The sequence below is a fragment of the Streptomyces sp. NPDC001941 genome (assembly GCF_040296945.1).
Classification (GTDB): Bacteria; Actinomycetota; Actinomycetes; order Streptomycetales; family Streptomycetaceae; genus Streptomyces.
The window spans coordinates 1-45,892 of sequence record NZ_JBEOYE010000074.1 but is presented as its reverse complement, the minus strand read 5'-3'; the positions used below and the strand labels follow the sequence as shown (position 1 = coordinate 45,892).

At 73.2% G+C, this 45,892-nt stretch carries 36 protein-coding genes and 1 pseudogene; 7 read left to right on the top strand and 30 right to left on the bottom strand.

The features are described 5' to 3' along the window. Positions 1–124 precede the first annotated feature (124 nt). From ABT160_RS34925 to ABT160_RS34915, 3 genes are all read right to left on the bottom strand, one after another. Positions 125–1,420, bottom strand: a complete 1,296-nt coding sequence (locus ABT160_RS34925) for a glycosyltransferase family 2 protein (RefSeq protein ID WP_351651989.1) — start codon at positions 1,418–1,420, stop codon at positions 125–127. Beyond that, positions 1,410–1,568: a hypothetical protein gene (locus tag ABT160_RS34920; protein ID WP_351651988.1), complete on the bottom strand. Its 159-nt coding sequence runs from the start codon at positions 1,566–1,568 to the stop codon at positions 1,410–1,412. Before ABT160_RS34920 ends, ABT160_RS34925 begins: the two co-directional genes overlap by 11 nt. 146 nt (positions 1,569–1,714) lie before the next feature. After that, complete coding sequence (locus ABT160_RS34915) at positions 1,715–2,965, bottom strand: nucleotide sugar dehydrogenase (protein ID WP_351651987.1); 1,251 nt, start codon at positions 2,963–2,965, stop codon at positions 1,715–1,717. A gap of 1,114 nt (positions 2,966–4,079) precedes the next feature. Between ABT160_RS34915 and ABT160_RS34910 the strand changes: the two genes are divergently transcribed. Next, positions 4,080–5,840, top strand: a complete 1,761-nt coding sequence (locus tag ABT160_RS34910) for a TROVE domain-containing protein (protein ID WP_351651986.1) — start codon at positions 4,080–4,082, stop codon at positions 5,838–5,840. Positions 5,841–6,023: 183 nt separating this feature from the next. Then, entirely contained in the window at positions 6,024–6,251 is a 228-nt protein-coding gene (locus ABT160_RS34905; RefSeq protein ID WP_351651985.1) for a superinfection immunity protein, read from the top strand. On the opposite strand, the gene ABT160_RS34900 is transcribed toward ABT160_RS34905, so the two are convergent. The 9 genes from ABT160_RS34900 to ABT160_RS34855 all read right to left on the bottom strand — a co-directional run bounded on the left by ABT160_RS34900 (position 6,235) and on the right by ABT160_RS34855 (position 16,867). Further along, complete coding sequence (locus ABT160_RS34900) at positions 6,235–6,927, bottom strand: 4a-hydroxytetrahydrobiopterin dehydratase (protein ID WP_351651984.1); 693 nt, start codon at positions 6,925–6,927, stop codon at positions 6,235–6,237. The two genes, ABT160_RS34905 and ABT160_RS34900, sit on opposite strands and share 17 nt — an antisense overlap. 542 nt (positions 6,928–7,469) lie before the next feature. Next, on the bottom strand, positions 7,470–7,937 hold the full coding sequence (locus tag ABT160_RS34890; RefSeq protein WP_351651983.1) for a DUF5959 family protein: 468 nt from the start codon (positions 7,935–7,937) through the stop codon (positions 7,470–7,472). A 187-nt stretch (positions 7,938–8,124) separates the two neighbouring features. Next, a complete protein-coding gene (locus ABT160_RS34885; RefSeq protein ID WP_351651992.1) occupies positions 8,125–8,679 on the bottom strand; it encodes a GNAT family N-acetyltransferase in 555 nt (184 codons plus the stop codon). 94 nt (positions 8,680–8,773) lie between these two features. Then, positions 8,774–9,247, bottom strand: a complete 474-nt coding sequence (locus ABT160_RS34880; RefSeq protein WP_351651982.1) for a hypothetical protein — start codon at positions 9,245–9,247, stop codon at positions 8,774–8,776. A gap of 131 nt (positions 9,248–9,378) precedes the next feature. Continuing rightward, positions 9,379–12,207 carry a DUF5682 family protein gene (locus tag ABT160_RS34875; protein WP_351651981.1) on the bottom strand — a complete coding sequence of 943 codons (2,829 nt, stop codon included), beginning with the start codon at positions 12,205–12,207 and terminating at the stop codon, positions 9,379–9,381. Continuing rightward, positions 12,204–13,325, bottom strand: coding sequence for an ATP-binding protein (locus ABT160_RS34870; protein ID WP_351651980.1), 1,122 nt, complete (start codon positions 13,323–13,325; stop codon positions 12,204–12,206). The genes ABT160_RS34875 and ABT160_RS34870 overlap by 4 nt, the downstream gene beginning before the upstream one ends. Before the next feature lie 112 nt (positions 13,326–13,437). Beyond that, the gene (locus ABT160_RS34865) at positions 13,438–14,931 is read right to left on the bottom strand and encodes a VWA domain-containing protein (RefSeq protein ID WP_351651979.1); all 1,494 of its coding nucleotides are present in this window, start codon (positions 14,929–14,931) and stop codon (positions 13,438–13,440) included. After that, positions 14,928–16,391, bottom strand: a complete 1,464-nt coding sequence (locus ABT160_RS34860; RefSeq protein ID WP_351651978.1) for a hypothetical protein — start codon at positions 16,389–16,391, stop codon at positions 14,928–14,930. Before ABT160_RS34860 ends, ABT160_RS34865 begins: the two co-directional genes overlap by 4 nt. Continuing rightward, entirely contained in the window at positions 16,361–16,867 is a 507-nt protein-coding gene (locus tag ABT160_RS34855; RefSeq protein WP_351651977.1) for a hypothetical protein, read from the bottom strand. The genes ABT160_RS34860 and ABT160_RS34855 overlap by 31 nt, the downstream gene beginning before the upstream one ends. Before the next feature lie 493 nt (positions 16,868–17,360). Between ABT160_RS34855 and ABT160_RS34850 the strand changes: the two genes are divergently transcribed. Further along, a complete protein-coding gene (locus tag ABT160_RS34850) occupies positions 17,361–17,903 on the top strand; it encodes a hypothetical protein (RefSeq protein ID WP_351651976.1) in 543 nt (180 codons plus the stop codon). Between the two features lie 314 nt (positions 17,904–18,217). Continuing rightward, positions 18,218–18,871 (top strand): annotated as a pseudogene (locus ABT160_RS34845) (phosphatase PAP2 family protein); the annotation flags it as partial. Here ABT160_RS34845 and ABT160_RS34840 read toward each other — a convergent pair. The 3 genes from ABT160_RS34840 to ABT160_RS34830 form a co-directional block, all read right to left on the bottom strand. Next, complete coding sequence (locus tag ABT160_RS34840) at positions 18,860–19,531, bottom strand: response regulator (RefSeq protein WP_351651975.1); 672 nt, start codon at positions 19,529–19,531, stop codon at positions 18,860–18,862. The pseudogene ABT160_RS34845 and the gene ABT160_RS34840 sit on opposite strands and share 12 nt — an antisense overlap. A 7-nt stretch (positions 19,532–19,538) precedes the next feature. After that, positions 19,539–21,050 carry a sensor histidine kinase gene (locus tag ABT160_RS34835; RefSeq protein ID WP_502984358.1) on the bottom strand — a complete coding sequence of 504 codons (1,512 nt, stop codon included), beginning with the start codon at positions 21,048–21,050 and terminating at the stop codon, positions 19,539–19,541. A gap of 177 nt (positions 21,051–21,227) precedes the next feature. After that, positions 21,228–21,665, bottom strand: coding sequence for a type II 3-dehydroquinate dehydratase (locus ABT160_RS34830; protein WP_351651974.1), 438 nt, complete (start codon positions 21,663–21,665; stop codon positions 21,228–21,230). 484 nt (positions 21,666–22,149) lie between these two features. On the opposite strand from ABT160_RS34830, the gene ABT160_RS34825 reads away from it, so the two are divergent. After that, a complete protein-coding gene (locus ABT160_RS34825; RefSeq protein ID WP_351651973.1) occupies positions 22,150–23,295 on the top strand; it encodes a helix-turn-helix transcriptional regulator in 1,146 nt (381 codons plus the stop codon). Positions 23,296–23,471: 176 nt separating this feature from the next. Here the strand turns inward: ABT160_RS34825 and ABT160_RS34820 are convergent, their stop codons facing one another. From ABT160_RS34820 to ABT160_RS34805, 4 genes are read right to left on the bottom strand one after another with little or no spacing between them, the layout of a single operon-like run. Then, positions 23,472–24,143 (bottom strand): 4'-phosphopantetheinyl transferase family protein, encoded by a 672-nt coding sequence (locus tag ABT160_RS34820; RefSeq protein ID WP_351651972.1) that lies wholly within the window; start codon positions 24,141–24,143, stop codon positions 23,472–23,474. After that, positions 24,140–24,970 carry a metallophosphoesterase family protein gene (locus ABT160_RS34815; RefSeq protein WP_351651971.1) on the bottom strand — a complete coding sequence of 277 codons (831 nt, stop codon included), beginning with the start codon at positions 24,968–24,970 and terminating at the stop codon, positions 24,140–24,142. Before ABT160_RS34815 ends, ABT160_RS34820 begins: the two co-directional genes overlap by 4 nt. Positions 24,971–25,013: 43 nt before the next feature. Next, complete coding sequence (locus ABT160_RS34810; protein ID WP_351651970.1) at positions 25,014–26,357, bottom strand: cation:proton antiporter; 1,344 nt, start codon at positions 26,355–26,357, stop codon at positions 25,014–25,016. A gap of 11 nt (positions 26,358–26,368) precedes the next feature. Beyond that, positions 26,369–27,157 carry a thioesterase II family protein gene (locus ABT160_RS34805; RefSeq protein WP_351651969.1) on the bottom strand — a complete coding sequence of 263 codons (789 nt, stop codon included), beginning with the start codon at positions 27,155–27,157 and terminating at the stop codon, positions 26,369–26,371. A gap of 335 nt (positions 27,158–27,492) precedes the next feature. Here ABT160_RS34805 and ABT160_RS34800 point away from each other — a divergent pair, with 335 nt between their 5' ends. Next, positions 27,493–27,684, top strand: a complete 192-nt coding sequence (locus tag ABT160_RS34800) for a ferredoxin (RefSeq protein ID WP_351651968.1) — start codon at positions 27,493–27,495, stop codon at positions 27,682–27,684. Between the two features lie 61 nt (positions 27,685–27,745). Here the strand turns inward: ABT160_RS34800 and ABT160_RS34795 are convergent, their stop codons facing one another. Then, positions 27,746–28,552: a class I SAM-dependent methyltransferase gene (locus ABT160_RS34795; RefSeq protein WP_351651967.1), complete on the bottom strand. Its 807-nt coding sequence runs from the start codon at positions 28,550–28,552 to the stop codon at positions 27,746–27,748. Positions 28,553–28,613: 61 nt separating this feature from the next. Continuing rightward, complete coding sequence (locus ABT160_RS34790; protein ID WP_351651966.1) at positions 28,614–29,873, bottom strand: cytochrome P450 family protein; 1,260 nt, start codon at positions 29,871–29,873, stop codon at positions 28,614–28,616. A 428-nt stretch (positions 29,874–30,301) separates the two neighbouring features. Here ABT160_RS34790 and mhpA point away from each other — a divergent pair, with 428 nt between their 5' ends. Continuing rightward, positions 30,302–31,918: a bifunctional 3-(3-hydroxy-phenyl)propionate/3-hydroxycinnamic acid hydroxylase MhpA gene (gene mhpA, locus ABT160_RS34785; protein WP_351651965.1), complete on the top strand. Its 1,617-nt coding sequence runs from the start codon at positions 30,302–30,304 to the stop codon at positions 31,916–31,918. 86 nt (positions 31,919–32,004) lie between these two features. Here mhpA and ABT160_RS34780 read toward each other — a convergent pair whose 3' ends face one another. From ABT160_RS34780 to ABT160_RS34740, 9 genes are all read right to left on the bottom strand, one after another. Beyond that, a complete protein-coding gene (locus ABT160_RS34780) occupies positions 32,005–32,907 on the bottom strand; it encodes an ROK family protein (RefSeq protein WP_351651964.1) in 903 nt (300 codons plus the stop codon). Then, positions 32,900–33,547, bottom strand: a complete 648-nt coding sequence (locus ABT160_RS34775) for an HAD-IA family hydrolase (protein ID WP_351651990.1) — start codon at positions 33,545–33,547, stop codon at positions 32,900–32,902. The genes ABT160_RS34780 and ABT160_RS34775 overlap by 8 nt, the downstream gene beginning before the upstream one ends. A gap of 206 nt (positions 33,548–33,753) precedes the next feature. Then, complete coding sequence (locus ABT160_RS34770) at positions 33,754–34,833, bottom strand: Gfo/Idh/MocA family protein (RefSeq protein ID WP_351651963.1); 1,080 nt, start codon at positions 34,831–34,833, stop codon at positions 33,754–33,756. Then, positions 34,830–35,990: a DegT/DnrJ/EryC1/StrS family aminotransferase gene (locus tag ABT160_RS34765; RefSeq protein ID WP_351651962.1), complete on the bottom strand. Its 1,161-nt coding sequence runs from the start codon at positions 35,988–35,990 to the stop codon at positions 34,830–34,832. The genes ABT160_RS34770 and ABT160_RS34765 overlap by 4 nt, the downstream gene beginning before the upstream one ends. 50 nt (positions 35,991–36,040) lie before the next feature. Beyond that, positions 36,041–36,883, bottom strand: a complete 843-nt coding sequence (locus ABT160_RS34760) for a shikimate dehydrogenase family protein (protein WP_351651961.1) — start codon at positions 36,881–36,883, stop codon at positions 36,041–36,043. Next, entirely contained in the window at positions 36,880–37,962 is a 1,083-nt protein-coding gene (locus tag ABT160_RS34755) for a 3-dehydroquinate synthase family protein (RefSeq protein WP_351651960.1), read from the bottom strand. Before ABT160_RS34755 ends, ABT160_RS34760 begins: the two co-directional genes overlap by 4 nt. Positions 37,963–37,968: 6 nt before the next feature. Further along, positions 37,969–39,312 carry an NAD(P)/FAD-dependent oxidoreductase gene (locus tag ABT160_RS34750; protein WP_351651959.1) on the bottom strand — a complete coding sequence of 448 codons (1,344 nt, stop codon included), beginning with the start codon at positions 39,310–39,312 and terminating at the stop codon, positions 37,969–37,971. Positions 39,313–39,464: 152 nt separating this feature from the next. Further along, positions 39,465–40,247, bottom strand: coding sequence for an arylamine N-acetyltransferase (locus tag ABT160_RS34745; RefSeq protein ID WP_351651958.1), 783 nt, complete (start codon positions 40,245–40,247; stop codon positions 39,465–39,467). 149 nt (positions 40,248–40,396) lie between these two features. Next, the coding region (locus ABT160_RS34740) for a type I polyketide synthase (RefSeq protein WP_351651957.1) at positions 40,397–45,892 on the bottom strand (5,496 nt) is incomplete at its 5' end.

Genomic DNA, 45,892 nt, shown 5'->3' with positions numbered 1-45,892 from the left:
GCATTGCTCAGTTCATGCCGACGCACCATGCCAGGCCCCTGCCCGGAACAGCAGCAGATCCACCCTCCGGACAAGAGCCATCAGACACGCCCTAGCCCGGCACCGCCCACGCCGCCCATCCCCGCTACGACGTCTCCAACCGTGGTCCCGCGCCCAGCAGTTCGGGTGCCTTGACCTCCCTGGTGTGCCAGGCGTGGGACTTGACCTTGGTGATCGACCAGTACTTCGCCGGGTACACCAGGAAGAACATCATCAGCGTGTAGAGCGGTACCAGGAGCGGTGCCGTGATCCGCTCCACGCGGCTGAGGCCGGGGCGCAGCAGTGCGTAGAAGAGCGACTCCGCGACCATGAACACCGCGGCGGTGGCGAAGGCGTGCGGCAGGAACGACGGTGAGCCGCTGCGGATCACGTTGGCGAAAAGTCCGATGTAGAGGATCGGCAGCAGCACTTCGGTGCAGACCTCGACGAGGCGGGTCGCCATGGCGGCGGTGGGCAGGTTGGTCATCTCCCAAGGGATGAAGCGCCAGCCCGACTTCCCCCAGCGCAGCCGCTGGCGGTAGGTGCCCTTGACGGTGTGCGGCATGTCGGTGGTGACGTACGCCCGGGGTACGGAGACGACGCGGCCCCGCATCAGGGCGTAGTCGCACAACTGCCGGTCGTCGCCGTCGTTCCCCGACTCCAGGTAGTGGTCCAGGTTGTCGGTGAGGACGCCGGCGCGGTAGAGCGAGAGCGCTCCCGAGGTGGGGTTGACCACGCCGATGGTGGAGCGCAGTCCCCGGCTGAGCACGCAGAAGACGAAGAGGTTGAGGTCGGCGAGGCGGGCGAGGAGGCCGTCGCGGCGGTTGCGCACGAGGACGGTTCCGGTGCAGCCCTGGACGCGGCTGTCGTTCATGACGCGGAGCATCTGCCACACGGCGTCGTGGTGGACGTCGCAGTCGGAGTCGACGGTCAGGACGTAGTCGGCGTCCTGGCCGTGCTCGCGCATGTACCGCAGCGCCGTGGCCTGTGCCGTGCGCTTGCCGCCGTTGTCCTGCCGGTGCCAGGTCACCTTGGGGTGGTCGAAGGGCACGACGGGGGTCGCCGAGCCGTCGTCGACGACGTGGACGTGGGCGACCTCGCGGGACTGGTCGAGCAGCGAACGGACCGTGGCGTACAGGCCGTCCAGGCTGGGTTCGTTGTACGAGGGGACGATCGCCGCGACCGTGCCGGGGGCGGCGCGCTTGTAGGGGCTGCGGGCCGGGAAGGCGGCCAGCGCCATGTAGATGAGGACCGAGAGCGTCAGCAGGATGTAGTAGACGCCGAGAAAGATGCCGGACACGTGGTTGAGGGAGTGGGACGCGGCGGCCCAGGCGGCCACCGCGCCCATCACCAGGGCCGTCGCCGCGGTCTGCAGCCACGAGCGGTGGGACTTAGGCGGCATGGCGCTTGCTCCGGGTGGCGTAGCGGTACCCGAGGGCACCGACGATGACGAGGGTCACGGCGAGTGCGGCGACCAGGCTCAGCGACGCGGAGACGCCGAGGATGGTGAAGCCGACGCCGGTCTGGGCGAGCGTTCCTTTTCCGTACACGGGGGTGCCTTTCGCGGGCTGTTGTCGTAATGGGTCTTGTCGTGATGGGTGTTGTGCTTCTCGGTGTTGTGGTTCTCGGTGCTGTCGTAGTGGGTGTGCTGGTGCGTTCTACGTCGTGGGGGCCGGGGCGAGGTGCGGGGTGGGCGTCACAGGTGCTCGACCCGGTCGCCCGCGCTCAGCGCGCGGCGGGTGTCGAAGACGTACGGGGCGTGGGCGTGGATGAGGTCGTGGTCGAACTCGGGGTGGTCGGTGAGCACGAGCACCGCGTCGCAGTCCCTCAACTGCCCGGCGCGCAGCTGCCGGTGGACACGCAGACCGCTCTCGTACGGGGCGTGCGGGTCGACGACGGTGACCGTGGCGCCGCGCCGGGAGAGCAGCTCGATGACGTGCCGGGCGGGTGACTCGCGGGTGTCGGAGGTGCCCGCCTTGTAGGCGAGTCCGAGGGCGAGGACGCGGGCGCCCTTGAGGCACTGGCCCCGGTCGTTGAGGGCGCTCTGGAGGCGCTCGACGACGTAGGCGGGCTGGCGCTCGTTGACCTCCTGGGCGAGTTCGACGAAGCGGAAGGTCTCGCCCAGCCGGCGGCGCACGTGGTGGGAGAGGTAGACGGGGTCGATGGGCAGGCAGTGGCCGCCGACTCCGGGGCCCGGGGTGAAGCGGTGGAAGCCGAACGGCTTGGTGGCCGCGCAGTCCAGGGCGTTGCCCACGTCGATGCCCAACAGGTGGCCGAGCTTGGCGAGTTCGTTGACGAGGGCGATGTTGACGTGGCGGTAGGTGTTCTCGAACACCTTGGCCAGCTCGGCCTCTTCGAGTCCGGAGGCGGGCACCGTGTGCTCGACCACGGTGCCGTAGAACTCCTTCACCCGGCGCAGGCAGCCGTCGGTGAGCCCGGCGACGACCTTGGGGGTGTTCTCCAGGCGCCAGGTCTCGTTGCCGGGGTCGATGCGCTCGGGGCTGAAGCCGACGTGGAAGTCGCGCCCGGCGGTGAGCCCGGAGCCGGCCTCCAGAATGGGGACCAGGGTGTCCCGGGTGGTACCGGGGTAGGTCGTGGACTCCAGGACGACGGTCGCGCCCGGTTCGAGGCGGGTGGCGAGGAGCTCGGCGGCGTCCCGCACGCAGGTGAGGTCGGGCGCCCGGTCGGTGAGCGGGGTGGGCACGGTGATGACGGCGACGTCGAAGCCCTTGACCTGGTCGGGGTCGCCGGTGGGCCGGTAGTTGCCGGTCGCGAGGGCGTCGGCGAGCCGCTCGGAACTGATGTCCTCGACGTAGGAGTCGGCGTCGGCGAGGCGCGTGCGGCGGGTGGTGTCGGGTTCGTAGCCGACGACCTGGTGGCCGGCCTCGGCGGCCCGGAGCGCGAGCGGCAGACCGACGTAACCCTGTCCGAGTACGCAGACGTGCATGACGGATCCCCCCTGGGACGTGAATGCGGATGGGTGCACTGAGGTGCGAGATGAGTTCTGGCGCGGTGGCGCGGCGGGGTGGTACACGGGCGCATTCGGGCGCGAAAAGGCGCGCTCCGTGCGCCGGGGACGGGAAAAGCAGCGCCCCCGAAAGGAAAGCGTGTGCGGGCGTCGTGGATTTCCGTCACGGGAATGGTGGTGGCGGATCCGGTGAGTTGTTTCGGATGTGTGCGCGAATAGGTGTGCGCGGATTTGTGTGGCCGCTGGATGCTGACGCCGTCGCGGCGCGCCGTGGGCGGCGCCATCGCTGGCGCCGTTGCCGCCACTGCCGCCGCTGCCGCTGTCGCTACCCCTGTCGCTGGTCAGCAGCGGCGCTCAGCGGGCGCCGGTTCTCCGTCTGGTTCCCCTGGTCGCGATCCGGGCGCCTGTTGCGTCCCGTCCGACCCGAACCCCCGTGCGCGCAGGCCGAAGTGTGCCGAGCATGCGCACCTCCCCCTCAAGAAGTGGCCTTTCGATGAAGAAGAGCATATGACTCGTCGAGGCCCCCGCGAGGAGTACTTGAACTCTGAAAGAGCTTTCTGACACAGCCGGAATACGCAACTCCGTTCTAGTAGCTGAGAGTAATGCCAGCCCAGGGGCTTATCGTCATGATCATTCTCTGTGACAAAATCGCGACATTTATTTTCGTGACTCGGCAATGGCCAAAGCTCCTCTTGATTTCAAGAGGAAATGGTCGCCCTGGGTCCCCGGGACCCGGGGGGAGGCACCGCGCGCCGGGTGGGGAGTCCGGCCAGTTCCTGGCCGGGGCCGGGCGAGGGCCGGGCGAGGAACCGCAATAATCGCTGGTCGACGGCTGGTTGCTCCTTGTACGTTGGTGCAGCGACCGCGCCCCCGGTGCGCCCGGCTGCGGCTACTTCCTTCGACATCCAAGTGACGCCGCCGCCACTTCTGATCTCGGTGGGCGCGGCGCCACCACTCCGCTCCGCGCCACCACTTCCTCCCGTGCCACCCCTCGGGCAGGGGCGCCCAGCCCATCGAACTCGTCCGTATCCAGGGGGATTCACTGCCTCGTCGTCCTCGCTACACCCCGCGCGTCCCCAAGCCCTGGCCCCGGATGCTCGTGGCGCCGCACATCGCCGCGGCCGCCCGCTCCCTCGACCTCGTGCGCACCGAACGGCTCCGGTCCCCCGCGCTGGTCCCCGCGCCGGGCCTCCGCACCCACGCGGGCGCGCCCGCCCACGCCCGCGCACCGCGCGAGGAGCTCTTCCTGCTCGCCGTCGGCGGCCTGGTGTCACAACCGACGTACTACGAGAGCGCCGAGGAGCGGGACGCCCGCTACGCCCGCCTCGTCGCCCGGCTCGCCATCGAGGACCCCGACTGGACCGCCGGCCTGTTGCGCTGGCTGCGCGCGGAGGGCAACCAGCGCACCGCCGCCCTGCGGGGCGCCGCCGTGTACGTCAGGGCCCGGCTCGCGGCCGGGGTGTCCACGGGACCGTCCAACAGGTCCGTGGTCGACTCCGTCCTCCAGCGCGCCGACGAACCCGGGGAACTGCTCGCCCACTGGACCGCGTCGTACGGCAGGAACGTGCCCCAGCCCGTCAAGCGGGGCGTCGCCGACGCCGTGCGCCGCCTCTACACGTCCCGCTCCCTGCTCAAGTACGACACCGCATCCAGGGACTTCCGCTTCGGCGACGTCCTCAACCTCGTGCACGCCTCGCCCGATCCGGACAAGCCCTGGCAGGGCCCGCTCTTCCGGTACGCCCTGGACCGCCGCCACCACCCCGAGCGGGCCGTTCCGCCCGTCTCCGACGCCCTGTTGACCGCCCGCCACGCACTCATGGCGGTGGAACCCGGCAGGCGTCGGGCCCTGGTGACCGGTCCCGGCGGGGCCGAACGCCTCGCGGCGGCGGGCATGACCTGGGAGGCGCTCGCGGGCTGGCTGCACGGGCCCATGGACGCCGCCGCCTGGGAGGCCGTGCTGCCGTCCATGGGCCCGATGGCGCTGCTGCGCAACCTGCGCAACTTCGACGAGGCTGGCCTCACGGACGAGGTGGCGGCCCAGGTCGCCGCGCGGATCGAGGACCCCCACGAGGTCGCCCGCTCCCGCCAGTTCCCGTTCCGCTACCTGGCCGCGCACCGGCACGCGCCGTCACCGCGCTGGTCGGAGGCGCTGGAGCGCGCGCTCGGCCACTCCCTCGCCAACGTGCCCGCGCTGCCGGGGCGGACGCTGGTCCTGGTGGACCGTTCGGACTCGATGTTCTGGGACACCGTCTCCGAACGGTCCAAGCTCACCCGGGCCGACGCCGCCGCCCTGTTCGGCACCGCCCTGGCGCTGCGCGCCGAGCAGGCCGACCTGGTGGAGTTCGGCTGGGGCAGCGCGTCCGTACCGTACGAGCGGGGCGAGCCGGTGCTCGGCGTGCTGGAGCGCTTCCGAAGCCTGGGAGGCACGTACACCGCGACGGCGGTGCGCAAGCACTACCGGGACCACGACCGCGTGGTGATCGTCACCGACGAGCAGGCGGCCACGTACGACGTCCGCCCCGCGACCGACCCCGTCCCGGCACATGTCCCCGTCTACACCTGGAACCTGGTGGGCTACCAGCCCGCGCACAGTCCCACGGGGCCGCGCCGCTACACCTTCGGCGGCCTCACCGACGCGGCGTTCCGCATGATCGGTCTCCTCGACGCGGCGACGGCAGGGGCCGGCCTCGGGTCCGAGGCCGGGTCCGGGTCCGGGTCCGGGTCCGGGTCCGGGTCCGGGACGGAGGTTGCGGCGGCCGCCTGGCCCTGGACGACCGCGCCCGACGCGAAGCAACCGGAAGCGGTGTCGGTACCGATGCCAGCACCGGCACCGGGCCCGGCAGAAGACGGCTGACAGCTGACAGCCTTCGCCGGGATCGTCGAAGCCCCTCTGTACCTACCTTGCATCGCCAGGTACCATGCTTTACATGGAACCTGGCGTGGCACGCACGGGCGGCACCGCCCGCCCCGGTCCACCGCCAGGCGCGCCCCGGCGCGGCACCTGACCACGTACCACCGCGAAGGAGTTGTGACCCCCATGGAGATCACGCTTGCCGTCCCCCTGGCCATCGTCCTCATGGTCGTCTACCTGCTGCCCTCCCTGATCGCCTTCAACCGCACCCACGAGAAGCGCTGGCTGATCCTCGCCGTCAACGTACTGCTGGGCGGCTCCGGCATCGGCTGGGGCATCGCCCTCTACCTCGCCCTGCGCAAGCCCCGCACCTCCCCCGAACTCGGACGCGGGACCCTCAACTCCGCGGCCTGACCGGCGGCCCCGCCACCCCCACGCACACCTCGTTGCCCTCGGGGTCGGCGAGCACCCAGTTGTCCGGGGCGTCCGCGTCGCTCACCAGCCGGCCGCCCGCCGCGAGCGCCGCCGCGATCCGGGCCTCTGCTTGGTCGTACGGCACCCACACGTCGACGTGCACCCGGTTGCGCTGCGGCCTCGGCTCGTCCATCCGCTGGAAGTAGAACGGCACGCCCCTGCGCAGCGCGTCGACCAAGTCCTCCGGGCTGCCCGCACGGTCCTGGTAGCCGAGCAGCGCCCGCCAGAACGCCACCACCTCAGGAACGTTCAGCGCATCCACGGTGACCTGCACGGTCTGCACGGCCGAGGGATCCGCGACGATCCCCCAGCCACGCGCCACCTCGGATATCCGGCGGGCCAGTTCGAGATGGCGCTCGGTGAGCCCGTAGTAGTCACCGCTGACCGTGATCAGCCGTACGAGGACGCCCTCGCCGCGCACGTCGACGTCGGGGTGGTCCGCCTCGAGGCCGGGCAACTCGCTGATGGCCTGGAGGAACCGCACGCTGGACGTGAACGACCCCGTACGGAAGTACGCGCACGCGCCCTCCCCCACCACACGCCAGTCCTCGAGCCCGGACGTCTCGTGGAACTGGCGCGGCCGGATGCCAATGGCCTTGGTGCCTGTCTCTGTCATGTGATCACGTTAGCCGGTGCCTCTGACAACGCCTCTGGTGAAGGCAGTTCGCCTGCGCGGCGCGGCGTGTGCCTCGGCCACTGCGTGCCCACCTGTTCCACCACAGCGGCCCGGATCGCCTCCAGGAGGACGCATCCGGGATGCGTCCCGAACGCTGCGGGCTTCGTAGTGCGGACGCCCTGGGCTTCTCCAGGGCCGCGGTCGACGGCTCCCGCATCCGCGCGTCAAAAGGGGCTCCAAGACCGGACGAAGCCCTGCGGACCGGGGCAGAGGCGGTAGCAAGCACCACTGGACCACCGACGCCACGACCATGACAAGTACCGCCGCCTCGTCTGGGACCTCGGCGTGAAGCCGGTGATCCCCCGCCGGGGCACCGAGCACGGCTCTGGCCTGGGCGCTCAAAGATGTTTCGCGGAAAGGGCCTTCGCCCACCTGCACTGGTTTCGCCGCCTGCGGATCCGCTGGGAGATCCGCGACGACATCCACGCAGCCTTCCTCACACTGAGGTGCGCGCTCATCTGCTGGCGCCGACTCAAGGCAGTTCAGCGGCGCCACTCGTAAGTGCCCGAGGATGTCTCCACAACCTCCTGGGGCCAGGCCGCCCGAACACGCTCCAACCGCCTGCGATGCTCCGCGGCCCACCCCTCGGCCAGGCGCACCGGAACGCGGACCGATGTCCCCGATCCGGCATGGTCCTCCACCGCGACCACGACAACTCCGTCCTGGCTGGTGGGCTCAAAACTGATCTCGGGGTTGCGTCCATCGTCCATCCACGACGCATCCCGCCCAGCGACGAGCACATCCAGGACCTCGGACCAGCAGTCCACATCGTCCGGCGCAAGGCACACTTCCAGGTGCCCCTGCGCGAACCCGCTGGTGACCACGATCTCCGCGTCGAGGAAGTCGTGCCAGGGCAGCACCCCCGGCATGTGACGACCCAGAACCCGAACCAGAACACTGCTCCCCTCGTCGGCCAGGAGAATCAAATCCACGCTGCTGCTCTCGGCCATCCCTGCTCCCCACGCCCGCGTCGACTGCCGTCATGATGCCGTGCACTGGCAGTCCTCCCACGCAGGGGCGTTGCGTCAGGAGTTCTTAGCCGGCTCGGATGCCTCACACGCCAAGGCTTCTTGACCCAACCTGGACGAGGCCCCTACCAGAAACGGAGTCAGCGCCGCACTTCACGGGTTGGATTCGTCACGTCCTCGGCCGCCACTCTCGCCTGAGCAGACCGAACACCCATGAGTCGGAGACGTCGCCGTTCACCACACAGTCCTCCCGCAGCGTCCCTTCACGCACGAAACCGTTCTTCTCCAGGACCCGGGCAGATGCCACGTTGCGCGTATCGGCCTCGGCCTGAACTCGGTTCAGGTCCAGCGTGTCGAATGCCCACTCCAGCACGGCGTGCGCGGCTTCCGTCGCGTAGCCGTGGCCCCACATCGCATCGTCGAGGGCGTAGCCCAGCGACGCGCTGCGATATTCCTCGTCCCATTCGGTCAGACCGCACCAGCCGACGAAGGCCCCGTCAGAAGCACGTTCGATGGCCACCCGCGCCCCGGTGCCTTCGTCCGCCATCTTCCGGCACATCGCGAGGAAACGCTCCGCGCGGGCATGTTCGGTCCACGGCGGGGAGTCCCAGTAGCGCATCACGTAGGTGCTGCTGTGCAGCGCGAAGAGAAGGTCCGCGTCAGCGTCGGTGAAGGGCCGAAGTCGCAGGCGGGCGGTGTGCAGTACGGGCGTGGCCAAAGTCATGCGCACCATCTTGTGTCCTCACGGGGCGCGCAGAACACCGAATATCTGACCCCGGTCCGGCCCTCACGCAACGAGAAACGGACTTAGCGACCGCTTAGACAGCCCCCGAAGCGTCCCCGGACCGTCGCACCACGGCCGCCCCGCGCAGGGCGACGGCGCACCAGATGGTCACCAGGAGCAGTGCGGCGGCGGCCAGGCCCGTGACTTCGAGGGGCTCCGGCCGCCAGCCCAGGGACAGTCGGGTGCCGATCATGACGGTGCCGATGAGGACCTCCGACGGGGAGTAGACGGGCACCCTGGTCGCCACGAACCGCAGGACGGCACTCAGCACCAGGCCGATCCCGGCCCAGGCGAGCAGGTAGGGCCAGAGCGCTCCCGGCGCGGCGGGCGGGAGGCCGTACTCCTCCGGGCCGATGCGGAACAGGGCGCCCAGCCACCCCAGCGCCACCCCGGTGACGGTGACGAGTACCGCCCACAGCGCATGGCGCCACAGCGGGCCTGACCGCACTCGCTCGTCCTCGTCCCCGTCCTGTATGTCGGCGGAGTTCATGGTCTCAGGAAGGTCCATCACACCCGGTGAGACGCCCAACGGCCGCCGGACGTTGCGTCACGAACGGTTTCACGATCATGCCGCGGACGCTGGGCCCGCCCCGGGGCGGTATCTCGTCCGGGATGACACCGACATGAACCGTACGGGCCCTATGCCGGTATCTCCAGGAGAACGCCCAACGCCTCCGCCGTGGCCGGGTGTCGCCGTAGCAACTCGGCCCCCTCCTCGGCCGGTTCGCCGGTCGTCCAGGTGTCCTCGCAGCCGAGGAGGGCGGCCAGTGCGTCGCACGTCTCCGGGTGGGCCGTGAGGAGCGGCAGCGCCGTCGTGGTGGTGCGCTGCCCGGTGGCCGGAGCGGCCGGGTCCTGGTCCTGGCGCCACGGCGGGATCCAGGAGTCCAGCGCGGGCAGGCGGCCGGGGAAGGTGCGGCCCGCTTCGCGGATCAGCAGCGGGGCCAGGTCCGAGCCGCCCGCGCGCAGGGTGCCGATCAGCGTCGGCAGCCAGGGCAGCAGGACGGGGTCGGGCAGCCGGGCGAAGGCGTTGGACACGGCCTCCACCACGAAGTCGGTCAGCTGCGGGACCGGCTCCAGGGCGTGCACGAAGCCGCTCAGGTAGCGCGGATAGGCGGGCAGGACGAGCGGGTTGGCGAGCAATGCGTCGCAGCGGGACCGCAGTTCGGTGCGGGGCAGTCGGCCCAGGTGCGTCTGGGCCGCCCACAGCAGCGCCGTCTTCGCCGGGTCCCCTGGGTGGCACTGGGCCACGGCCAGTTCGAGCTGGGTGCGGTCGCAGCCCAGGGACAGCGCCAGGCCCTCCATGCCGAACAGGAAGCCGAGCGTCGCCGCCACCTGCCGCACCGTCGCGTCCTCGTCGGAGAAGGCGGTCGGCAGCAGGGTGCAGTAGTGCGCGTAACCCGTCTTGACGAAGGACTCGATCCACGGCGGCAGCGTCGGTGCGCTGGTGCGGTAGTACGCGAGCAGCCGGCGGACCCTGCGTAGTACCTCGGGGGCGCCGTCGACGCTGCGCTCGGTGGCCAGGACCTCCAGGGCGCGGGTGCCCAGTTCGTCCGCGAGTCGGCGGCTGCGCAGGTAGAGCGTGGCGTCCTCGACCGTGCCCAGGACGGTGGCCGTGGTGGCCCGCGCGGCGTGGGCGTCGCGGCGCAGCCGCTGCTCCAGGACCTGCTCGATGCTCACGCCCTCGTACCCGAGCTCGATCAGGGCGCGCTGGTGGGTACCGAGGGCCAGGTCCCAGGACTCCTGGATGGGGCGCTCGCCGAGGGTGCGCTCGCCCATGATGGGGCGGGCGGCGCCGGGCGGCATCAGGTAGCGCAGCATCCACAGGACGTCGGAGCAGGCCGCGAGGTCCTGGTTCCCCGCGATGTCGAGCAGTGCCCGCCGCACGCCGCGCTGCTGGAGCGGCAGCCCGAGCGCGGCGAGGCGGTCGTGGACGTCGCGGGCGAGCGGGGGCAGCGCGTCGTAACCGACCTGGCCGACCCGGTCGCCGCCCATCATGATCTCGACGAGCCTGCGCACGTCGCGCCGGCCGGGGACGCTGTCCTTCTCGATGCAGGTGACGGCCGCGTCCTGGAAGTCGTACGGCGTCGGCCTGGCCCGGTCTCGCATCCCGGCGAGCAGGATCGACGTCTCGAACACCGCGATGGCGTCGGCCGTGGAGGCGAGGTAGCCGTTGCGCCGGGCGGCGCGCACGATGTCCACGGACCAGCCGAGCAGTTCCTCCTCGTCCAGCCGGTCGAGGACCGGGGGCCGTCGGAGGAATCCGCTGAGCCGGTCGGCGGGCCCGGCCTCGGGTGCCGGTGCCTGCGCCGCGGCGGTCCGGGTCTTCGCCGCGCCCGCCTGGCCGGCCAGGCGGTAGGGCCGGACGCGGGTGCGCTTGAGGTTCTTCGCCCAGACCGTGGCGGCGATCGACACGGACCCCGCGGCGAGGCCGAACTGCGCCTCGATCGCCGCGTGGCTGGACGGGATCAGGCCGTGCTGCCAGGTGGTGCCGGTCCGTGGGCCGATCTCGAAGGTGTCGGTGCCGTCGACGCCGAACTCGGCGACGCGGCTGGCCGCGTGGAAGGCGCCGCACACGTACAGGCCGTCCTCGGGGCTGGTGCCGGAGGACCGCAGGTGTGCGCGGATGCGGGTCCACATGTACCGCTCGCGGTCCTCGTCGACGCGCACGCGCCGCTGGTCGCCGGGGGCCAGGCGGCGGAAGAGGCTGCCGATGAGGAACATGGCCTGGCGGTACGCGTCGTGGTCGGCGTCGCCCAGCGGCAGCTCGACGTACTGGTGCCACCACTCCGACCAGTGCCGCACCCGTCCGTGCCGCAGCAGGTGCTCCTCCAGCTCGGCGAAGCGCGGGCGCAGGTCGCCGATCTCGACGCCGACCGCGTCGCCGTGCAGCGCGGCCTCCTCCTCGGCGGGCGGCGCGTCGGGGTCGGCCGGGTTGTCGGTGTCGTCGGCGCGCGCGTCCCACTGGAAGACGTGGTCGGAGGACCGGTCGACCAGGACGAGTTCGACGCCCGGGGTGTCCAGCGCGTACGCGATGGCCTGGTACTCGGCGGACGCCTCGGTGATCGGCGCGACGACGGACAGCGGGGACCAGTCTGCCGGGAAGCCCTCGACCTCGCTGGCGAAGGCCTGCACGGCGACGGGCAGCTTGCAGTTGCGCAGCTCGCCCAGGAGCGGCGCCATGTCCTCGCACAGCTCCAGGTAGACCGTCTTCGGCCGCTTCTCGCGCAGACGGCGGGCCATCGCGAGGGCGGAGGCGGGCGAGTGGTGGCAGACGGGGAAGATCTCCAGCGGCTCGCGCACCGCGCGGTCCACGTCGTCGACCATGCCCAGGAGGATGCCCTCCAGGGCGCCGGGCCCGTCCGCGAACGCGGTCGCGGCCTCGTGGAGCTGGCCGCGCAGCGCCTCGAAGGTCCCCTCGGCGGTGGACGCGCGGGCGGGCGTGGCGGGGGCGGGCGTGGGGGCGCTCACGACAGGGTCGCGATCGCGTCGCGGCCGCCCTCGAGGAACTCCGGCCACGAGCCGCCCTGTTCCTTGCTGCGCGGCTCGATCACACCGTGCAGGTACTTGTTGAGTATGGCCAGGTCCTCGGGCTCGCGCCGGGTGAGCGAGCCCACCAGGGAGGAGGCGAGGGTGCGGGCGGTCAGGGCGCGCTCGCCGAAGAAGTTGGAGTGCAGGATGGCGTCCTCCAGGACACCGATCTGCTCGGCGGTGGACAGCGCGGACTCCAGCTTCTCGTCGTCGCTGGTCGCGGCGGCGGCCGAGGCCCGCAGGTCGGCGAAGCTCTGGAGCAGTACGTCGAGCAGCGTGGGCGGCACGTCCAGCTCGATCCGGTGGCGGTGCAGCAGTTCCTCGGTGCGGTAGCGGACGATCTCCGCCTCGCTCTTCTTATTGGTGACCACCGGGATGCGGACGAAGTTGAAGCGGCGCTTCAGTGCGGAGGACAGGTCGTTGACGCCCCGGTCGCGGCTGTTGGCCGTGGCGATGACCGAGAAGCCGGGCTTGGCGAAGACGATGTTCTCCCCGCCCGCGCCGTCCAGTTCGGGGACGGAGATGTACTTCTCCGAGAGGATCGAGATCAGCGCGTCCTGGACGTCGCTGGTGGAGCGGGTCAGCTCCTCGAAGCGGCCGATCGTGCCGGTCTCCATCGCGGTCATGATCGGCGAGGGGATCATCGACTGGCGGGACTGTCCCTGGGCGATGACCATCGACACGTTCCACGAGTACTTGATGTGGTCCTCGGTGGTGCCGGCGGTGCCCTGCACCACCTGGGTGGAGTTGCGGCAGATCGCGGCGGAGAGCAGCTCGGCGAGCCAGCTCTTGCCGGTGCCGGGGTCGCCGATGAGGAGCAGGCCGCGGTCGGAGGCCAGGGTGACGATCGCGCGCTCGACGAAGCTGCGGTCGCCGAACCACTTCTGGCTGATCTCCCGCTCCAGGCCGTCGGCGCGCTCGGAGCCGAGGACGAACAGGCGGACCATCTTCGGCGACAGGCGCCAGGAGAACGGCTTGGGGCCGTCGTCGACGGACTCCAGCCAGTCCAGTTCCTCGGCGTACTTGATCTCGGCGGGGGCGCGCAGGAGGTCGGACATGTGGGTGGCCTTTCTCTGGGGTCTCTGAAGTCTGTTGAGTTCGCTACGGACTGGGTCCGCCGGCCGCGCGGGGTGCGCCGGCTACGGAGCTGGTGCGACGGCGTCAGGTGACTCAGGTGAGGAACGTCTTGAGCTCGTGGACGAGCTTGCGTATGTGACCGGACAGCACCGGGGTCCCGAGGTCCTTGAACCGCTCGCGGAACCACGGGTTCACGCTGCCGCGCCCGGCGCTGGTGACCGAGCCGACCGGGATGAACTTCGCCCCGGAGCGGTGCACGGCGGCCATCGACTCGAAAAGCGGCTCGCTCTGCCACTCGTAGAAGTCCGAGATCCACACGACGACCGTGTTGCGCGGCTCGGCGATCTTCGGCTGGGCGAGCGCCATCGCGACGGTCCCGTCCGTGCCGCCACCCAGGTTGGTGCGCAGCAGCGTCTCGAAGGGGTCGTGCACCCACGGGGTCAGGTCCAGGGCCTGGGTGTCGTACGCGATGAGGTGCACGTCCACCTTGGGCAGCCCGGCGAAGATCGACGCGAGGATCGTGCAGTTCACCATCGAGTCGACCATCGAACCGGACTGGTCCACCACCACGACCAGCCGCTGGGGCGTCGTCTTGCGGGCCGTGTGCCGGTAGTAGAGGCGGTCGACGTAGAGCCGCTCCCCCTCCGGGTCCCAGTTCGTGAGGTTCTTCCAGATCGTGCGGTCCAGGTCCAGATTGCGGAAGACCCGCTTGGGCGGGACCGAGCGGTCCAGTTCGCCGACGGTCGCCTTCTCCACCTGGGTGCGCAGCACTTCGGCGACCTCGTCGACGAACCGCCGGATGAGCGCCTTGGCGTTGGCCAGGGCGACGCCGGAGAGGTTGTTCTTGTCGCGCAGGAGCTGCTCGATGAGCGACATGCTCGGGGTGAGCCGCGAGGCGAGACGGGGGTCGGCGAGCACCTCGCGCAAGTGCATGCGCTTGACCAGTCCCGCCTCGATGTCGGCCAGGTCGGGGCCGATGGCGGGAACGAGGTCGCCCAGGTCGGGCGTCGGCCCGCCCCTGCCGGTCCCGTCCGGCGCGGCGGCCCGGCCGCGGCTGCCCTGTCCACCCGGGCCGGGGCGGCCGCCGCGCAGCTCTCCGGGTGCGCAGCCGAGGGCGCACTCCAGCCAGGCCGCGTCGGCCTGCCAGCGCGCCAGCTGCTCGGCGCTGACCGTGCCGGAGCCGGTGGCGTAGACGTTGAGCAGGACCTTGGAGACGAGGGCGGCGCGCCGCACTTCGGCGGCGCGGTCGCGGTCGCCGGGGCCGGATTCCGCTTCGCCCGCGTCGTCCGTCCGTCCCGCCTCCGGGAAGTGCATCAGCCCGGCGAACTCGTCGGCGAGCTCGGGGTGGCGCTGCACGACCGAGTCCACGGAGGCCTGCGGGTCGAGGAGCGCGGCGGGGAGGCCGGTGTCCTCGACGACGGCCAGGCTGGCCGACTCCAGGGAGTGCTGCTCCTCGGGGTCGAAGAGCCGTGCCAGCAGCCGCCAGTAGAGGACTTGGCGCCGGTTGTCGTACGCGTCCGGAACTGCGGGTGAGCCGGGCCGGCCGGGGGTCTCTTGCGGGTCGGGTGCGCTGGTGGGCTGGTTCATTTCCGCAGCAGCCTTCCCGCGCGCTCGCGCAGTACGGCCACGGCGTCGGTGGCGGCCTTCTCCGCCTTGGCGCCCGCCTTGTCGGCGGTCCCCCCGGCCCAGGCTCCGGCGTGCAGGGCCGTGGTCTTCTTGCGCGCGGTCGTCTCCACGGCGAGGGGCTGGAGCACGAAGGTGTCGTCGTCCCAGCGCAACAGGCCGATGCAGGCGGCGGACTTGGCGACCGCCTCGGGAGTGAGGGGCCCGGCGGCCGGGATGCGGTCGGTGTCGACGGCGAGCTCCTGTCCGGCGAGCAGGAGCGCGAGTCCCCCGGCCCCTTCCTCGCCGTCGCCGTCGGTTCCGGCGGTCCGCGCGGTGTAGCCGTCCAGGAAGACCGGTACGGCGATACGGGACGGGTGCCGGTCCAGTGGCGCGGTGACCGTGTCCTCGGCGGTGGACAGCACCACGCGCGCGGTGGCGAAGGGGTCCGCGGGCCCGCCCGCACTCGCGTGGGCGTCGTCCCAGAGCAGGTCGCCCTCGGCGGTGACCGGCATGTCCGTCAGCTCCATGGAGCGGCCCTCGCCCGCGGCGGCCAGCAACGACATGTGCGGGCGCAGCAGTTGCCACAGGCCCGCGCCGACGACCGTGTCGGGCTTGGGCGCGGACACGCTGGCCCGTACGAGCCGGGGCGTGCCGCCGTCGGCCGGTTCGAGCACCGCGTGGACCTGGGCCTGCACTGCGGTGGCGTGCTCCTGGAGGTCCACGCCCAGCGGCAGCAGGCGTCCGCCGGCCGTACCGACCGGGGACGGCGCGAGGGCTCCCGGTGCGGTCAGGAGCAGCGCGCGGGACCACAGGTCGGCCCAGCGGCGGACGGGGAACGCGTCCGTGGTGGCGCCCGGGCAGCACGCCGCGAGCTCGGCGGCGAAACCGTCCAGGAGGACCGCGAGGCGCCGCAGGGCCGGGTCCGCGAGCATCGCGGAGACGACCGGGGCGGCACCGGACACGACCTCGTGGTCAAGGCCCTGCCATCCGGTGCGGGCCAGGTCGCCGAGCCAGGAGCGGGCGGCGGCGAGGAGGTTGGCGGCGGGTGCGTCTCCCGCGTCCGGGGCCGGGGCGTCCGGCACGCCGGGTCGCGGGCGGCCGGTGGCCTCGGCCAGCCGGTCGGTGAGGGCGTCGTGCACGGCTCCGAGCACGGCGCTCCGGGCGGCGGCGAGCACGAGGAAGTGGCCCTCGTCGGCGACGCCCGAGGCGGCCCGCTCCGCCGCCTCGGCGGCCCGTCCGGCCAGCGGGGTGCCCGCCACGGCGCCGGCGAGCCGGGTGAGGCCAGCAGCCTGGGCGGGTCCGGGCCGCAACAGGCCCGCGACCAGGACCTCGTCGAAGGCGTCCACGGCGGCGAGGGCGTCGTCGAGGCCGGTGATGGCCTCGGCGGTCGGGGTCAGCAGGTCGGTGCGCATCACGCCACCGCCCTGGTCGGCGGGAACCACTGCATCTCGGGCAACGGTGCTGTGCTGGGGGCCAGTTCGAGGTAGGCCAGGTGGCGCAGGAAGCGACTGAAGACGGTGGCGGCGGCCTTGGACTCGTCCTGGCCCGGGCGCGTGCCGGTCATCCCGGAGAGCAGGGAGGCCGCAGTCTGCTCGCCGTCCCCGGTGTCGACGCGCAGGTAGCGCCCGACGCGCTCGGAGCCGTACTGCAGGGATGCCTCGGTCACCAGGGCCCGGATGTGGTTGCAGTAGCCGCCCCTGGCGCCGCCGCAGGGCCGGTTGTTGTTGGTGCTGCAGGCATAGGCGAAGGTGCCCGCGGCGATCGACGAGACGTAGACGCGCTCGATGTCCGAGCCGCTGGACACGACGCCCTGTAGCCGGCCGTCGGCCAGCTCGACGAAAGGCACCTTGGCGAGCTTGCGGGGGCGGGCGGGCGGGAGCACCCGGGCCGTACTGGACTTCTGCCACTCGGGCGACACATCAACTCCTCGGTGGTGAGGGCGGACTGGGGGGAGGGTGAACTCGGAAGGGAGTCGAAGGGACTGGGAAGGGACTGGGAAGGAGGCGAGGGGACCCGGTAGAGGGGCCCGGAAGCGGACATGGCTGTCGCGGGGTCATGGACATGGACGTAGCAAGGGAAGTGTCTTTCGCCTGGTCAGCGCGACACCGATCAACTTAGCGGCCCCCACTGACAATCCTTGGGGCGTCTGGGCTCCGGGCCGTCGAGGGGGCGTGCGGAGCGCGACCGGGGCGGCACGACCGACGTAATCGGTCAGGCGTTCTGCGGGCGCGGCGCCGAATCCGGCGCCGGGGCCTCGGGGCGCCCGGCCGCCCGGGTCCGGGGGCCTCCTGTGGGCGACCCCCGTGTCAACTCGGGTCATCCTCAACGGTGAATCGGGGCCGCATCGGGGCCCGCCGCCGGGGGTCCGTCGTTGGCCATGAAGACTGCCCGCCGAGCACGAAAGGGTGCCCATGAGCAAGAAGGCCACGAAGAAAAAGCGGAAGAAGGGGCGGCGGCACCGCGTCGTCAACCGCACGCCCAGGCCCGTACGCTCCACCCGAGCTGCCACGCCTGCCGCCGCGCCGGTCGTCACGCACGCCACCAACGCCGCTGTCATGGCGGAAGCCACGCCGGAGGCCGCGCCCGTCGCCGCCCCCGCGAAGGACGCGACGCCCCCGGCTGCGTCCCCCTCCGTCGCCGTCCCCGCGCCGGCAGCCGCACCCGCGGCAGCCGCCGTACGCGCCGCCGCGGTGAGCGTTCCCGCACCGCAGAAGGAACCCGGGGCGCCTAAGGAGCCCCAGGCGGCGCTCGGCCGCAACGTCGCGCGCACGTACGCGCAGGTGACCGGGCACGGACCACAGGCGGTGGAGGAGATCGCCGAGGCGGTCGGCTACACCGCGCGCACGATCGCCAAGCACCTCGACGACCTGGCCGGCCGCGAGCTGGTGGCCCAGTCGCCGGACGGCCGCTGGGCCGCGCTCGGCGCGGGGGCCGTGGCGGCCGCGGTCTCCTGACGCACGTCTGACGGCACCGCCCACGGTGCCTCGGTGTCCCCCACGATGCGGCGGCCCGGTCGCGGACGCGTTCCGCGCGCGACCGGGCCGCCGTTGGCGTCTGCGCACCGCCTGTGCCGCGTACCGCCTGTCCGTCGGGGCGCGTCAACCCTGACGAAAGGCAAGGTCCCTCCTCGCCGTTCGGCACAGGTGTCCGTCCGTGCGCGCTCCTACCTTCGGAGCCCATGGAACGACATCAACGACACGTACGGACACACGTACGGGCATACGGGCAGACGCACGAACGGACAACAGCTCTCCCGGTCGCAGCCCGCGTGCTCCTCGGCCTCGGAGTCCTGGGGGCCGGGGCGGCCTGCGTCGCGTGGCTCGCGCCGGGTGGGCTGGGGGACGCCGGGGCCGTGGAGATCACGGGCGGGGCCTCGGCGGACGCGTACCGCTCCCTCACGCGTGCGGTGGCCGACGGCCCCACCGGGCTCGGAACAGTCCTCGAAGTGATGACCGAGGGAACCCTGTTGCTGCTCGGCCTGCTGCTCGCCTGGACCGGCTGGACGGCACTGCGGCAGCGTGACGCACAGCGGACGGCCGGAGCCGTGCTGGCCGTGCTCGGGACAGTCGCCGCCTACGCGGTGAGCGAGGCCGTGAAGCTGGTCGTGGACGAGGAACGGCCCTGCCGTGCGCTGCGTACAGCTGTCCGCGCCGTCGCCGAGTGCCCGGAGGCGGGCGACTGGTCCTTCCCCAGCAACCACGCCACCCTGGCGACCGGACTCGCCGTCGGCCTGGCCGTCCTGCGCCCCCGTCTCGCCGTGCTCGCCCTGCCGCTGGCCGCGGCCGCCGCCCTGTCGCGCGTCCTGCTGGGCGTCCACTACCCGCACGACGTGCTGGCCGGCGCGGTGCTGGGCGCCACCGTGGTGGCGGCCGTGCTCCTCGCCTTCACACCGCTCGCCAGGAGGGCGGCGTCACGGCTGTGGAGGCACCATCCCGGCCTCGTGGGCGACGACCGCGGCAGCGGCCCGGTTGTCCACGCCGAGCCGCGCCAGGATGGCGCTCACGTGCGCCTTGACCGTCCCCTCGACCACGTGCAGCCGCCGGGCGATCTGGCCGTTGGACAGACCGCCGCCGAGGTGGGCCAGCACCTCCCGCTCCCGGGCCGTCAGCGACTCGACCCGGGCGCGGGCGGCGCCGCGGCGGCCGGCCAGGGCGCCCGCACCGGTCGCGGCGAGGTGCGCGACGACCCGGGCCGCGACCTTCGGTGACAGGTAGGCGGCGCCGTCGGCCACCGCCCGGACCCCGGCGATCAGTTCCTCGGGCGCACCGGACTTGACCAGGAAGCCGGCGGCCCCGCCACCGAGCGCCCGCAGGATGTAGTCGTCCTCGCCGAACGTCGTCAGCATCACCACGCCCGTGCCGGGCACCGTGTCCCGTATCGCCTCCGCCGCGTCGAGGCCGTTCGTCCCCGGCATGCGGATGTCGAGGACGGCCACGGCGGGACGGTGGCGCCGGACGAGTTCCACGGCCTCGCGCCCGTCACCGGCCTCGGCGACCACCTCGATGTCCTGGGCGGTGGCGAGGACGGCGCGCACTCCGGCCCGGACCATCGGCTCGTCGTCGGCGACCAGCACCCGGATCATCGGGCGCTCACGGCGTGAGGGTCCCGAGGGACACCAGCACGCCGTCCCGGAAGCACAGCCGGTAGGCGTCGCCCGAACGGTCGTCGAACCGGTCGGCCGTCATCGCGTAGTACTCGCACGTCAGGCCGTCTCCTGTCGGCTCGGCGGTCAGCGGTCGGTAGTCGGTCTGGCGCGACGGAAGGAAGCGCGCCACCTCGGAGCGATCCTGCCCCAGGCGCAGCCGGGCGTAGTCCCCGGGTTCCAGGACCGACCGGGACGCGGAGACCACCTGCCAGGCCATCAGCCCTCCGGTCAGCACCGCACCCGTCAGCAGGGGCACCAGGACGGCAGCGGCCAGGGTCCGGCCCGCGCGGCCGCGGGCTCGCCGGTGCTCCGGCGGCAGGCCGCTCGCGGCACGTGGGTCAGGGGCGGAGGGCGGCCGGGGCGGAGGGATGTGCGGAAGCGTCGCGGCCACTTCGAAACCGCCGTCCGCGCGTGGACCGTGGTCGACGGACCCTCCGGTCAGCCGTACGCGCTCTTCGAGGCCGATGAGACCGTGACCGCCTCCCCGGGAGGCGGGCCGCACGTCCGTGACCGCCCCGGCGGGCGGCGGGGTGTTGCGGACGACGACCCTCGACTCCGTGTCCGCGTGGGCCACTTCGACCGTGGCCGTCGCGCCCCGTGCGTGCTTGGCCACGTTCGTCAGGGACTCCTGCACCACCCGGTGCAGTGCCCGCTCGACGACCGGCGCCATGCCCTCCGCCTCGCCGTCCGTGCGCAGCTCCACCGCGAGCCCTGCCGCGCGCGCCCGGGCCACCAGGTCCGCGACACCGGCGTCACGGGGGTACGCCGACGGGGCGGCGCTCTCCTCGCGCAGCACGCCGATCACCTCGCCCAGACGCTCCACCGCGCCCGCCGCCCTGGCCCTGATGTCCCCGGCGGCCTTCCGGTGCGACTCCGCGAGGCCCGGCGCGAGCTTGAGGGCGCCGGCCGAGAGGGCGATCAGGCTGAGGTCGTGGCCCAGCACGTCGTGCATGTCCTGTGCGATGCGGGTCCGTTCGCGCAGCCGGGCCTGTTCGGCGACCAGTTCCCGCTCGCGCTGGAGCTGGTCCGCGCGCTCCCAGCCCGCCCGGACGAGCTGCTGGTACTGGCACCAGAAGCGGCCCGCGAACCAGGGCACCATCAGCGCGGCCACCAGCACCCCGACGAAGCGGCCCGCCAGCGGAAGCCAGGCGGGGACGGCGTACAGGACCACCACGCCCGCCGCGAGCAGCCCGAGGAGCGCGAGCGCGGTCGGGGCCGTACGCCCGGGCCACCGCCCGCACAGGAACGCGGCGACGGCGGCCGGGAGGGCCCACCAGAGGCTCAGCGTGCTGAGGGACGCGGCCGTCAGCGCCGCCGCGGCCACGCCCGCCGCGAGCGGCGTCCCCGGGTCGGTCGTCCACCGGGAGGTCGTCCATCGGGAGAGGGACCGGGAGGCGGATCGCGAGGCGGCATCCGTACCGGCCGTGTCCCTGCCGTCGATCAGTGCACTGTCCACGCAGGGGACGGTACGCACTCGGCGGACCTGGCAACACTGCCGAAAGTCGAATCCCTGACGGCCAGACTCTCCGCCTGGGGACGGCCTGGCTCTCGACCGGCCCTCAAGGGAACGTCCGCCCCATGCCCCGCACCCTCCGGTTCACTGCCCTACGAGGTGCATCCCGCTCCCTACGGCTCATTCCCGTACGAGGTGCATCAGTGCCTGGGCCGCGAGCCGGTAGCCGTACGCCCCCAGGCCCACCACCACACCGCTCGCCAGCGGGGCGATCACCGACTCGTGGCGGAACTGCTCGCGCGCCCAGACGTTGCTCAGGTGCACCTCGATCCACGGCGGCGCGTAGCTGGCCAGTGCGTCGCGCAGGCTCCAGCCCGCGATCATCAGCGCACCCGGGTTCACTATGGCGCCGACGGTGGAGTCGTGGTGCCGGTGAATGGCGCCGACGAGCTCGCCCTCCGAGTCGTGCTGCACCGAGCTGATTTCCCAGCCCCGTCGGCCGACTTCCTCCGCGACCGCCTTCTCGATGTCGGCGAGGGTGTCGGTGCCGTAGATCTCCGGCTCACGCCTTCCCAGGATTCCCAGGTTCGGGCCGTTCAAGAGGAGTACGACGCCCACAGCAGCACCTCGACATTCCTTTTCACGCGGGATTCCGGACTTCGCCCGTCTTCACTCGCCGAAGGCGGGCCGTCCCATCCTGGCGCGCCATTCCCCCACCGCGCCAACTTTCCGATCGACGGCCGGACGCGAATCAGCCCTATTACGCTCGGAGTTCGGTAGAGGCTTTCTACAGCGCGCGGGACGCGGCATCGCCGCAGCTGAGGGCGCCGCCCTAACCTGGTCGGCGCAGTACCCCCACCTGCACCCCCACCTGCACGGCACGGAATCCACGACAGGAGACGTGATGCTTGACTCTCCGTTTCGCCCGCGGCTGCCCCCCACCTTCTCCAGCCTGCGGACCTGCGCGAGAAGATCGTGCGAAACCGCCCTCGTGACCGAGTCCTCATTCACCGCGTGGACGCGCGGGGAACTCGCCGAGGGAATACGGCTCGCGAATACTGCTGGTGCGATGAAACCCGAATGCACCGGGAATTGCAAGGCTTTGGCAAAGATCTGGCTCGCCACCCTGCTGGTCGGGGTCCGCGACCTCTCCGGCGCCGCCCGGGCCCTCGCCGAACTCGACGCCACGGCGCCGCCCGTCGGCGAGAGTCCCGCCGGCAAGGACACAGCCGACGAGAGCCCAGTCGGCAAGCCGGTCGCCGTCGAGGCCGTCGCCACCGCGTCGCTCCTGTGCGCAGCCCATCTCTCTCTGGCCCGTGGCGAGCACGGCAACGTTGTCGCCCTCGTCCACGAGGCGTCGGAGCGTGCCCGGCGGGCCGGTCTGGGGCGCCTGCTGCCCGACGCCCACACCGTGATGGCCCTCAGCGCGCTGCGCCAGGGCGACATGAGCGTCGGCATGGAGTTCACCAACCAGTTGCGCGACTGCGCGCTGCTCGGCCAGACCGCGCACCGTCCCAGCCAGTGCGCCTGGGTGGCCGCGCAGCTCCTTGAGGTCCAGGGCGGTGCAGACAGCGCCGCGCACCTCGTCGTGGGCCTCACCACGGACGACGAGTTGCTGCGCGAGCTGCTGGCCTTCCAGCCCGCCGCGGCCGCCTGGCTGGTGCGGGCCACCCGGCGGCTCGGGGACGAGGGCCTCGCCCGGCACGTGGCGTCGGCGGCCGAGGGCCTCGCGGCCGGCAGTCCGGGTCTGCGCTCCCCGGAGGCCGCCGCGGCGCACGCGCGGGGCCTGTTCGACCGCGACGCGGACCGGGTGGCCCGGGCCGCGCGCCTGCACCTGGACCTGTGGGCCGCCGCCTCGGCCCGTGAGGACGCGGGACGCCTGCTCTCCGCACGTCCTTCGGAGCGGGACCGGGCGGTGGACCTCCTGGAGGCGGCCACCGGCGGCTACACGGCGAGCGCGGCACCCCGGGACGCGCGGCGCGTGGCGAGCAGGCTGCGCGCGCTGGGCGTGCGGCGCGGGGCGCGTCGGCCGTACGGGGCGGGCGACGCCGCCACGGGGGCGCTGACCGACACCGAGGCGGCGGTGGCGGAGCTGGTGAGCCACGGGTTCACCAACTCGCAGGTGGGCGAGCGGCTGTTCATCTCCGGGCACACCGTGGCCTTCCACCTGAAGAAGATCTTCCGGAAGATGGACGTGGGTTCGCGCGTGGAGCTCACACGGGCGTGGAGCCGTCTCTCGGACAGATGACGGATGACGGCTGACGGCTGACGGCTGACGGCTGACGGCTGACGGCTGACGGCTGACGGCTGACAGATAACGGACGACAGATAACGGACGACAGCTGACGGACGACAGACATCCGTCGGCAGACGACAGATGACCGCCAACTGACCATGCCCCCACCCCCACCCCCACCCCCATCCTCACCCCGACACCGTCACCACCGTCACCACCAACCCCCCGCGCACCGCCCACCGCCCCTCCAGCCGTGTCAGCCGTCGCCCCGCGACCACCGGGCCCGGGACGAGCAGTGACGCGCTCAGCGTGCCGTGCGGTTCGGGCCCCAGGGCCGTACGGAACTCCAGGTCCGCGTCAGCGAAGCCCAGGCGGGTAGCGGTCAGCGGGTACCACGCCTTGTACACCGACTCCTTCGCGCTGAACAGCAGTTGGCCCCAGTGGATCCCCGGGTGGCGCCGCGTCAGGTGGTCCAGGCGTTGCTCCTCCGTGGGCAGCCGCACCGCCCGCAGGACGTCGGGCGCGAGCGCGGTGTGCGGTTCGGCGTCGATGCCGAGGGACGCGAAGTCGCCCGAGCGGGCCACCGCTGCCGCGCGGTAGCCCGTGCAGTGCGTGAGGCTGCCCGTCAGTCCCTCCGGCCAGCGCGGCGCGCCGTACGCGTCGCTGGTCACGGGCAGCGGGGCATGGCCGAGACGGGCCATGGCGCGGCGGGCGCAGGCGCGCGCGGTGGCGAACTCGCGGCGGCGCGCGTCGACGGCGTCGGCCACCAGGGCGCGCTCCTCGGGGTAGAGGTGGGCCGCGCCCTCGTCGCCGTACGCCTCCTCGACCGCGACCGACGGGGGCAGCAGGGCCGCGATCACAGGATGCGGCGCAGGGTCCCCGGGGGCTCCTCGCGGCGCTGCCACTCGCGCGGGTAGCCCACGGACACCTCCTCGAAGCGCACGCCCTCGTGGTGGGTGGTGCGCGGGATGTGGAGGTGCCCGTAGACCATGGCCGCCACCGGGAAGCGGCGGTGCCAGTCGTCGGTGAGCGTGGTGCCGCACCACATGGCGAACTCCGGGTACCAGAGCACGTCCATGGGGTGGCGGTGCGTCGGGTAGTGGTTGACGAGCACCACGGGCAGGTCCGCCGGGAGTGCGGAGAGCCTGCGTTCGGTCTCGGCGACCCTGACCCGGCACCAGGCCTCGCGGCTGGGGTACGGGTCGGGGTGGAGGAGCTTCTCGTCGTTGCAGACGATCCCGGTCTCGTACGCGTACGCCAGGCCCTGCTTCCGCGTGGTGCAGCCGGGCGGCAGGAACGAGTAGTCGTACAGCAGGAAGAGCGGGGCGACGGCGACCGGGCCGCCGGGGCCCCGCCACACCGGGTAGGGGTCCTCCGGCGTGGTGACGCCGAGGTCGCGGCAGAGGTCGACCAGGTGCTCGTACCGCTCGACGCCGCGCAGGGTGACGGGGTCGCTGGGGTGGGTCCACAGGTCGTGGTTGCCCGGGACCCACACCACCTTGGCGAAGCGCCCCGCGAGCGTCTTCAGGCACCAGCGGATGTCGGCGACGGTCTCCGCGACGTCACCGGCCACCAGCAGCCAGTCGTCCTCCGACTCCGGTTCGAGCCGCTCCACGAGGGCGCGGTTCTCGGCGTAGCTGATGTGCAGGTCGCTGATGGCCAGGAGCCGTCCCGTACCGTCGGTCACTTGTCCGTCGCCCCCGCTCGTGTGCGTCCGCTGTCCGGGTCCATTACACCGACGCGGGCTGCTTGGGCGCCAGTTGGGGGTCTCCGGGGCCGGTGAGGCCCATCTCCGCCTCGGCGTTGTCGTCGACGCGCTTCATCGCCAGGCGCAGGATGGGCGGCGCCATCAGCGAGGTGACGATCGCGACGAGGATGATGATGGTGTACGCCTCCGGGCCGAGCACGCCGAGCTTGAGGCCGACCATGGCGACGATGACCTCGATGACGCCGCGGGAGTTCATGCCGGCGCCCAGGGCGAGGGCTTCCCAGCGGCCGAGTCCGCTCATCTTCGCGCCGATGAAGGCGCCGACGAACTTGCCGAGGACGGCCACGGCGAGGACGGCGACGGCGGCGAGCAGCACGGTGGGCCGGACCAGGGCGGTCAGGTCCATCCGGATGCCGGCGGTGGCGAAGAAGACCGGGGCGAGGAAGGCCAGGACGGTGGTGCGCAGCGGCTCCAGCTTCTCCTTGTCCAGCTCGCCGCTGGTGCCGACGAGCACGCCGCAGACGAAGGCGCCGAAGACGGCTTCCAGGTGCAGGGCCTGGGAGGCGGCCGCGCCGAGCAGGACGATCAGGGCCGCGGTCGCGACGGTGGGGGCGGCCGACTCGGAGCGGTTGGCGGCGCGCAGGGCGAGGCTGACGAGCGGACGGCCGACGAAGTACGCGGCCAGGACCAGGCCCACCGGGTAGAGCAGGGACGTGACCAGGGTGCCGGTGGTGAGGCCGACGGTGGCCATGGCCGAGACGATGGAGAGCAGGAACCAGCCGACGATGTCGTCGATCACGCCCGCGGAGAGGGTGAGTTGGCCGATGTCGCGGTGCAGCAGGTTCATGTCGATGAGCGTCTTGGCGATCACCGGGATGGCGGTGACGCACATGGCGACGCCGAGGAACAGGGCGAACACGAGGGTCTCGGTGTCGCCGCCGATGAGCGCCTTGGGCAGCAGGAAGCCCATGGCGACGCCGAGCACCAGCGGCAGGAGGAGTCCGGCCAGGCTGACCCGCATGGCGGTGGTGCCGCGCCGCTTGACGAGGTCGAACTTCAGCTCCATGCCGGTGAGTCCGACGAGCAGGATGACGCCGACCTGGCCCACCGCGTCGAGCAAGTGCATCTGGGAGGTGTCCTTGGGCAGCAGCCAGTCGGCGAGGCCGGGCCACACGTGGCTGAGTATCGAGGGGCCGACGATCACGCCGGCCAGCAGCTCGCCGACGATGGCGGGCATGTGGAAGCGGGCCGCGAGGCGGCCCAGGGCCATGGCGAGCAGGAGCAGGACCGCGAGCTGGAGCAGGAGCACCAGCAGGGTGTGCGCGGGCAGGGTGGGGACGGGCGCGGCGCTCAGTGCGGCGCTCATGGGCGGTCTCCTCAGATCCGGGCGTCGTGGAGCGTGGCGGTGTCCCGGCGGGCGAGCCGGTCGGCGACCAGTGCGGCCACGCGGTCATTCTGGTCGTTGAGGTAGAAGTGGCCGCCGGGGAAGACCCGCACCTCGGTGGCGGCGGTGGTGTGCTCCTCCCAGGCCGCCGCCTCGTCGAGGGAGACCCGGGGGTCGGTGTCGCCGGTGAGGACGGTGACGGGCAGGTCGAGCATCCGGGCGGGGTCCCAGCGGTGGCTCTGGACGGCGCGGTAGTCGCCGCGTAGGGCGGGCAGGATCATCTCGCGGACCTCGGGGTCGGCGAGGTGGGCGGCGGGGGTGCCGCTGAGCTTGAGGAGTTCGGCGACGATCTCCTCGTCGGAGCCCGCGTCGATGCGGTCGTCGGGCCGGTGGCGGGAGGGGGCGCGGCGGCCGGAGGCGAAGAGCCGTTCGGGCCCGGGCAGTCCGGCGTCCTGGAAGCGCAGGGCGACCTCGTAGGCGATCAGGGTGCCCATGCTGTGGCCGAACAGGGCCAGCGGCAGGTCGTCCAGCGGGCGGAGAGCCGCGAAGACGTGGTCGGCCAGTACGGAGAGGTTGGCGATCGGCGCCTCGTGGCGGCGCTCCTGGCGTCCGGGGTACTGGACGGCCAGGACGTCGACGTGCGGCGCGAGGGCCTTGGAGAGCGGGAAGTAGGCGGTCGCGGAGCCGCCCGCGTGCGGCAGGCAGACCAGGCGGGTCCGGCTGTCGGGCGCGGGGTGGAACCGGCGGACCCAGGGTCCGAGTTGCTCAGGCGATCGGGACACGGCCAGGTTTTCCTCTCGGGATTCGCCCCGCGGTCTTCGATGGCCCCGTCACGGGCGGGCCGGCGCGGCTGAGTCACTCTCCCGTCGATCACCGGAGACCGGCCGCAGGATCACTCAAGCCCCACTGGATGCCGAACGGGCCGTGCGTCGCGACCACTTGGGATCCGCTGGGGCTGCGGCATGGCTTCCCTCGCAGGGGATTCGTACGGGGCTCTCACCGGGCTCGTACGGAACTCGCAAGGGGCTCCTACCGGGCTCGTACGGGAATCCGCGGGCGCGGCGGGTCCGGCATCATGGCCCCGGCCCGCAATCCACCCACCACAGGGGGCGATCCCGTGAAGATAGTCGCGGACACCGACAGGTGTGTCGGCGCCGGTCAGTGCGCGCGCACCGCGCCGGAGGTGTTCGACCAGGGCGAGGAGGACGGCCTGGTCGTGGTGCTCGACGCCGAGCCCGGCCAGGAGCTGCTCGCCGGGGCCGCCGAGGCCGTGGACCTGTGCCCGGCGCGGGCGTTGTCGCTGGACTGACCGGCGGTGCCCCGGCCCGCGCGTGGCGGGCCGGGGACGGCGTCGAGGGGGGTGCGGGCGGCTACAGCGGCCTGCGGGCCACGATCCTGGCGTGGTGCGGGTCCGTCCTGCCCGCCGCGACCAGGGCGCCCAGTGCCTCGTCGAGGAACTCGTCGACCCGGTCGCCGAGCAGTTCGGTCTGGGAGGCGAACCAGGTGCGCTTGAACCGTACGCGCATCTCGGCCAGTTCCTCCGGCGTGAGCGGCTCGCCGTTCTTGCGGCTGAAGGGGTGCGGCAGTTCGGGCACGTAGTGCACGAGCTCCAGGCCGGCGCCGGTCAGCACCTCGGCCACCAGGTCGGCCGGGTAGTCGCGCATGGCGGGCGGCACGGCGGCGAACAGCTCGCGCCACTGCGGCTCCTCGGCGATCCTCCGCAGGATCCCGAAGAGGCCGGGGCCCTCGTCGCGCGGCTGCGCGCCGGTCCACTGGAGCACCAGGTGGCCGCCCGGGCGCAGGGCGCGGGCGAGCCGGCGCAGCGGCTCCTCGGCCTCGGAGACCCAGTGCAGCACCCAGGAGGAGTGCACCACGTCGAACTGCCCCTCGGGCAGGGCGAGTTCTTCGACACGACGGACTTCGGCGCGCACCGGCAGGCCCGCGCACTGGCTCCGGGTGGTCTCCACCATCGACGGCGACGCGTCGCTGGCCCAGACCTCGAAGCCGCGTTCGGCGAAGGTGCGGGCGATCTCGCCCGCGCCGCAGCCCACTTCGGCGAAGGTGCCGCCGCGTTCGAGGGAGTCGCCGACCAGGGCCAGCGCGGCGAGCGCCGTCTTCACGTGCGGGGAGTTGACCTTCACGTACTCGTCGGCCACCCAGGTGGTGGTCTGTGTCATCGGTCGAGTCCTGTCTGCGTGGAGGGAATGGGCACGTGGGAAAGGGGCGGTTGACGGATCGTCAGGCGAGCCGCAGGGGCAGGCTCTCGACCCGGGTCACGCCGGGGCGCAGCACCCAGGGGACCTCGTCCCTGGGCACCGCGAGGGTCAGGCCGGGGAAGCGGGAGAACAGCGCGTGCAGCGCCACTTCCGCCTCCTGGAGGGCCAGCGGGCGGCCCAGGCAGTAGTGCGCGCCGCGGCCGAAGCCGAGGTGGCGTTCGCCGCCGCCGTGGTCGCGGGCGATGTCCAGGCGCTCGGGGTCGGGGAAGCGGCGCGGGTCGGTGTTGGCGGGCAGGATCAGCGGCAGGATCGTGGAGCCCGCCGGGATGGTGGCGCCGCCGAGCACGACGTCCTCGGCCGGGTAGCGGGGCACGCCCCACTGGGTGGGGCCCAGGCGCATCAGCTCGTGCACGGCCCCGGGCCAGCGGGTCGGGTCCTCGCGCAGCAGCGCGAGCTGGTCGGGGTGGTCGAGCAGGGCGAGCACGGCGGTGGCCAGGAGCTGCGTCGTCGTCTCGTGCCCGGTGATGACCAGGGTGAAGACGAGGGTGACCATCTCCTGTTCGGTGAGCCGGTCGCCGTCGTCCTCCTGGGCCTGTACGAGGCCGGTGACCAGGTCGTCGCGCGGTTCGGCGCGACGGCGCGCGATGACGTCCAGCATGTGGTCGACGCACGCGCGCATGACGGCGGGGAGGCGGTCGCGGTGCTCGGTGGGGTTGCCCAGGCAGGCGCCCCAGTCGTACCAGGGGGCGCGCTCGTCCTCGTCGATGCCGACCATCTCGCAGATCACGGTGAACGGCAGCGGGTAGCAGAACGCCTCCATCAGGTCCACGGGCGCCCCGCCCGCGCCCTGTCCGGCGAGCCGGTCGAGCAGGTCGTGGGTGATCCGCTCGACCCGGGGGCGCAGTCCGGCCACGCGGCGCGCGGTGAAGGCCTTGGACACCAGGCCGCGCAGCCTGCGGTGGTGGTCGCCGTCGATCTGCATCAGCTTGTCGTCGAGGTAGTCGACCAGGTCGGACGGGATGTTGAGCTGCTTCATGATGGTGGTACGGGTGTCCGGCGCCTCCGGCACCGACGCGGGGTCGTTGAGGAACCGCGGGTCGGTGAGGACCGTGCGCACGTCGTCGTAGCGCGTGACCAGCCACATCGGCGGGCCGCCCAGCAGCGTTCCGGTGAGCAGGGGTGCCCGCTCGCGCAGCAGGGCGTACCCGGCGAACGGGTCGGCCACCAGGTCCGGCGAGAGCAGTTCGACCGGATCGGCCGGGGTCTCGGCGGTGACGGTCATGGGTCTCCCTCACACTTCGGCTTCACTTCTCGGTACGGGGATCGCGTACGGGACTCGCGTACGGAGATGGCGTACGGGAGTCGCGCACGGGTGCCGCCACGTCCCGGCGCGGACCGGCCGCGTCGCCAGGGGCTGCGCGGTCCGGCCGCGTCGCGGGGGCGGGTCCGTGCCGCTCGCCCGCCAAGTGCGTGGCTGCTACAGACACTAGGGTCGCGAGGGGCGGGCCGGGATCCCCCGACCTGGTAGAGAACGCCTTGAGCCCGGGCTCCCGGCCGTGGGCCCGGTGCTAGTGTCGCCGGACGTCCGGGGCTGCCACGAGGCCCGGCCAGCGGTACGCCTCCGCCATCGTGTCCTCGCGTACGTACGCCTCCTCTTCCGCGCCCCCTCGGCAACGCGGACACTCCGACACCTCGCGAGTAGGGATCACCATGTCGACCTTGCGCCCGCACGCCCACCAGCACCCGACGGACACCGACGTCGCCGTCGTCGGCAACGGGCCCATCGGTGCCGTCCTCTCGGTCCTGCTCGCCCAGCGCGGCCACCGGGTGACCGTGCTCGAACGGCGGCCGAGGCCGTACGTGCTGCCCCGGGCCACCAGCTTCGACGGGGAGACCGCGCGGCTGCTCGCGGCCACCGGCATCGGCGACCGCCTCGGCACCGTCACCGAGCCGGGCAACGGCTACCAGTGGCGCACCGCCTCGGGGCGGACGCTGCTCGACATCGTCTTCTCCGAGCGGGGGCGCTACGGCTGGCCGGACGTCAACACGGTGCACCAGCCCGCCCTGGAGGCGCTGGTCGCCGAGCGGGCCGCCGAGCTGCCGGGGATCACCCTGCTGCGCGGCCACCGGGTGGTCGGCCTGGCCCAGGACGACGCGTCGGCGACGCTGACCGTGGAGGACCCCGACGGCGACACCCGGCCGCTGACCGCGCGCTGGGTGGTGGGCTGCGACGGCGCCAACAGCTTCGTGCGCGAGAGCCTGGACCTGCCGATGACCGACCTCGGCTTCTCGTACGAGTGGCTGCTGTGCGACGTCGAGCTGCGCGAGGAGCGCGAGTTCACCCCCACCAACGTGCAGATCTGCGACCCGGCCCGGCCCACCACCCTGGTCGGCAGCGGACCCGGCCACCGCCGCTGGGAGTTCATGCGGCTGCCGGGCGAGAGCAGCGCCGAGCTGAACCGCGAGGAGACCGCGTGGCGGCTGCTCAAGCCGTACGGCGTGACCCCGGACAGCGCCACCCTGCTGCGCAGCACCACCTACATCTTCCGGGCGGCCTGGGCCGACGAGTGGCGCGCCGGGCGGGTGCTGCTGGCCGGTGACGCCGCGCACCTGATGCCGCCGTTCGCGGGGCAGGGCATGTGCTCGGGCGTGCGGGACGCGGTGAACCTGGCGTGGAAGCTGGACCTGGCGCTGCGCGGCCTGGCCGACGACGCGCTCCTGGACACCTACGCCGAGGAGCGCCGCCGACACGTCAAGGACTCGATCCTGTCGTCGGTGCAGCTGGGCCGGATGATCTGCGTGACGGACCCGGAGGCCGCCGAGGAGCGCGACGCCACGGTCCTCGCGGGCCGCCGGGGCCGTACGGAGCCGGTGCGTCCCGAGCCGGCGGGCCCGCTGCTCTCCGGGCTGCTGCGGGCGTCCTCCACGGGCGCGGCGGGTGCGGTGGGTGCGGTGGTGCCACAGGGGCGGGTGACCGCGTCGGGCGCGACGGGCCTGTTCGACGACGTGGTGGGCCGCGGTTTCGTGCTGCTGACGACGCAGGACCCGGAGCAGGTGCTGGGCGGGGAGCGCCTGGCGTTCCTCGACGCCCTGGACGCCCGTGTCGTACGGATCGCGGCCAACGCGGACGGAGCGGGGGACGTCGTCGACGTGGACGGCTTCTACGGGTCCTACCTGGCCGGGCTCGGGGCGACCGCGGTGCTCGTCCGCCCGGACCACCACGTCTTCGGCACCGCGGACGGCGCGGACGACACCGTCGCGCTGGTCGACGACCTGCGCACCGCACTGGGGGCGGGCGTCCCGGCGCTGGCGGGGCTCGCGGGGTGAGACAGAGGTGAGACAGGGGTGAACGTGCGGGCCCGGAGAGGCAGTTGTGCCTGTCCGGGCCCGCACGTTCCCGTTCTCGCAGAGGACTACAGCGTCCGCGCCAGCTCCAGCGCGCCCGCGAGCGAGGACAGGCCGCCCAGGGCCGCCCCGCGCACTTCCAGGCGGGGCACGCCCGGCCGGGTCAGGTCCGTCAGCTCCGCGTCCACCAGGACGTGCAGCTCCGGGATGCCGTGCGCGAAGCCGCCGCCGACCACCACCAGACGGGTGTGGAACATCTCCTGGACGCCCACCGCGGCGGCGGCCAGGGCCCGGGCGGCGCGGCGCAGCGCGCCCGTGGCCCACGGCAGCCCCTCGCGCCAGGCCGGGCCGAGCGCGTCGAAGGCCACCTCGCTCCCCCGCAGGCGGGCCGCGTGGGCGAGCGTGGCCGGTCCTGAGGCGAGGGCCTGGAGGCAGCCCCGGCGGCCGCAGGTGCAGCGCGGGCCGTCCAGGGCGACGACCGTGTGGCCGATCTCGAAGGAGCCGCGGGCCGGGCCCGGGCAGAGCGCGCCGTCGCGGACGAGGCCGCCGCCCACGCCCGTGCCGACCCCCAGGTAGAGGAGGTCGTCGCGGTGCGCGGCGCGGGCCTCGGCCAGGGCGCCGAGGTCGCCGTCGTCGGCCCAGGCGACCCGCGCCCCGGGGAAGAGGCCGCGCAGGGCGGCGCCCAGGTCGGTGCCGGCCCACTCGGGGCGGCCGGGCCAGGCCACGACCCGGCCGTCCGGTGAGACGGCGCCCGGCATGGCGACGCCGACGGCGGTGAACGGCGCGCCGACCCTCGTACGCAACTCATCGACGTGGAGCGTGAGTTGCGCCAGGTCGTGGTCGGCGCTGCGGCGCGGGTGCCAGGCGAAGGCCGTCTCCGCGACCGGGTGCGTGCCCTGCTCCGCCCGCAGCGCCACTTTCGTGCCGCCTATATCGATGCCGAGCCGCAGCGGTCGCGGGACCTCAGTCACCGGGCACGGAGGGGCACAGGGCGAGCAGTTCGACGGGGCGGCTGAGGATGACACCCGGGTCGGACGCCAGCAGTTCGGCGGCGTCGGACAGGGCCCACAGGGCTCCGGCCGAGTCGACCCCGGCGCCGCGGGCGCTCTCGATGTCGGTGGGCGCGTCGCCGACCATCACGGCCTCCTCGGGCCGCACGCCGAGCAGTTCGAGGGCGTGCTCGACGATGTCGGGGGCGGGCTTGGGGCGGGCGATCTCGTCCGAGCCGATGACGTGGTCGAAGAAGGGCAGCAGCCCCAGCTCGTTCAGGAGCGAGCGGGCACGCGGCCCGCTCTTGCCGGTCGCCACGGCCAGCCGGAAGCCGCGCACCCGCAGGGTGGTGAGCAGTTCCCGGACGCCGTCGAAGACCGGCACCTGGGAGGCGAGCCGGTAGCTCTCGCGGACGAACGGCTCCTCCATCTCCAGCGGCAGGTCCATGATCCGCATGATGTCCGGGAAGTAGCGCCCGAGGTGGCGGCGGTACTCGTCGAACGGCGCGGGGCCGTCGCCGACGACCTCCTTGTACGCGACGGCGAACGCCTCGTACATCACCGCGAAGCTGTCGACCAGGACGCCGTCCAGGTCGAAGATCACGGCGCGCCGGACGGGCAGGGCCGTCGCCGTGCCGCCGGGGGCGCCCGCGTGGTCGGTGAGGGTGAAAGCTGGTGCGGTCACCGGGTTGTTCCTCTCCTGTCGTGACTTCTGCTGGCTTGTGGGTGCCTGTGCGGGGCGAAACGGTGCCTGTCGGGGCGAACTGGTGCCTGTGCGGCCGGTCTTGGTGCCCTCGCGCGGGTGCGCGGTGCTCGGGTGCGCGGTGCTTACGCGGCGGCGGGTGCGGGTGCGGCGGGGCGCCGGTGTGCCGTCCTGGCCGACGCGTAGAAGTCCTCGATGGCCCGGACCGTCGCGCGGGCCTCGGCCACCGCCCGGCCGCGTTGCGCCGGGTCCGCCAACAGGACGGAAAGACAGTCGAGTTGGCGGTCGTACTCGCTGCCGATCGGCGCGTCGGGCAGTGGTACGGACGTGGTGGCGCCCTCGCGGGTGAGGGTCAGCTCGGGGCGGGGCGGGCGGTTGGGGCTGAACCCGAAGGTGCAGCGCAGCTCGGCGGTGCCCGCGCTGCCCACGACGCGGATCCGGGTCACGTCGTGCTCCTCGTGCGAGGCCCAGCCCGCGTCCAGGGAGACCGAGACGCCGTCCTCGCGCACGAAGAAGCCGCGCGCGGTGTCCTCCACGTCGCCGGTGTCCCCGGCGGCGGGGTCGTCCCCGCGCCAGGCCGCGCTGAAGGTCCCGGCCGTGACGAAGTCGCTGGAGGTGGCGCCGACCGCCTGGGTGAAGCGGGCCGGGCCGAGCAGCGCGGCCAGGGTGTCGAAGAGGTGCCAGCCGAGGTCGAAGAGGACGCCGCCGCCGGCCAGGTCGCGCCGGGTGAACCAGCCGCCCGCCTGCGGGACGCCCCGGGCCCGTACCCACGACAGCTCGGCGTGCCGCACGGCGCCGAGGTCCGGCACCAGGCGGGCCAGGGCAGCCACGTCGGAGCGGTGCGGGGCGGCGCTGCCCGCGAGCAGCACGGCGCCGCCCGCGCGTTCGGCGGCGGCCAGGGCCTCCGCCTCGGCGGAGGTGAGGCAGACCGGCTTCTCCAGGAAGACGGACACGCCCCTGGCCAGGAGCGCCGCGGCGACCGGCGCGTGCAGGTGGTTGGGGACGGCGACGACGGCCAGGTCGACGGCGTCGGGGTCCAGCGCGTCCACCGTCGGGTGCACCGGCACGCCGGGCGCCGCCCGGTGGGCCGCCGGGGCCGGGTCGACGGCGGCGACCACGTCGAAGGCGGCGTGCCGGGCCAGCCGGGGCAGCCACAGCTCCCGCCCCGCCCAGCCGAGGCCGACGACGGCCGTCCTGGTGCTCACGCGGCGGCCACGGCGTCCGCGACGTGCCCGGCCGTCAGCTCGACGGCCGCCTCGTCGGCGAGCAGCGTGCGGTGGTGCAGCCAGACGCAGTCCTTGCTGATGGCCTCGGTGTGCGGGCAGCGCTCGGCGATCTGCTCGGGCGTCTCGTCCGGCGCGCCCATCTCCCAGAAGGCGTCGGTGCGGTAGATGGCGCGGAAGCCGGCGAAGGCGGGGACGCCGGCGGCGACGAGCCGGTCCACCAGGGCGTTGCGGCCCTCTTCGGTGATGCCGGGCAGGCGGAACATCGCCATGTAGTGGGAGGGGAAGTCGGTGCGCTCGTCGGGCCGCTGCGGCTCGACGCCGTCGATCTTCTCCAGGAGCGGGCCGAGCAGCGCCCAGCGCTCCTGCCGGGTCCTGATCTGGCCTTCCAGGCGGCCCAGTTGGGCCCGCAGGACGGCGGCGGAGAACTCGTTGAGGCGCAGGTTGGAGCCGGCGATCTGGTGCTTGTAGTGCCGGTCGGTGCGCGGCCGTCCGCAGCTGTGGCGCAGGAAGGCGTGCTCGTGCAGCTCGGCGTCGGGGAAGAGCACCGCGCCGCCCTCCCCGGCGGTCATCAGCTTGCCGTTCTGGAAGCTGAACGCGGCGACCGAGCCGAGCTCGCCGACGCGCTTGCCCCGCCAGCGCGCGGCGTGCGCGTGCGCGGCGTCCTGGACCAGCGGGATGCCCGTCTCGGCGGACAGCGCCCCCAGGGCGTCCATGTCGGCCAGGAACCCGGCCATGTGCACGGGCATGATCGCCGCGGTGCGCTCGGTGACGGCGGCGCGGACGGCGGCCACGTCGATGTTGTACGTGTACGGGTCGACGTCGACCGGCACCGCGACGGCGCCCAGGCGCTGGGCGGCCTGCGAGGAGGAGATGAAGGTGAAGGCGGGGACGATGACCTCGGAGCCCGGGCCCACGCCGAGGACCTGCAGGGCGAGTTCGAGGGCGTGGGTGCCGTTGGTGACGGCGAGCGCGTGGGGGGCGCCGTGGAAGTCGGCGAACTCCTGCTCGAAGGAGTCGACTTCGCTGCCGCCCATGCGCCACCACTGGCCCTGCTCCAGGGCGCGGACGAGGCCGTCGCGCTCGGTCGCGTCGTACTGGGGCCACGTGGGGTACTCCGGCGCCGGTCGCACGTTCATGATTCTCCAAAGACCTGTGGGTGGGTGGGACGGGGTCGGCGGGCGGGATCTCAGCGCAGCCCGAAGAAGGCGCGGTAGGAGGCCAGTTGGCCCTCCAGCATGTGGATGCCGTGGTGGATCCGGTGGCCCCGGGCGGCCGCCTCCCGCAGCAGCCGCGTCTCGCGGGGCTTCATGACGATGTCGGCGACCACGCAGTGCGGTGCGAGGCCCTGGAGCGGGAAGGGCAGCGGGTCGTCGGGGCGCAGCCCGAGCGGCGTGGCGTTGACCACGAGGTCGGCGCCGTCGGGGCGCGGGCCGTCCAGGGCGTCGACCCGGCCGGGCCAGTACGCGTCCAGGCGGGCGGCCAGCGCGGTGAGCCTGGCGGTGTCGGTGTCGTACAGGCCGAGCCGGTCGGCCCCGGCGGCGAGGATCGCGGCGGCGACGGCGCTGCCCGCGCCCCCGGTGCCGACGAGGACCACGCGGCGGCCCCTGAGATCGTGACCGGCCCCGACCAGGCCGGTGACGAAGCCGGAGCCGTCGAAGTTCTCCGCGTGCCACCGGCCGTCGGCCTCGCGGCGCAGCACGTTTGCGCTGCCGACGATGTCGACGCTGGCGGAGCACCAGTCGGCGAGGCGCCGGACCGCCGCCTTGTGCGGCACGGTGACGAACATCCCGTCGAGGTTCACGATCCGCTGGAGTCCGCGCACCACCGGCTCCAGGTCCTCCGGCCGCGCGTGCACCGGGACGACGACCGCGTCGATGCCGAGTCCGGCGAGGACGGGGTTCATCAGGGCGGGGGCCTGCACCTGGGCGACGGGGTCGCCCAGGACGGCGTAGAGCCGGGTGGTGCCCTGGATGGCGGGGACGGCAGGCGCGCCCTCCGCCGTGCCGCGCCCGGCCGTCGGCGCGGTCATCGCGCCCTCTCCTGTGCCGCTCCCGCCGAGGCGACGGCGGCCGGTCCGGGTGCGACGAGCTCCGCCAGCGGGCGGCGGTCCATCGCGTCCAGGACCCGGGCGACCACGTCCTCGGGCACGTCGCCGACCAGGGCGGCGCCGCCGGGACCGTCGAGGACGAACGCGAGTCCGTCCAGGGCCTTCTTGTCGTGCCGCATCAGCCGCACCAGCTCCCGGGTGCCGACGCCCTCGGGCAGCGCCGCCGGCAGTCCGTAGGAGCGCACCACGTCCTCGTGCTCGGCCGCCCTGGCCGCGTCGACGCGCCCGAGGGCGGCGGCGAGCCGGCCGGCGAAGACGGTGCCGACGGCGACGCCCTCGCCGTGGCGCAGGGCGTAGTCGGTGGCCCGCTCCAGGGCGTGGCCCAGGGTGTGGCCGTAGTTGAGGACGTGCCGCGGCCCCGCGTCCCGCTCGTCGGCCTCGACCACCCGGGCCTTGAGCCGCACGCTGGCCTCGATCTGCCGCTCCAGCGGCAGCCCGCGCAGGTCGGGGGCGCCGATGAAGTGGCAGCGGGCGATCTCGCCGTAGCCGTTGCGCAGTTCGCGCGCGGGCAGGGTGGAGAGGTAGTCGGTGTCGCACAGGACGGCGCTGGGCTGCCAGTACGCGCCGACGAGGTTCTTGCCGTGCGGCAGGTTCACCGCGGTCTTCCCGCCGACGCTGGCGTCCACCTGGGCGAGCAGCGAGGTGGGCAGGTGCACCACGGGGACGCCGCGGTGGTAGAGGGCGGCGGCGAGGCCGACCACGTCGGTGGTCGTCCCGCCGCCGCAGGAGACGACGACGTCGTTCCTGGTGAGCCCGGAGCGGACGAACGCGCCGCACAGCGCCTCGACGGTGGCGAGGGTCTTGTCCTCCTCCCCGTCGCGGGCGGGCAGCAGCAGCGTCTCCACCCCGGTGTCGGGCACCCATTCCGCCGGGCGTGCCGACACGACGACGGCCCGCGCGGCGCCCAGGCGGCGGACGGTGTCGGCGAGGCGGTGGCGCACGCCGGGGCCGATCAGCACGTCGTACGCGTGGTCCTTCAGGCGCAGGGGAACGGATGCCATGACTGCCTACCGGCCGGCCGTCACGCGCAGGACGCGGGACTCGGAACGCTCCTTGCGGTCGACCTCGTCCAGGTGCGGGTAGGCGGGGCAGCCGTAGACCCGGGTGAACGGCTCGAAGGTGTCCCACTCCTTGCGGCGGCGCATCTCCATGGCCACCGAGTTGTGCTCGCTCCAGAAGTCGCCGCCGATCAGGCGGACCAGGTAGCGCTCCAGGGTGTCGCGGTCGGTGGAGCGGGCCGCGTCGGCGGCCATGGCGACCAGCTCGCCGTCGTAGTAGGCGTGGATGAGCCGGATGTAGGTGTCGTAGCCGGTCTTGAAGTAGTTGGAGTAGCGCTCCAGGAGACGCTCCTCCTGCGTCGGGTCGGCCAGCAGCTCGCCGAGCGTCTCCGCGGCGCGCACGGCGGTGGAGGAGGCGACCAGGACGCCGCCGGAGAACATCGGGTCGCCGAAGCAGCCGGCGTCGCCGACCATCAGCCAGCCGGGGCCGGTGACCGTGTCGGTGTGGTAGCAGTAGTCGGTCTCGACCTTGAGGTCCATCGTCGGGGTGGTGCCCTTGAGCCGGGAGACGATGCGCGGGATGCGCGCCACGTGCTCCTCGAAGCGCTGCTCGGGCGTGGAGGCGCGCAGCACGTCGCGCGGCATGACCGTGCCGACGCTGATGGCGTCCTTGGACAGCGGGATCGCCCAGACCCAGCCGTCGTCGTGGGCGCCGACCTGGATGTCGCCCTCGATGCCGAGGTTGTTGCTCTCGTCGAGGCCGCTGTAGTGGCGGAAGACCGCGACCATGCGCAGCTTCTCCAGGGTCTTGCGCAGCCCGAAGCGGTTGGCGATCTTGCCGTGCCGGCCGCTGGCGTCGATCACGTACGAGGAGCGGACCTCGTGCTGCTCGCCGTCGTGCTCGTAGCGGACGCCGACCATGCGGTCGCCCTCCATCAGCAGCTCGCCGACGTTGGCGCCGAAGACGGTGCGGGCACCCGCGGCGGCGGCCTGCTCGGCCAGGAGGCGGTCGAAGCGGGCCCGCTCCACCTGGAAGGCGTTGTCGTGGCGGCCGGTGCCCTGCTTGGTGAAGTCCGCGCGGAAGACGCCCTCGAAGAACTTCTTCTCGGTCGGGTCGATGAACTCGCCGCCGAACTTCGGCACGTAGTCCTGGGAGGCCACCACGTCGCGCAGGCCGATCCGCTCGAACAGGCCCATCATGTACGGCAGGAGGGACTCGCCGATGTGGAACCGCGGGTCGCGCTCCTTCTCCAGGAGCACCACCTTGTGCCCCTGCTTCGCGAGCATGTAGGCGCTGACCGACCCGGCCGGGCCCGCGCCGATCACGACCACATCGGCTGTTTCCTTCGCCATGGTTCTCCCTTTCTGGGGGCTGCTGTGGGCTGCTGAGGCCACGTGCGTGGGGTGTGTCCGGCCGGATGGGGTGCCGGGGCCCTGGGCCCCGCCCGTGTGGGGCCGGAGGAGCTGTCGTCCGGGGACGGTGGTCGGACGGGGTTCGGAGGGGGTCAGCGGGGGGCGCCGGTGAGCAGGTCGGCGACCAGCCGCTCGTGCTCGGCGTCGTCCGTGACGGTGCGGACCTCCTCGCGGCCGTCGCGCACCGTCAGGTGGCGGCGCCCCTTGAGGACGACCTGGCCGTCGTCGAGGGTCCGGCCGCAGAGGATCTTGGTGCCGTCCTGCGGACCGGTGTCGGCCGCGATCTCGCGGACGAGGAAGTCCTCCATGTCCTTCCAGTCGCTCCACTCCCGGGGGGTCGTCGTGAAGGTGTAGACCACGTTCCACCGAGTGATCCTGCCGCGCCGCTGTAGAGCGGTCCTCGACCCCCGGTCGACCAGCCGGAACTGCGAGCCGTACTGGCTCTGCACGGCGTCGGAGACCAGCAGCGGCTCGACGTAGGAGGGGCCGGGGTAGCCGACGTCGACGAGCCAGTCCCGCCCGTCCAGGGACACCTTGCAGAACATGTGCTCCACCTCGATGCCGGACGCCTCCCAGCCCTCGGCGGTGCTCGCGGCCAGCAGCGTGACGTCGTAGCCGAGTTCGCCGAGCAGGCGGTGGAAGAGGCGGTTGAGCTGGAAGCAGGTGCCGCCGCGGCCCTCGGCGATGCTCGCCTCGAAGGTCGCGTCCTCGTCGAGGTCCACCAGGTGCGGACCGCCGTCCGCAAAGTCCTGGGTGGCGCCGTTGTACGGGATCGCCATCAGGTGGTTCTTGTGCAGCAGGCGCAGCGTCGCGAGGTCCACCCCCTTCTCTCCGGCGCAGCCGATGCGCTCCAGGTACCTGTCCACGTCGAACACGGGTCGTCGCCTTCCTTCACGGGGTCGCTTCGCTGGGTCGCTTCTCGGAGCCGCTGCACGGAGTCGTCTGACGGGCGGCGCGGTCGCGGCGGCGCCCCGGGGTGGGGCGCCGCACGCGGTCCGGCCGGACGGTCGGGCGGTCGGACGGATCAGACGGAGACGGCCACGGGACGTGCCGCCTCCTCGCCGACCAGCAGCTCGTGCAGGTGGGCGGCGAGCATGCCGGCGGTCGGGTAGTCGAAGACCAGGTTCGGCGAGAGCTTCGTCCCGGTGCGGTCGCGCAGCCGGTTGCGCAGCTCGATCGAGGTCAGCGAGTCGAAGCCGACCTCGAAGAGGCCCTGGTCCGCGTCGATGCGGTACGAGGCGTCGTGGCCGAGCACCGCGGCGATCTGGGCCCGCACCAGGTCGAGCAGCACCTTCTCGCGCGCGGCGGCCGACAGGCCCGCCAGCCGCTCGGACAGCGGCCTGCCCTGCTCGGCCTCGCCGGCCGCACCGGCCTGCTGGCGGCCCGTGCGGACCAGGCCGCGCAGCATCGCGGGCACCGCGCCGCCCGCCGACCGGGTGCGCAGCGCGCGCAGGTCGAGCTTGGCGGGCACCAGCTGGGCCAGGCCGGAGGCGAGCGCCGCGTCGAACAGCGCCATGCCCTCGGCCGGCGTGATCGCCTGGAGGCCGCCGCGGCGGTTCATGCGCTCCTTGACGATCTCGTCGGTCCCGGCGGCCATGCCGCCGCCCGCCTGGTCCCACAGGCCCCAGGCGAGCGAGAGGCCGGGGAGTCCGGCCGCCCTGCGCCGGGCCATCAGACCGTCCAGATAGGCGTTGGCCGCCGCGTAACTGCCGCTGCCCGCGCCCATGAAGACCGCCGAGACCGAGGAGTAGACCACGAAAGCGTCCAGCTCAAGGCCGCGCGTCAGCTCGTCCAGGTGGCGTACGGCGTCGACCTTCGGCGCGAACACCTTCGCCAGCCGCTCCGGGGTGAGCATCCCGATGACACCGTCGTCGGTCACACCTGCGGTGTGGACCACGCCGCGCAGCGGACGGTCGGCCGGTACGGAGGCCAGGAGCGCGGCGACCTGCTCGCGGTCGGACAGGTCGCAGGCCACGGCGCTCACCTGGGCTCCCTGCGCGGCGAGTTCGGTGACCAGCTCGGCCACGCCCTCCGCGTCCGGGCCCCGACGGCTGGCCAGGACCAGGCTCCGCACGCCGTGCCGCGCGACCAGGTGCCGCGCCGCCAGCGCACCGAGCGAACCCGCGCCCGAGACCAGCACCGTGCCGTCGGTGCCGAACGCCTCCGGGGCGGCGGGCGCCCTGGACGCGTCACGGACCAGGCGGGGGGCCGAGAACTCCGTCCCGCGCACCGCGACCTGCGGCTCGCCCGTCCCCAGCGCCGCGCCCAGCAGCGGCACCAGGTCCGCGCCCTCGACGAGGGCCGCCGGGTCGGTGTCGAGGAGCACGATCCGGTCCGGGTTCTCCGCCTGCGCGGCCCGCACCAGGCCCCACACCGCCGCACCCGCCGGATCGGTGACCCCGCCGTCGCCCGCGGGCACCGCGCCCCGGGTCACCACGGCGAGCCGCGACTCCTCCAGGCCCGGTCCGTCCAGCCAGCACTGCACGGCCTCCAGGACGCGGACGGTCAGGTCGAGCACCGCACCCTCGCCGTCACCGCCGACGGCCTCCAGGACCGCCAGGGACGGGGCGGCCACCAGGCCCGACTCCACGTCGTCGGCCAGGGTCGCCACGTCCTCCGCGCCGCCCACGTACGCCCACGACGGCTCGGCCGGCCGCGGTGCGGGCAGGGCCGTCCACTCGACCCGGAACAGCGCGTCGTGGCGCGGGGCGCCCGACGCGGTGTCCAGCTGCTTGGCCGAGACCACGCGGGAGGTCAGCGAGTCCATGGACACCACCAGGGCGCCGGTCTCGTCCGCCGCGGCCAGCGACAGCGCGTCCCGCTCGGGGCGCGCGATGCGCACGCGCAGCGCCGAGGCGCCCGCGGCGTGCAGGACCAGACCGTTCCAGGCGAACGGCAGCCTCAACTCCGGTGCTCCGGACGCCGATCCGGCACTTCCCTCCGGGGCGGGGCCACCCGCGATCTGGAGCAGCGGCGAGTGCAGGGCCGCGTCGAGCAGCGCCGGGTGGATGCCGAACCCGGCAGCCCCCTGGCGGTGCGCCTCGTCCAGGGCCACCTCGGCGAAGACCTCGTCACCGCGCCGCCACAGGGCGCGCACGCCCCGGAAGGCCGGTCCGTAGCCGTAGCCGACCTCGGCGAGCAGGTCGTAGCCGCCCGCGACGTCCACCTGCTCGGCCCCGGCCGGGGGCCAGGCCGTGAAGTCGAACTCCGCCGCCCCGGCGCCCGGTTGGGCCTCGGTGGTGAGCATGCCGCTGGCGTGGCGGGTCCAGGCGTCGGCGCCGCCGGGCCCTTCCGCGTCCTCGCGGCGCGAGAACACCTCGACGGTGCGCGAGCCGTTCGCGTCGGGCCCGCCGACCGCGACCTGCACCCGTACGCCGCCCTGCTCGGGCACCACCAGCGGCGCCTCGATCACCAGCTCCTCCAGGACCCCGCACCCGGCCTCGTCACCGGCGCGCACGGCCAGCTCCACCAGGCCGGTGCCCGGGACGAGCACCACGCCGCCGACCCGGTGGTCGGCGAGCCAGGGGTGCGACTTCAGCGACAGTCGCGCGGAGGCCACCAGGCCGTCGGACTGGGGCAGTTCGACGACGGCCCCGAGCAGCGGGTGGTCGGTCCCGGCGAGACCCAGCGAGGTCGCGTCGGTGGCCGCCCGTGCGGACGTCAGCCAGTAGTGCTGGTGGTCGAAGGCGTACGTCGGCAGGTCCACGCCCTGTCCGGTGGCACCGGCGGGCAGGGTGCCCGTCCAGTCCACGGGGACGCCGCGCACGAACAGCTCGGCCATCGACGCGAGCAGGCGGCCCGTACCGCCCTCGTCACGGCGCAGGGACCCGGTGGTCAGGACGTCCGCACCGCGGTCGAAGGCGGTCTCGGAGACCGGCTGGACGAGCACCGGGTGGGCGCTCACCTCGACGAAGACGCCGTGGCCCTGGCGGATGAGCTCGGCGACCGCGGGGCCGAAGCCGACCTGTCCGCGCAGGTTGCGGTACCAGTAACTCCCGTCCAGGACACCGGGATCGGTGACCCAGCCGCCGGTGACGGTGGAGTAGAACGCCATGAGCGGCACCTGCGCGCTGATGCCCGCGAGGGCTTCGGCCAGGGCGTCCTCGATGTCCTCCACGTGGCGGGTGTGGGAGGCGTAGTCGACCGCGACGCGGCGGACCCGTACGCCCTCGGACTCCAGGGCCGCCAGCGCCTCGTCCAACGCCTCGGCGTCACCCGCCACGACGACCGACGAGGGGCCGTTGACGGCAGCGACCTCGACCCTGCCCGCCCAGCGCTCCAGAAGGGCAACGGCGTCCGCCTCGGTCAGCGCGACCGACGCCATGCCGCCACGACCCGCGAGACGGTCCCGGATCGCCTGGCTGCGCAAGGCAACGACACGCGCCGCGTCCTCCAGCGACAGCGCACCGGACACGCAGGCAGCCGCGATCTCGCCCTGCGAGTGACCCACCACTGCATCCGGCAGCACACCCACCGACGACCAGACGGCCGCCAGACCGACCATCACGGCGAAGCTCGCGGGCTGCAACACGTCGACACGGTCGAGGAGTTCGGGCTCCGCGTCACCGCGCAGGACGTCGATCAGCGACCAGTCCACGTACGGTTCGAGAGCCGCCGCGCACTCCGCGATCCGCTCCGCGAACACCGGGGAAGAGTCGAGCAGTTCACGGCCCATGCCCGCCCACTGCGAGCCCTGGCCCGGGAACACCCACACCACCTTGCCCGGTCCGCCCGAGACGCCGACCTTGCCGGTGACCAGGGAGGGTGCGCTCTCGCCGCGGGCCAGCGCCCGCAGTCCGGCGACCGCTTCCTCGTGGGTGCCGGCCACGACCACCGCGCGGTCGCCGTGCAGGGCGCGCCGGGAGACCAGGGCGCCCGCGATGTCGGTCAGCGGGGCGCCGTCGCCCTCCTCCGCGTGCGCGGCGAGGCGTTCGGCCTGGCCCTTCAGGGCCTCGGCGCCGCGCGCCGACACGACCAGCGGCAGCGGTCCCGTCGGGGCCGGGGTGCGCCGGACGCGTTCGGCCGGGGCTTCTTCGAGGATCAGGTGGGCGTTGGTGCCGCTGATGCCGAACGAGGAGACGCCGGCGCGGCGCGGACGGCCGTCGCGCGGCCAGTCCCGCGTCTCGGTGAGCAGTTCCACGGCGCCGGTGGACCAGTCCACCTGGGAGGAGGGCGCGTCCACGTGCAGGGTCGGGGGCAGTACGCCGTGGCGCAGTGCCTGGACCATCTTGATGACGCTGGCGACACCGGCGGCGGCCTGTGCGTGGCCGATGTTGGACTTCAACGAGCCCAGCCAGAGCGGCTTCTCGGGGTCGCGGCCCTTGCCGTAGGTGGCGAGCAGGGCTTGCGCCTCGATCGGGTCGCCGAGGGCAGTGCCCGTGCCGTGGCCCTCGACGACGTCCACGTCGGCCGGGGTGATCCCGGCGTTGGCGAGGGCCTTGCGGATGACCCGCTGCTGGGACGGGCCGTTGGGGGCGGTCAGGCCGTTGGACGCGCCGTCCTGGTTGACCGCCGAGCCCTTGAGCACGGCGAGGACCTGGTGGCCGCGTTCGCGGGCCACCGACAGGCGCTCCAGGACCACCAGGCCGACGCCCTCGGACCAGCCGGTGCCGTCCGCGCCGTCCGCGTACGCCTTGCAGCGGCCGTCGCCGGCCAGGCCGCGCTGGCGGGAGAACTCCACGAAGCTGACCGGGGTCGCCATCACCGTCACGCCGCCGGCCAGGGCCATCGAGCACTCACCGGTGCGCAGCGACTGCGCGGCCAGGTGCATGGCCACGAGCGAGGAGGAGCAGGCGGTGTCCACGGTGACGGCGGGGCCTTCGAGGCCGAAGACGTAGCTGATGCGGCCCGAGGCGACGCTCGACGCGGTGCCGGTGCTCGCGAAGCCCTCCAGTTCGGGGGCGTCCACCCCGGCGCCGTAGCCCTGGTTGGAGACGCCGGAGAAGACGCCGACGTCCTTGCCCTTCAGGGAGTTGGGGTCGACACCGGCGCTCTCCAGGGCCTCCCAGGAGGTCTCAAGGAGCAGCCGCTGCTGCGGGTCCATCGCCAGCGCCTCGCGCGGCGAGATGCCGAAGAACGCGGCGTCGAAGCGGCCCGCGTCGCGCACGAAGCCGCCCTGGGTGGCGTACGAGGTGCCCACGCTGTCCGGGTCGTCGTCGAACAGCCCCTCCAGGTCCCAGCCCCGGTCGCCGGGGAAGTCGGACATGCCCTCGCGGCCCCGGGAGACCAGCTCCCACAGGGAGTCGGGCCCCGTCACCCCGCCGGGCAGGCGGCAGGCCATGCCGACGACGGCGATCGGCTCGTCCGGGTCGGCGGCGACGGCCGCCGGGACCACCGTCGCGCCGGACGCGGCGGTGTCGCCGAACTCCTCGCGCAGGAAGCCCGCGAGGGCCTGCGGGGTGGGGTAGTCGAAGATCAGCGTGGCGGGCAGCTTGAGGCCGGTGGCCTCGCGCAGCCGGTTGCGCAGCTCCACCGAGGTCAGCGAGTCGAACCCGGCCTCGTTGAACGCCGTGTCGGGGCG

Coding starts and splice junctions, on each gene's coding strand:
- ABT160_RS34850 (WP_351651976.1), top strand. CDS start 17,361: ATGAGCAAGAAGGCCACGAAGAAAAAGCGGAAGAAGGGGCGGCGGCAC.
- ABT160_RS34880 (WP_351651982.1), bottom strand. CDS start 9,247: ATGGACCTTCCTGAGACCATGAACTCCGCCGACATACAGGACGGGGAC.
- ABT160_RS34865 (WP_351651979.1), bottom strand. CDS start 14,931: ATGAACCAGCCCACCAGCGCACCCGACCCGCAAGAGACCCCCGGCCGG.
- ABT160_RS34900 (WP_351651984.1), bottom strand. CDS start 6,927: ATGACAGAGACAGGCACCAAGGCCATTGGCATCCGGCCGCGCCAGTTC.
- ABT160_RS34750 (WP_351651959.1), bottom strand. CDS start 39,312: ATGGCGAAGGAAACAGCCGATGTGGTCGTGATCGGCGCGGGCCCGGCC.
- ABT160_RS34795 (WP_351651967.1), bottom strand. CDS start 28,552: ATGACACAGACCACCACCTGGGTGGCCGACGAGTACGTGAAGGTCAAC.
- ABT160_RS34755 (WP_351651960.1), bottom strand. CDS start 37,962: ATGGCATCCGTTCCCCTGCGCCTGAAGGACCACGCGTACGACGTGCTG.
- ABT160_RS34765 (WP_351651962.1), bottom strand. CDS start 35,990: ATGAACGTGCGACCGGCGCCGGAGTACCCCACGTGGCCCCAGTACGAC.
- mhpA (WP_351651965.1), top strand. CDS start 30,302: ATGTCGACCTTGCGCCCGCACGCCCACCAGCACCCGACGGACACCGAC.
- ABT160_RS34890 (WP_351651983.1), bottom strand. CDS start 7,937: ATGGCCGAGAGCAGCAGCGTGGATTTGATTCTCCTGGCCGACGAGGGG.
- ABT160_RS34885 (WP_351651992.1), bottom strand. CDS start 8,679: ATGACTTTGGCCACGCCCGTACTGCACACCGCCCGCCTGCGACTTCGG.
- ABT160_RS34790 (WP_351651966.1), bottom strand. CDS start 29,873: ATGACCGTCACCGCCGAGACCCCGGCCGATCCGGTCGAACTGCTCTCG.
- ABT160_RS34870 (WP_351651980.1), bottom strand. CDS start 13,325: ATGTCCGACCTCCTGCGCGCCCCCGCCGAGATCAAGTACGCCGAGGAA.
- ABT160_RS34905 (WP_351651985.1), top strand. CDS start 6,024: ATGGAGATCACGCTTGCCGTCCCCCTGGCCATCGTCCTCATGGTCGTC.
- ABT160_RS34810 (WP_351651970.1), bottom strand. CDS start 26,357: ATGAGCGCCGCACTGAGCGCCGCGCCCGTCCCCACCCTGCCCGCGCAC.
- ABT160_RS34760 (WP_351651961.1), bottom strand. CDS start 36,883: ATGACCGCGCCGACGGCCGGGCGCGGCACGGCGGAGGGCGCGCCTGCC.
- ABT160_RS34915 (WP_351651987.1), bottom strand. CDS start 2,965: ATGCACGTCTGCGTACTCGGACAGGGTTACGTCGGTCTGCCGCTCGCG.
- ABT160_RS34925 (WP_351651989.1), bottom strand. CDS start 1,420: ATGCCGCCTAAGTCCCACCGCTCGTGGCTGCAGACCGCGGCGACGGCC.
- ABT160_RS34910 (WP_351651986.1), top strand. CDS start 4,080: ATGCTCGTGGCGCCGCACATCGCCGCGGCCGCCCGCTCCCTCGACCTC.
- ABT160_RS34840 (WP_351651975.1), bottom strand. CDS start 19,531: ATGATCCGGGTGCTGGTCGCCGACGACGAGCCGATGGTCCGGGCCGGA.